This window comes from Pseudoalteromonas sp. SWN166 (genome assembly GCF_015864485.1).
Lineage (GTDB): Bacteria > Pseudomonadota > Gammaproteobacteria > Enterobacterales > Alteromonadaceae > Pseudoalteromonas.
In genome coordinates, this window is the sequence record NZ_JADYXB010000025.1 from 1 (window position 1) to 57,671 (window position 57,671).

Annotated in this window: 49 protein-coding genes and 2 pseudogenes (1 of these 51 running past the window's edge); 26 read left to right on the plus strand and 25 right to left on the minus strand. The window is 39.5% G+C overall.

The genetic code is table 11. From position 1 onward, the window contains the following. On the plus strand, positions 1-653 hold a 653-nt coding region (locus I6F49_RS14240), incomplete at its 5' end, for an integron integrase (protein WP_197181105.1). A gap of 75 nt (positions 654-728) precedes the next feature. On the opposite strand, the gene I6F49_RS14245 is transcribed toward I6F49_RS14240, so the two are convergent. From I6F49_RS14245 to I6F49_RS14275, 7 genes are all read right to left on the minus strand, one after another. After that, positions 729-1,499 carry an SDR family oxidoreductase gene (locus I6F49_RS14245; protein WP_197160913.1) on the minus strand — a complete coding sequence of 257 codons (771 nt, stop codon included), beginning with the start codon at positions 1,497-1,499 and terminating at the stop codon, positions 729-731. A gap of 9 nt (positions 1,500-1,508) precedes the next feature. Then, positions 1,509-2,408, minus strand: coding sequence for a 3-hydroxyisobutyrate dehydrogenase (gene mmsB / locus I6F49_RS14250; RefSeq protein WP_165727519.1), 900 nt, complete (start codon positions 2,406-2,408; stop codon positions 1,509-1,511). Between the two features lie 24 nt (positions 2,409-2,432). Next, positions 2,433-3,575: an enoyl-CoA hydratase/isomerase family protein gene (locus I6F49_RS14255; RefSeq protein WP_197181106.1), complete on the minus strand. Its 1,143-nt coding sequence runs from the start codon at positions 3,573-3,575 to the stop codon at positions 2,433-2,435. Further along, positions 3,575-4,366 carry an enoyl-CoA hydratase gene (locus tag I6F49_RS14260; protein ID WP_024590175.1) on the minus strand — a complete coding sequence of 264 codons (792 nt, stop codon included), beginning with the start codon at positions 4,364-4,366 and terminating at the stop codon, positions 3,575-3,577. Before I6F49_RS14260 ends, I6F49_RS14255 begins: the two co-directional genes overlap by 1 nt. A 10-nt stretch (positions 4,367-4,376) precedes the next feature. Continuing rightward, positions 4,377-5,534: an acyl-CoA dehydrogenase family protein gene (locus I6F49_RS14265; RefSeq protein ID WP_165727517.1), complete on the minus strand. Its 1,158-nt coding sequence runs from the start codon at positions 5,532-5,534 to the stop codon at positions 4,377-4,379. A 169-nt stretch (positions 5,535-5,703) separates the two neighbouring features. After that, positions 5,704-7,194, minus strand: a complete 1,491-nt coding sequence (locus I6F49_RS14270) for a CoA-acylating methylmalonate-semialdehyde dehydrogenase (protein WP_197181107.1) — start codon at positions 7,192-7,194, stop codon at positions 5,704-5,706. Positions 7,195-7,319: 125 nt separating this feature from the next. After that, complete coding sequence (locus I6F49_RS14275; protein ID WP_197181108.1) at positions 7,320-8,501, minus strand: thiolase family protein; 1,182 nt, start codon at positions 8,499-8,501, stop codon at positions 7,320-7,322. A 330-nt stretch (positions 8,502-8,831) separates the two neighbouring features. Here I6F49_RS14275 and I6F49_RS14280 point away from each other — a divergent pair, with 330 nt between their 5' ends. The 9 genes from I6F49_RS14280 to I6F49_RS14320 all read left to right on the plus strand — a co-directional run bounded on the left by I6F49_RS14280 (position 8,832) and on the right by I6F49_RS14320 (position 18,487). Then, a complete protein-coding gene (locus tag I6F49_RS14280; RefSeq protein ID WP_197175206.1) occupies positions 8,832-9,266 on the plus strand; it encodes a MerR family transcriptional regulator in 435 nt (144 codons plus the stop codon). Between the two features lie 46 nt (positions 9,267-9,312). Beyond that, entirely contained in the window at positions 9,313-10,488 is a 1,176-nt protein-coding gene (locus tag I6F49_RS14285) for an isovaleryl-CoA dehydrogenase (RefSeq protein WP_165727515.1), read from the plus strand. Between the two features lie 10 nt (positions 10,489-10,498). Then, positions 10,499-12,106: a carboxyl transferase domain-containing protein gene (locus I6F49_RS14290; RefSeq protein ID WP_101217335.1), complete on the plus strand. Its 1,608-nt coding sequence runs from the start codon at positions 10,499-10,501 to the stop codon at positions 12,104-12,106. Positions 12,107-12,118: 12 nt separating this feature from the next. Then, positions 12,119-12,889 (plus strand): enoyl-CoA hydratase/isomerase family protein, encoded by a 771-nt coding sequence (locus I6F49_RS14295; protein WP_138585140.1) that lies wholly within the window; start codon positions 12,119-12,121, stop codon positions 12,887-12,889. Positions 12,890-12,897: 8 nt separating this feature from the next. Next, entirely contained in the window at positions 12,898-14,931 is a 2,034-nt protein-coding gene (locus I6F49_RS14300; RefSeq protein ID WP_165740029.1) for an acetyl/propionyl/methylcrotonyl-CoA carboxylase subunit alpha, read from the plus strand. Beyond that, positions 14,931-15,827 (plus strand): hydroxymethylglutaryl-CoA lyase, encoded by an 897-nt coding sequence (locus tag I6F49_RS14305; protein ID WP_165740026.1) that lies wholly within the window; start codon positions 14,931-14,933, stop codon positions 15,825-15,827. Before I6F49_RS14300 ends, I6F49_RS14305 begins: the two co-directional genes overlap by 1 nt. Positions 15,828-15,901: 74 nt before the next feature. Then, positions 15,902-16,600 carry a CoA transferase subunit A gene (locus I6F49_RS14310; RefSeq protein WP_121954422.1) on the plus strand — a complete coding sequence of 233 codons (699 nt, stop codon included), beginning with the start codon at positions 15,902-15,904 and terminating at the stop codon, positions 16,598-16,600. A gap of 14 nt (positions 16,601-16,614) precedes the next feature. Next, positions 16,615-17,271, plus strand: coding sequence for a CoA transferase subunit B (locus I6F49_RS14315; RefSeq protein ID WP_007580251.1), 657 nt, complete (start codon positions 16,615-16,617; stop codon positions 17,269-17,271). Between the two features lie 334 nt (positions 17,272-17,605). Then, a complete protein-coding gene (locus tag I6F49_RS14320) occupies positions 17,606-18,487 on the plus strand; it encodes a LysR family transcriptional regulator (RefSeq protein ID WP_166419004.1) in 882 nt (293 codons plus the stop codon). 773 nt (positions 18,488-19,260) lie between these two features. Here I6F49_RS14320 and I6F49_RS14325 read toward each other — a convergent pair. Both I6F49_RS14325 and msrA read right to left on the minus strand, forming a co-directional pair. After that, positions 19,261-20,037 carry an amino acid ABC transporter substrate-binding protein gene (locus I6F49_RS14325; RefSeq protein WP_197181109.1) on the minus strand — a complete coding sequence of 259 codons (777 nt, stop codon included), beginning with the start codon at positions 20,035-20,037 and terminating at the stop codon, positions 19,261-19,263. A gap of 139 nt (positions 20,038-20,176) precedes the next feature. Beyond that, complete coding sequence (gene msrA, locus I6F49_RS14330) at positions 20,177-21,466, minus strand: peptide-methionine (S)-S-oxide reductase MsrA (RefSeq protein ID WP_165727507.1); 1,290 nt, start codon at positions 21,464-21,466, stop codon at positions 20,177-20,179. Between the two features lie 249 nt (positions 21,467-21,715). On the opposite strand from msrA, the gene pxpB reads away from it, so the two are divergent. From pxpB to I6F49_RS14360, 6 genes and pseudogenes are all read left to right on the plus strand, one after another. Then, complete coding sequence (gene pxpB / locus I6F49_RS14335) at positions 21,716-22,381, plus strand: 5-oxoprolinase subunit PxpB (RefSeq protein ID WP_197175213.1); 666 nt, start codon at positions 21,716-21,718, stop codon at positions 22,379-22,381. Then, positions 22,374-23,303 carry a biotin-dependent carboxyltransferase family protein gene (locus tag I6F49_RS14340; protein ID WP_197181110.1) on the plus strand — a complete coding sequence of 310 codons (930 nt, stop codon included), beginning with the start codon at positions 22,374-22,376 and terminating at the stop codon, positions 23,301-23,303. Before pxpB ends, I6F49_RS14340 begins: the two co-directional genes overlap by 8 nt. A 34-nt stretch (positions 23,304-23,337) precedes the next feature. Beyond that, positions 23,338-23,433, plus strand: a pseudogene (locus I6F49_RS20575) (5-oxoproline transporter, DUF979 family subunit); the annotation flags it as partial. Beyond that, complete coding sequence (pcp, locus tag I6F49_RS14350; protein ID WP_197181111.1) at positions 23,426-24,094, plus strand: pyroglutamyl-peptidase I; 669 nt, start codon at positions 23,426-23,428, stop codon at positions 24,092-24,094. The pseudogene I6F49_RS20575 and the gene pcp, both read left to right, overlap by 8 nt. 153 nt (positions 24,095-24,247) lie before the next feature. Beyond that, positions 24,248-25,921: an asparagine synthase B gene (asnB, locus tag I6F49_RS14355; RefSeq protein WP_007583083.1), complete on the plus strand. Its 1,674-nt coding sequence runs from the start codon at positions 24,248-24,250 to the stop codon at positions 25,919-25,921. Beyond that, a complete protein-coding gene (locus I6F49_RS14360) occupies positions 25,905-26,795 on the plus strand; it encodes a PhzF family phenazine biosynthesis protein (RefSeq protein WP_197181112.1) in 891 nt (296 codons plus the stop codon). Before asnB ends, I6F49_RS14360 begins: the two co-directional genes overlap by 17 nt. Before the next feature lie 19 nt (positions 26,796-26,814). Here the strand turns inward: I6F49_RS14360 and egtD are convergent, their stop codons facing one another. Next, positions 26,815-27,789, minus strand: coding sequence for an L-histidine N(alpha)-methyltransferase (gene egtD / locus I6F49_RS14365; protein WP_197181113.1), 975 nt, complete (start codon positions 27,787-27,789; stop codon positions 26,815-26,817). Then, the gene (gene egtB, locus I6F49_RS14370) at positions 27,786-29,057 is read right to left on the minus strand and encodes an ergothioneine biosynthesis protein EgtB (protein ID WP_197181114.1); all 1,272 of its coding nucleotides are present in this window, start codon (positions 29,055-29,057) and stop codon (positions 27,786-27,788) included. Before egtB ends, egtD begins: the two co-directional genes overlap by 4 nt. A gap of 626 nt (positions 29,058-29,683) precedes the next feature. Between egtB and I6F49_RS14375 the strand changes: the two genes are divergently transcribed. Next, positions 29,684-31,264: a BCCT family transporter gene (locus I6F49_RS14375; RefSeq protein ID WP_165727501.1), complete on the plus strand. Its 1,581-nt coding sequence runs from the start codon at positions 29,684-29,686 to the stop codon at positions 31,262-31,264. Between the two features lie 258 nt (positions 31,265-31,522). Here the strand turns inward: I6F49_RS14375 and I6F49_RS14380 are convergent, their stop codons facing one another. The 3 genes from I6F49_RS14380 to trhO all read right to left on the minus strand — a co-directional run bounded on the left by I6F49_RS14380 (position 31,523) and on the right by trhO (position 35,287). Next, a complete protein-coding gene (locus I6F49_RS14380; protein ID WP_166419014.1) occupies positions 31,523-32,233 on the minus strand; it encodes a 3'-5' exonuclease in 711 nt (236 codons plus the stop codon). A gap of 3 nt (positions 32,234-32,236) precedes the next feature. Beyond that, positions 32,237-34,132, minus strand: a complete 1,896-nt coding sequence (locus tag I6F49_RS14385; RefSeq protein ID WP_165727499.1) for a DUF294 nucleotidyltransferase-like domain-containing protein — start codon at positions 34,130-34,132, stop codon at positions 32,237-32,239. A gap of 147 nt (positions 34,133-34,279) precedes the next feature. Beyond that, positions 34,280-35,287, minus strand: coding sequence for an oxygen-dependent tRNA uridine(34) hydroxylase TrhO (gene trhO, locus I6F49_RS14390; protein WP_165727498.1), 1,008 nt, complete (start codon positions 35,285-35,287; stop codon positions 34,280-34,282). Positions 35,288-35,495: 208 nt separating this feature from the next. Here trhO and I6F49_RS14395 point away from each other — a divergent pair, with 208 nt between their 5' ends. Together I6F49_RS14395 and I6F49_RS14400 are read left to right on the plus strand one after the other, a co-directional pair. Then, positions 35,496-36,824: a DEAD/DEAH box helicase gene (locus I6F49_RS14395; RefSeq protein WP_165727497.1), complete on the plus strand. Its 1,329-nt coding sequence runs from the start codon at positions 35,496-35,498 to the stop codon at positions 36,822-36,824. A gap of 2 nt (positions 36,825-36,826) precedes the next feature. Then, positions 36,827-37,660: a CvfB family protein gene (locus I6F49_RS14400; protein ID WP_024590152.1), complete on the plus strand. Its 834-nt coding sequence runs from the start codon at positions 36,827-36,829 to the stop codon at positions 37,658-37,660. A gap of 43 nt (positions 37,661-37,703) precedes the next feature. Here I6F49_RS14400 and I6F49_RS14405 read toward each other — a convergent pair whose 3' ends face one another. From I6F49_RS14405 to gyrA, 10 genes are all read right to left on the minus strand, one after another. After that, complete coding sequence (locus tag I6F49_RS14405; protein ID WP_165727496.1) at positions 37,704-38,078, minus strand: hypothetical protein; 375 nt, start codon at positions 38,076-38,078, stop codon at positions 37,704-37,706. Positions 38,079-38,171: 93 nt separating this feature from the next. Next, positions 38,172-38,876, minus strand: coding sequence for an orotidine-5'-phosphate decarboxylase (gene pyrF, locus I6F49_RS14410; protein WP_197139702.1), 705 nt, complete (start codon positions 38,874-38,876; stop codon positions 38,172-38,174). 43 nt (positions 38,877-38,919) lie between these two features. After that, complete coding sequence (lapB, locus tag I6F49_RS14415) at positions 38,920-40,056, minus strand: lipopolysaccharide assembly protein LapB (RefSeq protein WP_165727494.1); 1,137 nt, start codon at positions 40,054-40,056, stop codon at positions 38,920-38,922. Between the two features lie 2 nt (positions 40,057-40,058). Then, on the minus strand, positions 40,059-40,340 hold the full coding sequence (locus tag I6F49_RS14420; protein WP_024600249.1) for a lipopolysaccharide assembly protein LapA domain-containing protein: 282 nt from the start codon (positions 40,338-40,340) through the stop codon (positions 40,059-40,061). A 21-nt stretch (positions 40,341-40,361) separates the two neighbouring features. Then, positions 40,362-40,649: an integration host factor subunit beta gene (ihfB, locus tag I6F49_RS14425; protein ID WP_007583054.1), complete on the minus strand. Its 288-nt coding sequence runs from the start codon at positions 40,647-40,649 to the stop codon at positions 40,362-40,364. Positions 40,650-40,716: 67 nt separating this feature from the next. Beyond that, complete coding sequence (gene rpsA / locus I6F49_RS14430) at positions 40,717-42,384, minus strand: 30S ribosomal protein S1 (RefSeq protein ID WP_002961176.1); 1,668 nt, start codon at positions 42,382-42,384, stop codon at positions 40,717-40,719. Positions 42,385-42,480: 96 nt separating this feature from the next. After that, a complete protein-coding gene (gene cmk, locus I6F49_RS14435; protein ID WP_165727493.1) occupies positions 42,481-43,191 on the minus strand; it encodes a (d)CMP kinase in 711 nt (236 codons plus the stop codon). Positions 43,192-43,297: 106 nt separating this feature from the next. Next, a complete protein-coding gene (gene aroA, locus I6F49_RS14440; RefSeq protein ID WP_197181115.1) occupies positions 43,298-44,575 on the minus strand; it encodes a 3-phosphoshikimate 1-carboxyvinyltransferase in 1,278 nt (425 codons plus the stop codon). Then, positions 44,575-45,657 carry a 3-phosphoserine/phosphohydroxythreonine transaminase gene (serC, locus tag I6F49_RS14445; protein ID WP_197175223.1) on the minus strand — a complete coding sequence of 361 codons (1,083 nt, stop codon included), beginning with the start codon at positions 45,655-45,657 and terminating at the stop codon, positions 44,575-44,577. Before serC ends, aroA begins: the two co-directional genes overlap by 1 nt. A 151-nt stretch (positions 45,658-45,808) precedes the next feature. After that, on the minus strand, positions 45,809-48,508 hold the full coding sequence (gene gyrA, locus I6F49_RS14450; RefSeq protein WP_197175224.1) for a DNA topoisomerase (ATP-hydrolyzing) subunit A: 2,700 nt from the start codon (positions 48,506-48,508) through the stop codon (positions 45,809-45,811). A 177-nt stretch (positions 48,509-48,685) separates the two neighbouring features. Between gyrA and ubiG the strand changes: the two genes are divergently transcribed. From ubiG to yfaE, 6 genes and pseudogenes are all read left to right on the plus strand, one after another. Then, on the plus strand, positions 48,686-49,396 hold the full coding sequence (gene ubiG / locus I6F49_RS14455; protein WP_166419021.1) for a bifunctional 2-polyprenyl-6-hydroxyphenol methylase/3-demethylubiquinol 3-O-methyltransferase UbiG: 711 nt from the start codon (positions 48,686-48,688) through the stop codon (positions 49,394-49,396). After that, positions 49,396-50,076 carry an HAD family hydrolase gene (locus I6F49_RS14460; protein ID WP_197181116.1) on the plus strand — a complete coding sequence of 227 codons (681 nt, stop codon included), beginning with the start codon at positions 49,396-49,398 and terminating at the stop codon, positions 50,074-50,076. Before ubiG ends, I6F49_RS14460 begins: the two co-directional genes overlap by 1 nt. Positions 50,077-51,141: 1,065 nt before the next feature. Further along, entirely contained in the window at positions 51,142-53,424 is a 2,283-nt protein-coding gene (nrdA, locus tag I6F49_RS14465; RefSeq protein WP_165739716.1) for a class 1a ribonucleoside-diphosphate reductase subunit alpha, read from the plus strand. A gap of 65 nt (positions 53,425-53,489) precedes the next feature. Next, positions 53,490-53,822 (plus strand): annotated as a pseudogene (locus tag I6F49_RS14470) (ribonucleotide-diphosphate reductase subunit beta); the annotation flags it as partial. Between the two features lie 181 nt (positions 53,823-54,003). Then, positions 54,004-55,134, plus strand: coding sequence for a class Ia ribonucleoside-diphosphate reductase subunit beta (gene nrdB / locus I6F49_RS14475; protein WP_197181117.1), 1,131 nt, complete (start codon positions 54,004-54,006; stop codon positions 55,132-55,134). Next, positions 55,134-55,391 (plus strand): class I ribonucleotide reductase maintenance protein YfaE, encoded by a 258-nt coding sequence (gene yfaE / locus I6F49_RS14480; protein ID WP_197139683.1) that lies wholly within the window; start codon positions 55,134-55,136, stop codon positions 55,389-55,391. The genes nrdB and yfaE overlap by 1 nt, the downstream gene beginning before the upstream one ends. Before the next feature lie 578 nt (positions 55,392-55,969). Here yfaE and I6F49_RS14485 read toward each other — a convergent pair. Then, complete coding sequence (locus I6F49_RS14485; RefSeq protein WP_197181118.1) at positions 55,970-56,413, minus strand: hypothetical protein; 444 nt, start codon at positions 56,411-56,413, stop codon at positions 55,970-55,972. 136 nt (positions 56,414-56,549) lie between these two features. Between I6F49_RS14485 and I6F49_RS14490 the strand changes: the two genes are divergently transcribed. Continuing rightward, positions 56,550-57,671 carry the 5' portion of a hypothetical protein gene (locus I6F49_RS14490; protein WP_197181119.1) on the plus strand. It continues 579 nt past the right edge of the window, so the window shows 1,122 of its 1,701 coding nt (coding positions 1-1,122); the start codon lies at positions 56,550-56,552; its stop codon lies off the right edge, out of view.

Sequence of the window (57,671 nt, forward strand, 5' to 3'; positions counted from 1 at the left end):
TTGTGCTTACTCAAACAGAAGTTTCAGCGCTATTTAAACACTGTGTAGCAAAGCATTATTTACCCTGTGGATTACTTTATGGCAGTGGTATGCGATTAATGGAGGTACTGCGTTTACGAGTTCACGATATTGACTTTGACTATAACTGCATTCGAATTTGGGATGGCAAAGGAGGTAAAAATCGTGTTGTAACGCTTGCAGTAGAGCTCATACCGCAATTACGTTCTCAAATACAATTAGTTGATAGTTACCTGCAATTAGATCTGAAAAACCCCTTATATAGCGGCGCTTATATGCCGCATTTGTTACGTAAAAAATATCCAAACCATAATAAGCAGCTGGGATGGCAATATTTATTTTCATCACATAAATTAAGTCTTGATCCCGAGAGTAAGCAATTAAGGCGCCATCATATCGATGAAAAGCAATTACAGCGCGCTGTTAAAAAAGCCGCTTTTGATGCACATATTAATAAACACGTTACCCCACATACTTTGCGTCACTCTTTCGCTACGCATTTGCTGCAAAGCGGCGCTGATATCCGCACAGTACAAACACAGCTAGGTCATAGTGATGTGCGTACTACACAAATATATACCCATGTACTACAACAAGGTGCCAACGGTGTTATTAGCCCTTTTTCAAGATTATAAACTTCCCTATTTAAAACAAAAAAGCACAGCCCACAAGCGCCATGCTTTTTAAATTCAACCGTAAAACTACTTACTTTACAAACGAATCCCGCCGTCTATTTCAACCACGCGACCTGTAAAAAAGTCGTTTTCGATTATGTATTGTGCGGTATGGGCAATTTCGTCGCTTTCACCCAAGCGCCCGACTGGCGTTACTGCAAGCATACGTTGTTTGGCTTCGGGCTTCATGGCGTCGGTCATGGCGGTGCTTATTATACCTGGTGCAATAGCGCCTACACGTATACCAAAGCGGCCAAGTTCTTTAGCCCATGTGGTGGTAAGTGCCACTACGCCTGCTTTTGATGCCGCGTAATTTGTTTGGCCTATGTTACCTGCACGCGCTACGCTCGACATATTAACGATTACGCCGCCTTTGCCTGATTCAATCATGTGGCTTGCCGCTTCGCGCCCTGCTAAAAACACACCTGTCAGGTTTACATCAATCACTGATTGAAATTGCTCAAGAGACATTTTTTTAACGACTTTGCCGTCTTTAGCCTTTATAAACATGCCGTCGCGTAAAATACCGGCGTTGTTTATAAGCACGCCAATGTGGCCAAAATCACTGTTAATGGTATTAAATACGTTTTCTACTTCGCTTTCAGCGGTTACGTTTGCGGCATACCCTTTAATGTTGCCTGTGACACCTTCAAGCTGTGTGAGTTGCTCGCATGCTGTATTAAGAAGCTCTTGCGCCATATCTATTAAAGCAATGTTTGCGCCCATAAGTGCAAACTTTTGCGCCATTGCAAAGCCTAAACCTTGTGCGCCACCGGTTATTACTACCGTGTTATTTTTAATTTCCACGCGTTGCTCCTACTTAGAAAACAGTTTAAAAATGGCACTAAAATCATCACTACCTGCACCTTGGTGCTGTAGCATAGTGTATAAATTTTTAGCCATTGAACCCATAGGGGTTGATGAATTACTTTGCTGCGCGGCCTCCATAGCAAGGCCTAAATCTTTAGCCATTAAATCAACCATAAAGCCTGGTTTGTAATCGTTACTTGCAGGTGCGGTATCCATTACACCTGGGCATGGGTTGTAAAGTTCAAGCGTCCAGTTACGGCCCGAACTTGCGGTCATTATGTCGCTAAGTACTTTAGGATCGAGGCCGTTATTAATACCCATTTGCAGGGCTTCGCTGGTGCCTGCCATTAAAATACTTAACAGCATGTTGTTACATATTTTGGCAACTTGCCCTGCGCCAATATCGCCTGCATGGAATATGTTTTTACCCATATCACTCAGCACTGTATTTGCTTTATTAAACGCTGCTTTTTCGCCGCCTACAATAAAAGTAAGTGTGCCAGCAGTTGCGCCTGCAACGCCGCCCGATACCGGTGCATCTACAAAGCTTATGCCTTGTTCACCAAGCGCACTGCCTACAATACGGGCTGATTCTGCATCTATTGTTGAGCAGTCAATTACTAAAGTATTTTTGCTTAGCACTTTAATTAAACCGCTGTCGTCGTTATTACCTAAATAAAGCGATTTAACATGTTTGCCCGCAGGTAACATACTAATAAGTACGTCAGCATTAGTTGCGCACTGCTTTGCATCAACCGCTGCTTTTGCGCCTTTGCTTGCAAGTTCATTTACGACCGATTGGTTTAAATCGAACACACTAACAGTATGTCCAGCTTTAATTAAGTTAGCCGCCATTGGGCCGCCCATATTACCTAAACCAATAAAACCTATGTTTAATTTACTCATAGTTGTTCCTTTTAAATACCAATTTTACTTAACAGCAAGCTCATTGAGCGGGTGATTTTCGCCAAAGCGGTTAGCAAAAAAGCTATCTATTATTGTTTGTGGTACATCACTAAGTGTTTTGTATTGCCAATTTGGCGCACCGTCTTTATCTATTAGTAGCGCCCTTACACCTTCTTGAAACTCACCTACTTCGCCAGCGCGAACCGACATACCCAGCTCCATTTTAAAACACGCTAATAAGCTTTTGCCTTGGCTTGTTTTTAATTGCTCACTTACAAGTGCACAACTTAGTGGGCAGCCATGCTTAAGTGATTTTTGAGCGCGCTGTAGCCATTTATCGTCAGTAGTTAGCCCTAAAATGTAATCAACCTGCTCCTGCAAGGTTGTAAACTCACCCAGTTTTTGAATCGTTTTTAGGTTAGCTTTTACGTTGCCTTTAGGCATACGCGCCGACTGGTTATCTAAATCGGTGAGTAAATCGGTTAACCTGTCATGATTTAGGCTTGCCGTTTTTCCCCACTTGACAGTTAAAATTTGCGCAAGCATGGCATCATATTTAGTGCTGTCGATAAAGTGATCGGCAAGCGATACAAAACGCGCGTCGTCGCAGTTTATAGAGGCCGACGTTAAGCCTAAAAATAGTCCGACGCTTTGTGGCATTTTAAGTAAAAAGTAACTGCCGCCTACATCTGGGTATAAACCAATGGTTTGCTCTGGCATGGCAATGCGAGATGTTTCGGTTACGACGCGGTGGCTAGCACCGGCCATTAACCCTAAACCGCCGCCCATTACTATGCCGTTACCCCAAACAAGGATTGGTTTATCAAAGGTATGAATAAGGTAATCAAGCTTGTACTCTAGCGTAAAAAACTCTTCAACTAGGCTTGTTGGTTTACCTTGCGCCATTGCACGATGAAGGCTTACAACATCGCCACCAGCACAAAATGCTTTATCGCCAGCGCCTTTTAACAATACCATTGCAATAGCATCATCATCTTGCCAAGCTCGCAATTGCGGCTCAAGTAATTTGATCATCTCAAAATTAAGTGCATTTAACGCTTTTGGCGCATTGAGTGTAATAAGCCCTATTAAACTGCCGTTTTCTGCGGTTGCGGTTTCGAATATCACGGGCTCATCGGCGCTATTTAATACTGTTAAAGCACTCATTAGCCGTTTACCCAGTTAGCGCGGCGTTTTTCTAAAAAGGCATTTACGCCTTCTTGTTGATCTTCGGTATCAAATAAACCAACAAATAATTCACGTTCAAGAGGCAATACACTTGCCATTGGTTGATGGCGCCCTTTTTGAATCAATGTTTTACACGCTGCTACTGAGGTAGGGCTTTGATCGGCCACTTGGTTGGCAAGCTTTAATGCCGCAGCAAAGCTTTCCCCTTGTGGTACTACTTCTTCTACTAAGCCAATTTGCAGGGCTTTATCGGCTTTTAAGCGCTCGCCGCATAAAATCATGCGTTTTGCCCAGCCTTCACCTACAAGCCATGCTAAATTTTGTGTGCCACCCGCACACGGTAATAACCCTACTTTAGCTTCAGGTAGCGCCATTTGTGCTTGCTCTTCCGCAATACGTATATCGCACGCAAGGGCAACCTCTAAGCCACCGCCCATTGCATAACCGTTAATAGCAGCGACCGACACACCTCTAAAATTAGTAAGTGCTTCAAACGCTTCACCAAATACACGAGACATGTCGGCGGCTACGCCTTTATCGCCACCAGCAAATACGTTTAGGTCGGCACCGGCGCTAAAAAACTTCTCGCCTTCACCAGTCAGTACTAAGGCATAAATATTTTTATTATTATTAAGCTCGTTAACGGTATTTTTTAAATCAACTAAAGTGTCTTTTGTCCAGGTGTTTGCTGGCGGGTTAGACATCGTTAAAATTGCAACATGACCTTCGGTTGTTAGCTCAATACTCGGATTAGATTTAGATTCTGACATACATTGCTCCTTATAAAACGTCGCTTGCAGACTCAGCCAAAATACGGCGCGCAATAATTACGCGCATGATTTCGTTAGTGCCTTCTAAAATTTGATGAACGCGTACATCGCGTACATGGCGCTCTAGCGGGTATTCTTTTATATAACCGTAACCACCATGAATTTGCAGCGCGTCGTTACACACGGTAAAGCCCACATCGGTAGCAAAGCGTTTAGCCATAGCGCAGTAAGTGGTTTTTTCAACGTCGTTATTATCAAGTTTAAATGCAGCAAGCCTAACCATTTGGCGCGCAGCTACCAGCTCGGTGTTCATATCGGCAATTTTAAATTGCAATGCTTGAAACGCAGCCAATGGCTTACCAAATTGCGTGCGTTCTTTTAAATATTCACGGGCGGTATTAAGCGCTGCTTGCGCTGTACCAATTGAACATGTGGCAATGTTAATTCGGCCGCCATCAAGGCCTTGCATCGCAAATTTAAAGCCTTCGCCCTCAGCCCCTAATAAGTTGTGCGCAGGAATGCGTACATCTTCAAAGCTAATTAGGCGTGTAGGTTGTGCGTTCCACCCCATTTTTTCTTCTGCTTTGCCGTATTCAACGCCTTTTGCATCGGCAGGCACTACAAATGCCGAAATACCTGCAGCGCCTTCGCCGCCTGTACGTGCCATTACCACTAATACTTCGGTTTCGCCAGCGCCCGATATAAACATTTTTGAGCCGTTAATAACGTACTCATCGCCCTCAAGCACAGCTTTTGTTTTAAGTGATGCGGCGTCTGAACCCGAGCCTGGCTCTGTTAAACAATAAGAGGCAAGTAGCTCGCCCATGACTAATTGCTCTACGTATTGGTCTTTAACTGCATCGGTACCAAAACTTGCTACCATCCACGTGGCCATATTATGAATGGTCAACATGGCCGTGGTTGCTGTACAGCCCATAGCAAGCTGTTCAAAAATAATGCTCGAATCTAAACGAGATAAACCAAGGCCGCCGGCTTCCTCTGGCGTGTATAAACCGCAAAAACCAAGCTCGCCTGCTGCTTTAATCGTGTCTTTAGGGAAAATATGTTCGCGGTCCCATTTTGCTGCATAAGGTGCTAGTTCTGACTCGGCAAATTGTCGTGCTGTTTGCGCAAAGGCTTGTTGATCTTCAGATAAGTTAAAGTCCATGTTAGACCTCTTTAATTGTGTAAGTTATGTTAGTTGTGTTGTTAGCGTTTCCCGTTACGGGGATATCGTGACGAGCGGCGAAGGCTTATGTGTGTGTTGTGTGTGAAGTAGCCTTCGCGCCCATCTTTATTATTAGTTATTCTTTTATTTACTCATTTTTTAATTACGATTATTTTAAGTTAATGCTCATGTTTGGACCCGAAGCAATATCGTCTTCAAACCAACGTGAGGTAATCGTTTTAGTTTCTGTGTAAAAACGAATACCTTGCTTACCGTACGTGTGCGTATCGCCGTAAAACGAGCCTTTCCAACCAGTGAACGAAAAGAACGGAAGTGGCACCGGAATTGGCACATTAATACCTACTTGCCCTACTTCAATTTCGTGTTGGAATTTACGAGCTACTGCGCCGCTTGAGGTAAATAACGAGGTGCCGTTACCATAAAGGCTGTCGTTAATAAGTGCGATTGCTTCATCAAGCGTGTCTACAAACATACACGCCAGTACGGGGCCAAATATTTCTTCTTTGTATAAATCCATTTCTTTGGTTACGTCAGTAAATAACGTTGGGCCAACCCAGTTACCTTGCTCGTACCCTTCAACTGTAAAGTCTGAGCCATCAATTAAACAGGTAGCGCCTTGCTCTTTACCACCGGCAATAAGTGATAAAATACGTGCTTTTGCTGCTTTTGATGTTTGTGGACCGTATGCCGCGTTTGCATCATCCCACACGCCTGGGCGTACATTTTCAAAGCCTGCTTTAATTTCATCTACCCATTGACTTGCTTGACCTACAAATACAGCAACCGAAATACCCATACAACGCTGACCAGCAGCACCTACCGATGCGCCTACTAGGTTGTTTACAACGTGCGATTTACTTGCATCAGGCATAATAACCATGTGATTTTTAGCGCCAACACACGCTTGCACACGTTTAAGATTTTGTGTGCCTTTAGAATAAATATAAGCACCTACACCACACGAGCCAACAAACGAAATAGCGCGCACTGCTTTATCTTCTAGTAAGCGGTCTACTTGTGGTTTTGTACCGTGAACAACTTGTAATACGCCTTTTGGTGCGCCGGCTTCAATAAATAGCTCTGCTAAGCGCATTGGTGTAAGTGGATCTTGCTCAGACGGTTTTAAAATAAAGGTGTTGCCACACACAATAGCCAGCGGGAACATCCAAAGTGGGATCATTGCAGGGAAGTTAAACGGAGTAACGCCCGCACACACGCCAAGTGGCTGCATGTAAGAATACGTATCGATTTTACGCGCTACGTTTTCCATTGTTTCACCCATCATTAATGATGGTGCGTTCGCTGCCTGTTCTACTACTTCAATACCACGCCAAACATCGCCTTTTGCATCTTCAAATGTTTTACCCAATTCGTGGCAAATAATGGTAGCAAGCTCATCGTGATGTTCTTTTAATAACGCTGCGTACTTCATCATAATGCGAGCACGTTCGGTAATGGGTACGTCTTTCCATGTTTTAAACGTCTCAGAAGCTGAGGCAATTGCTGCGTCCATTTCTGACTCGGTGGTACATGGCACTTGTGCAAGTACTTCTTGAGTTGCTGGGTTTATAACATCGATAAGCTCTTTAGACGCTGATTGAATAAATTCGCCATTAATAAGTAGTGGTACTTGGTGCATGATTAAATCCTAGTGTGTGAGTTGTGTGTTCTCTTTTAAAATTGGTAGCGCCGCTTTGTTAGTATTATTAGTGCAGCGCTTTTATAGTTATTCGTACAGTTTTCTTATAACTATTAAATACCTAGTTAATATGCTTCTACGGCCATAGCAACCGCTTCACCGCCACCAATACATAAAGACGCGATACCTTTTTTAAGGCCTCGGTTTTTAAGGGCATGAATAAGCGTTATTAAAATACGTGCGCCGCTTGCACCGATTGGGTGGCCAAGTGCACATGCACCGCCATTTACGTTTACTTTGCTTTCATCTAGTTTTAACTCGTTAATAGCAAGCATAGTTACCATGGCAAATGCTTCGTTAATTTCCCAAAGGTCAACGTCGTTTACAGCCCAGCCTGCTTTTTCAAGCACGCTGCTTATTGCACCTACTGGCGCTACTGTAAATTCACTTGGTTTTTGAGAGTGAGTACTGTGCGCTACAATTTTACAAAGCGGTGTTAAACCCTGCTCTTTTGCTTTTGATTCGCTCATTAATACAAGCGCTGCGCCACCGTCTGAAATTGACGATGAATTTGCGGCAGTAATAGTGCCGTCTTTTTTAAAGGCTGCACGTAAGCTTGGAATTTTTTCAGGACGGGCGTTACCTGGTTGCTCATCAATCGAAACTGTTACATCGCCTTTGCGTGTTTGCATAGTGTGCGGCGCAACTTCGTTATCAAAGCTACCATTTTGTATAGCGGCTTTTGCTTTACTTAATGAGCCCAGTGCAAACGTATCCATTTGCTCGCGGCCAATGCCGTATTCGTCGGCGGTGTCTTGTGCAAAACAGCCCATTGCTTTGTTGTCGTAAGCGTCTTCAAGGCCATCGCTCATCATGTGATCTTTTATTTCGCCGTGGCCCATACGCATTCCGCCACGCGCTTTTGGAATAAAGTACGGTGCGTTAGTCATGCTTTCCATGCCACCGGCAATAGCAGATTGAATAGAGCCTGCTTTAATTAAATCGTTTGCAAGCATGGCCGCTTTTAAACCAGATCCACATACTTTGTTGATTGTTGTAGCACCGGTGCTAAGTGCAAGCCCTGCTTTTAACATTGCTTGACGTGCGGGTGCTTGCCCAATGCCTGCTGGTAATACACAACCCATAATTACTTCGTCTATTGCATCATTAGCTAAACCAGTTTGTGCAAGTGCACTGGCAATGGCGGTTGCGCCAAGCTCGGTAGACTGCGCATCACTTAACGCCCCCATAAAACCACCCATTGGGGTGCGTTTTGCTGCTACAATTACCACTGATTCTAAAGTCATAACTAACTCCGTTGTAATTTAATGCAAATAATTGTTAGTATATTTGCTCTATTAATTTAGTATTCATTTATTATTTAATACCTACACACAATACTAACGTTTACGCCAACGTCAACTAAAAACAGCTTAATTTTTAGTTTTAAAAGTGTAAGCATTATTTTCCAGCCGTAAGTCTGTATCAAACAAATAAAATTAAACCATTGAATATTAATAATATAATTTAACATTTCACACCAACACTCCTTTATAAATAGCTTCAAATCACGCCAAGCTTTACCTTTACGTAAACTTCACTTATATTGGGGTTATTCGAATGAGGTAAATACAACTATGAAACCAGATAATCAAACAAACTTTGCAAGCTCTGCCAAGGTGCCAGCAAGTAATGAACAAACATTTAGTATTAGCGAACTCGCTAAAGAGTTTGACATTACTACCCGCTCTATTCGCTTTTACGAAGACCAAGGGCTAATAACGCCTGATCGTAATGGTCAAACCCGTATTTATTCAAAACGCGACAAAGTTCGCTTAAAACTAATATTACGTGGTAAACGATTGGGCTTTACGCTTGCCGAAACCGGCCGTTTGTTTGAACTGTACGACGCTGATAAGTCGAGCGCTAAGCAGCTGGTTACCATGCTTGATTTAATAGCTGATAAAAAGTCTGACCTATCTCAACAAATGGACGACATTAAAGTTGTTCTTATGGAATTAGTGACGGCCGAGCGCCGATGCAGAGACACACTTAACAAAATAGACGAGTAGCCTATTTTAAGAATAACAACACACTGACGACACACAGGAATGAATCATGAGCACTATTTCACTATATAAAGAAATGAACTTTGGCCTAGGCGAAACCGCCGATATGATCCGCGACCACGTAAATAGTTTTGCGAGTCAGGAAATTGCCCCGCTTGCTGAAAAAACTGACTTAGATAACGCATTTCCAAATCAACTTTGGGCACAAATGGGCGAAATGGGCGTACTGGGTATGACCGTATCTGAAGAGTTAGGAGGCGCAGGATTAGGTTACTTAGAACATGTTATTGCTATGGAAGAAATTAGCCGTGCCAGTGCCTCTATTGGCCTAAGCTATGGCGCGCATTCAAACCTGTGTGTTAATCAAATTAACCGTAATGGTACACAAGCTCAAAAAGAAAAATACTTACCTAAGCTTATTAGTGGTGAGCACATTGGTGCCCTTGCAATGAGCGAGCCTAATGCAGGCTCTGACGTTGTGTCAATGAAACTTAAAGCTGAGAAAAAAGGCGATAAGTACATTTTAAACGGCAATAAAATGTGGATCACCAATGGCCCAGACGCGCACACGTTAGTTATTTACGCTAAAACAGATTTAGATGCAGGTGCTAAAGGCATTACCGCGTTTATTGTTGAGAGCGACTTCCCGGGTTTTTCTACGGCGCAAAAACTCGACAAACTAGGCATGCGTGGCTCAAACACCTGTGAGTTGGTATTTGAAAACTGCGAAGTGCCAGAGGAAAACATTTTAGGTAACTTAAACGAAGGCGTTAAAGTACTTATGAGTGGCCTTGATTACGAACGCGTAGTACTTGCAGCAGGCCCGCTTGGCATAATGCAAGCGTGTATGGATATAGTGGTACCGTACATTCATGAGCGTAAACAGTTTGACACCCCTATTGGGCAGTTTCAGTTAATTCAAGGTAAAGTAGCCGACATGTATACACAAATGAATGCTGCGCGCTCATATGTATACACGGTAGCTCGCTCTTGTGACCGAGGTGAAACCACCCGTAAAGATGCCGCCGGTGCAATTTTATACGCCGCAGAGCTTGCAACCAAAATGGCGCTCGATGCGATTCAAATTTTAGGTGGCAATGGCTACATAAACGAATACGCCACAGGCCGCCTGCTGCGTGACGCCAAATTATACGAAATTGGTGCAGGTACATCAGAAATACGCCGCATGCTTATTGGCCGCGAACTTTTCACTGAAAGCCGTTAAGGATTAAACCATGACGATTTTAAAATCGAGCGTTAATCCTCACGATCCAACGTTTGTGCAAAACCATAAAAACATGTCAGCGCTGGTGGATGATTTACGCAGTAAAGTAGCCACTATTAGCCAAGGCGGAGGCGCCGCATTAAAAGAGCGCCACGAAGGCCGTGGTAAATTATTTGTACGCGACCGTATAAGTACGTTAATTGACGAAGGCTCACCGTTTTTAGAAATTTCACAATTTGCGGCATTTGGTGTGTACGAACAAGCAATACCGTGCGCCGGTGTTGTAGCCGGTATTGGCCGTGTTAAAGGCATTGAATGCATGATTATTGCAAACGATGCCACGGTTAAAGGCGGTACGTACTTTCCGCTTACTGTTAAAAAGCATTTACGTGCACAAGATATCGCAGAGCGTTGCCACTTACCGTGTATTTACTTGGTTGATTCGGGCGGTGCAAACCTGCCAGAGCAAGACGATGTATTTCCCGATAAGCTGCATTTTGGTCGTATTTTTTATAATCAAGCGCGTATGTCGGGTAAAGGTATTCCACAAATTGCCGTGGTAATGGGTTTATGTACCGCAGGGGGGGCATATGTACCAGCAATGGCCGATGAAAGCATTATTGTAAAAGATCAAGGCACTATATTTTTAGCAGGCCCGCCACTTGTAAAAGCAGCAACCGGCGAGGAAGTAACAGCCGAAGAACTTGGCGGCGCCGATGTGCACTGTAAAGTGTCGGGTGTTGCCGATCACTACGCTGAGAATGATGCTCATGCGCTGTCTATAGCGCGCCAATGTATTGAGCGTATTAATTACACACGCCCTACAGCCCCTCTTCTAGAGGATGTAAAGCCTCCACGTTACGATATTAACGAGCTTTACGGCATTGTAGGCACCGACCTTAAAAAGCCGTTTGATGTACGCGAAGTAATAGCGCGCACAGTGGACGACTCATCATTTGATGAATTTAAACGCTACTTTGGTGAAACGCTCGTCACCGGTTTTGCCAGCATTTATGGCAACCCTGTTGGCATAGTGGCTAATAACGGTATTTTATTTAGTGAGTCGGCGCAAAAAGGCGCGCACTTTATTCAGCTGTGTGCTCAGCGCAATATTCCTTTGGTGTTTTTACAAAATATTACTGGCTTTATGGTGGGTAAAAAATACGAAGCCGAAGGCATTGCAAAGCACGGCGCTAAAATGGTGATGGCGGTTTCGTGTGCTGATGTGCCTAAATTTACAGTACTTATTGGCGGCTCTTACGGCGCAGGTAACTACGGAATGTGTGGCCGTGCATTTGAACCTACCATGATGTGGATGTGGCCTAATGCCCGTATTTCGGTAATGGGCGGCGAGCAAGCAGCCGGTGTAATGGCGCAAGTTAAACAAGATGGTTTAGCACGCAAAGGTCAAAGCATGAGCGAGCAAGAAATCAGTGACTTTAAAAAGCCAATTATTGATCAGTACGAAGAGCAAGGTCATCCGTATTACGCCAGCGCCCGCTTGTGGGATGACGGCATTATAGACCCTGCCGATACGCGTAATGTATTAGGGCTTGCGTTAACGGCTGCGAACAACGCACCAAAACGTGATTCGAAATTTGGCGTATTTAGAATGTAACCGGAGCGCAAAATGTCAGTAACACTACAAATAACAAAATCTAATGTGGCTGTACTTGTGTTAAGCCGCCCAGAAAAAAGAAACGCATTTAACAGTGAAGTAATACACGAGCTGATTCAGTGTATTGAACATGCAAATACGCTTGATATTCGCGCTTTGGTTTTAAAAACTGAAGGTAAGCATTTTTCAGCCGGTGCCGATTTAGCCTGGATGAAGTCGATGGCGGATAATAACTACGCCGATAATTTAGCTGACTCAATGCAATTAGCTAAATTAATGCAAGTGTTGGCAAGCTCGCCGCATCCAACAATTTGCGCCGTACAAGGCGCTGCTTTTGGCGGTGCACTGGGCTTAATTGCTTGTTGCGACATAGCCCTTAGTAAAGACGATGCGCAATTTTGTTTAAGCGAAGTAAAGCTGGGCCTTATTCCGGCTGTTATTAGCCCATACGTAATTAAGGCTATTGGTGAACGTGCTGCGCGCAGATACTTTTTAACGGCTGAAGTGTTTGATGCGCATACTGCTAAACAACTGGGTTTAATTCATCAAGTAACCGGTAATTTAGACTGTGCACTCGATAACATGCTGCAAACACTGATTGATAACGGACCTATAGCAGTAAAAGCCGCCAAAGCATTAATTAACGATGTAGCAAATAAGCCGATTACCGATGAACTCATTGAACTTACCGCTGAGCGTATTGCAAAAATTCGCGTATCTGAAGAAGGTCAAGAAGGGCTTACTGCTTTTTTTGATAAACGCCCACCCGCTTGGCAACTGTAGGATTAATTATGAACACACAACGATTACAAAAAATACTGATTGCCAATCGTGGAGAAATTGCGTGCCGCGTAATGCGCAGCGCAAAACAAATGGGCTTAACCACGGTCGCGGTTTATTCTGATGCAGACAAACATGCCCAGCACGTAAAAATGGCTGATGAGGCTTACCATATTGGCGCTGCGCCAAGTAAAGACTCGTATTTAGTGGCAGACAAAATTTTACAAGTAGCCAAAGACTGCGGCGCTGATTGTATTCACCCGGGGTACGGTTTTTTATCTGAAAACAGCGAATTTGCTAAAGCCTGCGAAGCGAACAATATTGCTTTTGTAGGGCCACCAGCAAGCAGTATTGAAGCTATGGGGTCTAAAACCCGTGCTAAAGAAATAATGGCCGCTGCCAATGTGCCGTTAGTGCCAGGTTATTACGGCGATAAACAAGATCCTGCTTTTTTACAAACTGAAGCTGAAAAAATTGGCTACCCTGTACTTATTAAAGCCGCCTTTGGTGGCGGTGGTAAAGGCATGCGCGTAGTTGAAAAAGCAAAAGACTTTATGAGTGCACTACAAGGTGCGCAACGTGAAGCTATTGCCGGTTTTGGTAACGATTTAGTATTGCTTGAGCGCTACGTAAACCAGCCTCGCCATGTTGAAGTACAAGTATTTGCAGATAACCACGGTAACTGTGTTTATTTAGGCGATCGTGATTGTTCTTTGCAACGCCGTCATCAAAAAGTAATTGAAGAAGCCCCTGCTCCGGGTTTATCTGACGAGCTACGTAAAGAAATGGGCGAAGCAGCTGTACGCTGTGCACTGGCTATAAATTATAGAGGCGCAGGTACGGTTGAGTTTTTACTGTGTGGCGATGAATTTTTCTTTATGGAAATGAATACGCGCCTACAGGTAGAGCACCCCGTGACCGAAATGGTAACCGGTGTAGATTTAGTCAACTGGCAAATTAATATTGCGGGTGGGCAAACATTGCCACTAACACAAAGTGATATTCAATTGCAGGGTCATAGTTTTGAAGCGCGTATATACGCAGAAGATCCAGCCAACGACTTCATTCCGTGCTCGGGCACTATTGAAGCGTTACATACACCCCTTAACAGTGAATTTGTACGCATTGATACAGGCATTGCACAAGGCGACGAAATCAGCCCGTTTTACGATCCGATGATTGCAAAACTTATTGTGCACGACGACAATCGCGAACAAGCCTTGAGCCGTTTACAACACGCCCTTGAGCAATTTCATTTAGCGGGTTTTAGCACTAACATTGGCTTTTTACATAACTTAGCAAGCCACCCTACGTTTAAACAAGGTGCGCCAAGTACACACTTTATTGCAGAGCAAGGTGACTCGTTAGTAGCGGTTGATGAGCAGCTGTTGCAAGCAAGCCAACTTATTGGTGCTTTTGCGTATTTAGAGTCGTTAACTAACACACAAAATGCATCAAAGAGTGTAAGCCCTTGGCAACAACTAAGCGGTTTTACACTCAATGCGCCGCAAGCAATTAAAATTCCTTTTGCCGATTTACAGCTAAGCGCTATAAAAACCACAGCGGGCTATAGTATTACGCATAACGAGCACGTATTTACCCTACAAGGCACATTAAATAACGGCCTATGCACTGTATTTATTAACGGCGAAAAACACAGCGCACACGTAACTACGTTAGGTAATAATACTGTGGGCAATAGTACCGTGAGCAATAGTACAGTAGCTAATAGTGTGACGGTGATGAATAAAGCACTGCAAACTAAGCTTGAACTAGTTGATAAACATTATATTAGTTCGCACGAAAACGAAGCACTGCCCCTTGCCGCCCCGCTCAATGGCACGGTAGTAAAACACTTAATTGAAATTGGTAGCACAATAACCAAAGGTGATGCGGTTGTTATTATCGAAGCCATGAAAATGGAATACACGCTTAACGCGCCTCACGACGGTATTTTAAAAAGCTACTGTTTTGGTGAAGGTGAATTGGTAACGCATGGCGCTCTGCTTGCGATAGTAGAAGATACGACTGAGGAAGGTGCATAATGGGTGCCTTTCCAAGTAAAGTACGTATTGTTGAAGTTGGCGCGCGAGACGGCTTACAAAACGAAAAAACAGTAAGCACAGCCGATAAAGTAGCGCTTATTAACGCCCTAAGCGCTGCAGGTTTAAAAAATATTGAAGCTGGCGCGTTTGTCTCCCCTAAATGGGTGCCACAAATGGCAGACTCAGCTGATGTAATATCAGCGCTAGATTTACCTGACGTAAATTTAAGTGCCCTTACACCTAACTTAAAAGGTGCACAAGCAGCGCATGCTGTTGGCATTAAAGAGTTTGCTATATTTACCGCTGCGAGTGAGTCGTTTTGTCAAAAAAACATAAACTGCTCAATAGAGCAAAGTATTGAACGTTTTAGCGAAGTAATGGCGTTTGCTAAAGCGAATAATATCCGCGTACGTGGTTATGTAAGCTGTGTGCTAGGTTGCCCTTATGAGGGTGAAATTGACCCACAAGCAGTACTAAGTGTATCGCAAAAGCTAATAGATTTAGGATGTTACGAAGTAAGCCTTGGCGATACCATAGGTGTTGGCACCGCTAAAGAAGTAACGCAATTAATCGAGTTACTTTTAACGCACATTGATAAAACCAAACTTGCCGTGCATTTTCATGATACATACGGCCAAGCGCTTACAAATATTTACGCAGCCTTAAGCCTAGGTATAGCAACGGTTGACGCAGCAGTTGCAGGCCTTGGTGGCTGTCCTTATGCTAAGGGTGCGTCAGGAAATGTTGCCACCGAAGATGTAGTTTACTTGCTGCAAGGGCTTGGCATTGAACACGGAATTGATTTACAAAGGTTAAGTGATGCTGGATGGGAGATAACCAAAGCACTTGGTAAGCAACCTGTGAGCAAAGTATCTGTGGCACTACACACTAAATAGCTATCTTATAAAATGATAACTCACTACTAATACAAGATAGTTAACAACAAATAGCACACAATGAGGAGAGACTCATGGCCGGTTTTGATAAGGTAGTTTATAGCTACGAAGCTGCAATGGAAGGATTAAAAGACGGCGATACCATTATTGCCGGTGGTTTTGGTTTATGTGGTATTCCTGAGGGCTTAATTAAACAAATTAAGCACATGCAAACAAAAAACTTAACTGTAGTATCTAATAACTGTGGTGTTGATGACTTTGGTTTAGGTATTTTATTACAAGACAAACAAATTAAAAAAGTAATTGCCTCGTACGTTGGCGAAAACGCCCTATTCGAGCAGCAGTTATTGAGTGGCGAAATTGATGTAGAGCTTACACCTCAAGGTACACTTGCTGAAAAAATGCGTGCTGGTGGCGCGGGTATACCTGCGTTTTACACCGCTACCGGTTACGGTACTCCTGTGGCTGAAGGCAAAGACGTAAAAGAATTTAATGGTCGCCCGTATATTTTAGAAGAGTCTATAACAGGTGAATTTGCCATAGTAAAAGCATGGAAAGCCGATCGATACGGTAATTTAGTGTTTAGACACACCGCCATGAACTTTAATCCAATGGCAGCAACGGCTGGTAAAATTACCGTTGCCGAAGTAGAAGAAATTGTAGAGCCGGGCGAGCTTGAACCAAGCCAAATTCATACCCCGGGTATTTTTGTAAATCGCGTTATTAAAGGCAGCTTTGAAAAACGCATTGAACGTGTAACAACACGAGATTAAGCAGGAGCATAATTATGGCATTATCACGTGAACAAGTTGCAATGCGCGTTGCACAAGAACTTCAAGACGGTTACTACGTAAATTTGGGCATAGGAATTCCGACACTCGTCGCAAACTATGTACCGGATGATATTGAAGTTATGTTACAGTCCGAAAATGGCCTTTTAGGCATGGGCCCGTACCCTACTAAAGCAGAGCTAGATGCCGATATGATTAACGCGGGTAAAGAAACCGTGACAGCAGCTAAAGGTGCAGCCATATTTAATAGTGCAGATAGTTTTGCCATGATACGGGGTGGTCATGTAGACTTAACTGTTCTGGGTGCATTTGAAGTTGACCAGAACGGCAACATCGCATCGTGGATGATCCCTAAAAAGCTGATTAAAGGCATGGGTGGCGCGATGGATTTAGTCGCTGGCGCGAAAAACATTATTGTTACTATGACCCATGCAAGTAAGCATGGTGACTCTAAACTATTAGAAGCCTGCTCTTTACCGCTTACTGGCGTTAATTGCGTTAAAAAAATAGTGACAGATTTAGCCGTACTAGAAGTTAAAGACGGCGCATTTCATTTATTAGAACGCGCTCCGGGCGTAACTGTTGATGAAATCATTAGTAAAACAGCAGGTAAATTACTTGTTGACGGTGAAGTACCAGAAATGGTTTTTTAGGCTTTAGCTTAAAAATAACGCTTTACCCTGTACCGACCTCATTCCCAGTGCCAATGGCGCTGAGTTACCCAAAATCCCTCTCACGAGGGATTTTTTTTATCTTTTGCCATTATTTTTACCGTCATTCATACATCTGTAGTAAATTTTATCTATAATACAAATATAAATTAAATGTAAGCGCTTAGATTCTTTGCACTATTTTGTGGATAGTCTGCACCCTTTTTGTGAACTATCGTTAAATTTATTTTTAACCTACTGATATTTATGTATTAAATAGTTGGTTCAAATTTTGCCTAAGTAAGGCGTCTCAATAAATTAAATAATACTGGAAAACATGCAAACTCCTATTCGTGGCCTTCGCTCTTTTTGCTTTGCAGCAAGAAGCCTAAGTTTTAAGCATGCAGCTAATGAACTGTACTTAACACCTTCGGCAGTGAGCCACCAAATAAAACAACTTGAAGAACAACTTGGTATTGAACTTTTTCAACGTAAAACGCGTTCAATTAGTTTAACCACTGCGGGTAAAAACTTTTTTGATGCTGTGTCTCCTATTATCACTATGTTAGAAGGCACCATTAATGAGTTTAGTCAGATGCAGCAAAATACAAATTTGACGATTACGTTGCCTGAGTTTTTTGCCAGCGAACTACTCATGCCTAAATTAAGTGAGTGGACGTCAGAGCACCCTAATATAAACCTGCAAATGGATACGCTTAAAACACGTAAAGAAATAACCCGTCATAGCGATTTATCTATTGTATTATCATCGAGTAAACCCACTGAAGGTTCTGCAACAGAGCTATTTAATCTTGAATATATCCCTGCATGTAATAAAAAGCTGCTCGATCAGTGGAGGGACGATCACCGTCAAGCGCTTAACCAAGTTCCGCTAATACTACACAAAGCTCGCCCTTGGGCCTGGCATCAGTGGGCCGAAAAAGCAGGAATTGATGACTTCTCTCCTTCTCAAATTATTCAAATAGATAGTATGTTTGGTGTAGCACGTGCTGCGCAACAGGGTATGGGGATTGCACTTATTCCACTACCTATCAGTCAAAGCTGGTTAGATGAGCAGTGGCTCTATAAGTTATTTGAACAGCCTTTAACAACTAAAGATAAGTATTATTTAGTGCAGCACGAATCAAGCACACCTAATCACCCGCTTGATTTATTTGCGAAGTGGGTTGTAAGCACATTTAGAAAAATTCAAGAGTAACTCTCTATTAGGCGAACTTATTAATACAGCCATTGTGTGTTGTATTTATGGTTCGTCTAAATCCTAAACCTCACTTTATACCAACTCCAATAAATAGCTGATCTATTTTACTTGCTAAAACAACCCATTTCTTTGTTGTAAATTTCGCAAAGGGAACAACCATTTACATCAATTTACGCCTAGAACTGAATTATTTTTTCGGCGTAAAATTTAGATCACATACTTAATGGAATTGGTATTATTTTTCAGTAATTTCTTTAAAATACAATCTATTAAAACCACAGCCCAGACTAAAGTCTATAGTTAAATTTTTTTCACTCATTGGTTTTATTTTTATCGTTTGTCGAAAATAGAGTTAAATATTAAAGTTACTTCATCAGCTCGAAACAATTAAGTTTAATTGTTTATTAAGAGTAATAAATGCAACCTTTTGAGTTTTAGTGACTCAAACCTTGCAGTGAAAAGAATCTTTATATTGTGTGTGAAGATGTTGTCAGTGTGAAAAATGGTTCAAGTTAGGTGGTGACTTGGCTTGAACTGTTTTTATTCTTGGCTCAAACCACATGATATGCAATACAAATGCTTTGAGAGCGTAGCAAACAGAATCTTTATATTGTGTGTGAAGATGTTGTCAGTGTGAAAAACGGTTCAAGTTAGGTGGTGACTTGGCTTGAACTGTTTTTATTATTAAACCACATACATAATATAGCTATATACAGGTTAAATACCTTTGTAAAAAGCCCCGTAAGTTATAACTTACGGGGCTTTTTTAGTTAATTTTTTATTTGATATTCTTTTTTTAATTTACGTATCTGCGCTTTATGTGAAAGCAAAAATGTATCAAATTGCTTAACTACCTCAGGGTAGTCAATCGATGATAATGAAAATGCTTGTAAATCTGTCGGCAATTCGTTTTGAAAATAAACGGGTCGGGTTAATTTAAAGTATTTAACGATATTATAATTTAATACATCGTTAGATATGTAGATGCACTCTACCCGCTCTTTTAAAAGCATCTCAATTAATTCCATTACATTAGCGGTTTCAATTAGCTCAACGTTTTCGTTGTTCATTAAAGGCTTAAAGCTTTGAGACGTAAACCCTCTCACCGTTGCAAAACTAACGCATTCATCAATAGTGATATTTTTATTTAAACTCGCAATACCCGTTTTAGTCACAACGGTTGGCTGCGAATAAATAATTTCATTTAAATCATCAAAGGAAGCTTTATAACTTGGTTTCCATTGAGGATTATCTGGATATTTAAAATCAACATGATGGTGATCAATAAATTCTTTATAAAGACGATTAATTGGCAGCGTGTAAAACTCAAATTTAAAGTCGTGCTGCTGTGCAAACAAAGTTAGCAACTCTTCACTGAAGCCATAATAGTCAGCACCATTTGCTCCACTACCATCAAAGTAAGGTAGATACTCTATATTCTCTACGCCGACGACATAGTGCGTTGCCGACTTAGCATCGGTTATAAAAATTAATAAAGCTAAAGGCAAATACATTAACTGCGTTGTTATTTTTATAAATTGATTCATTTATAACCTAAGTAATATTATTGATTGATGTGTAGCTGAACGCTTTAATTTTAACAAATTTGCAAAAAATATGATAAATCTATTTTATTTTATGCAAAAAAAAAGCCTGATTAAAATCAGGCTTTACAAAGTAAAAGGTTTAGCTTTTATCTCTTGGTACAAAATCGAGTACTGTTGCGTTTATACAGTAGCGGTCTGTGCCTCTAGGGCCTTCTCCTGGGAATAAATGACCAAGATGAATACCTGTACTTTTAGAGCGAAGCTCAATACGTGTTATTCCCCAGCTGCTATCGTCATGCTGCGTTACACTACTTTTTACTGGGTGCTTAAACGACAACCAACCAGTGCCTGAATTAAATCTATCACGTGTATCAAATAGTGGCTCTCCACTTAATTTATCAACAAAAGTGCCATCAGGTGTATTTTTAAACTCCTTGTACTCTTTACAGTAAGGTCTATCTGTTCTTGCATCAAATGCGACTTTATAAGCGTCACTTTTACCTAACTTAAATGCACCCAATGCTTTATAAAATTCTTCAGGTGTTGCATAACCTTGACGCCCATATACTTCAATGCCATTTTCTAAAAACAAAATAGTCGGTGTTGCCCACGTGGCTGACTTAATAGTTAAACCTTTAAGCTGGTCAGCATGGCGAAACGACATTGGTATAGTCCCTTTGTAATCATTTGCGACTGTTTTTTTAAATTTTTCACAGTATGGGCAGTATTCACGTGAATCTAAGACTACGATCTGCTTACCTGCGAGTAAGTCACTGTTATCGACTTTTTCTACGGGTTTTTTATTAAAAACAACGCCTGTTGAATGATCAGGACAATAGCCATTAGGGTTCTTTTGTAGATAATTTTGGTGATACTCTTCTGCCGATACAAAACCTGTAAGTGGTTTAATAACCGTTTCAATTTTGCCGTAGCTCGCATCAGTTAAAAGCTGCTGATATTGCGATTTAACTTGCTCAGCTACTTTAGCTTGCGCATCGGTAGTCGTTAATACAATTGAGCGATATTGCGTACCAATGTCGTTACCTTGGCGATTTTTTTGCGTAGGATCGTGGCTTTCAAAATAGTTTTTTAGTAAATCTTCAGCCGAAATTATATTACTGTTATACATAACCTGTACAACTTCAGCATAGTTGTTTTCGTCAAAGCGACGAGACTGATCAGTAATGTTTCTGTATGTTGCTTTAAAGCCATTGCCGTCGGCATAACCCGACTCAGCATCAATAACGCCATTAAGCGCTTCGTAGCGTTTTTCAGCCCCCCAAAAACAACCTGATCCAAGTACAATGGTTTCTACATGCATGGTGGCTTCTATATTGCTGTGCTCGACCTTTTCCATAGATAAAGCAAAGCTGCCTGCGCTAAATATAATAGCAGCGCCTGATAAATATAATAAATGCTGGTGTTTCATAATGTACCTCTTAAACAAGTGCGTGCTAATTAAGACCTCCTTACCTTAATTTTCATTTCAACCTAATTACTTATTTAGTACGAAGTGCATTTAGTTTTGGTCTTCAATAAGTTAAATACGATTAATTAAATATAAAAACACTCTTAAACCAAGCTGAGCAAATAAAAATAACCACTTAGTCGCAATGGTGTAAATAAATTAATAAAACTGTGTTACGTTTAAATTATGTTGTACTAATAGGTTTATTTAATGAAGCCAACTCCTCATATTTATGCATTAACAAACAGTAGCTTACTGTTTGATGCATCGCATTTAGACGCAAAAGATAAACTCTCCATTCAAAAGAAAATTTGGGCTTTAACCAACCACTGTAAAAGCACTGATGAATTTACCGATTTAGTCCCAGCTATGAACTCGCTCACTCTTTATTTAAAATCTGATAAACACTTAAATAAGTGGCTACAAGTGCTACCCTCGCTGTGGGATGACATTAAAAGCAGTACTTTTAAGGGGCAGCATCACTTAATTGAAACCACATACAATGGCGAGGATATTAATTACGTGGCTAACTATCATAATTTAAGCGCTGATGAGGTTATTAATATTCATAGTAAAGCCAAGTACCACGTATTATTTTTAGGCTTTCAGCCCGGCTTTGCCTACCTTCACGGCTTAGATGAGCAATTACATACCCCAAGGCGTGATGAGCCACGTACTAGGGTTCCTAAAGGCTCTGTTGCGATAGGTGCTGCACAAACCGGAATTTACCCTGCGGATACGCCAGGCGGTTGGCACATAATAGGCCATACAAATACCTCTTTGTTTGATTCAACCTCTGCGCAACCTTGTTTAATTCAATCTGGCGATACGCTTGAATTTGTTCCGCTAGTTAATAAAGGAGCAACTCATGATTAAAGTACTTAAAAGTGGTGTATTGCTTACAATTCAGGATTTTGGCCGTAATGGCTACCGCCATTTAGGTGTAAGCAAAGCGGGCAGCTTAGACCCCTTTGCGCAAATAATTGCTAATAGATTACTTAACAATAACGACAATGATGCCGTTTTAGAAATAACCGTTGGTTTGTGCGAACTTGAATTTACTTGCGACACAGTAATTGCACTTCATGGTGCAGATTTGCAAGCAACCCTTGATGGGCAAGCAATCTACCCTGGTTGGACATACGCAGTTAAAAACAAGCAAGTGCTTAGCTTTGGTACAGGTAGAGCGGGCTTAAGAGCTTATTTTGCGGTGAAAGGCGGTATACAAAATACTGAGGTTATGGGCTCTAAATCTACAGATTTAAATGCACGTTTTGGTGGTATTGAAGGTAGAGCTCTCACCACAGGTGATGAAATACCTATTACTCCTTATTATGGAAAGTTTATAAAAGTAGGTGCAATTGCTCCACCTCAGCGCAAAATTATACGCTTGTACCCGAGCCCTCACGCTAACTTACTGGGTAAGCCATTATTGGATACCTTTGCAGCAACTGCATTCAAAGTCAGTACTAACAGTAATCGAATGGGCGTAAGGCTTGAGCATAATAAGAATAGCTTGGTGCATTCGCACTCTTTGCCATCACTGGGTGTAAGTCCTGGGAGCATTCAACTACCACCAAATGGTGACCCTATTGTGCTACTTAACGATGGACAAACCACTGGGGGCTATCCTCTTTTAGGAACAGTTATTGAAGCCGACTTACATCAATTTGCACAATTTAGACCTTTAGATACAGTTGAATTTAAATATGTAACGTTTGAAGAAGCAACAAAAGCAAAGCTAAAACTTGACGGTCACTTACATCAATTAAGTCTTGCTCTTAAAAATAACCTATAAAATATTCTAGAATCAACACGCCCTAGACTTAAAAGATAAGTACTATGTAATAAAGGCCCAAATTCCGACGGCAGTTACCTTACTCGCCGTTAATATTATTTTAATGTATAGCTTGGTGTTTAATGACTAAATCAACTTCTACTATGCCGTGTGTATTAATAACCGGTTTTGCTCCTTTTGGAGGCGAAACTATCAATCCTTCTTGGCAAGCAGTGCAAAAACTTGATGAAACTATCATCATGAAACACAAAATATGCACACTAGAACTTGCCTGTGAATTTAATACGTCTATCAGTCAGCTTATAAACGCCATTGAGTCGCATAACCCGGCGGTTGTTTTGTGTATAGGACAAGCTGGTGGGCGAAGTGAAATATCAATCGAGCGTATTGCAATAAACGTTGACGATGCACGCATTAAAGACAATGCGGGTAAGCAGCCTATCGATACGCCAATTGAAAAAAATGGCCCTGATGCCTATTTCACAAACTTACCCATAAAGCGTATGTTACAAGCATTGCACAACAGTAATATCCCTGCTGCTATTTCAAATACGGCAGGCACCTATGTGTGTAATCACGTTATGTATGGCCTTATGCATTACATAAACGATCACTGCGCGGTGATGAAAGGTGGCTTAGTACATGTTCCTTATTTACCAAGCCAAGCCGTGCACCACAATGGCGCACCAAGCATGAGTAAAGAAACCATTATTAACGGTTTAAAGGTTATGATCGCACAAGCTTTGAACAACAATAGTGACGTAAAAATAGCAGCAGGCACCACGCATTAACCACTTTGGTGCATTTACATCTAGCTTGGTGCATAAATTATTCTTAATTAATTGTAAAAGCTATGTGACTTGAGTAATTTTTTCTGATAAAACAAGGTTTCGCAGTACAGCAAATTGGCTCTGCTGCACACATAATAGGAATGAGGAGTTACTATGTGTTCAATTTTTGGGGTATTAGATATTAAATCTGATCCCACTCAATTGCGTACCCAAGCAATTGAAATGTCAAAGCTACTTAGACACCGTGGTCCGGATTGGTCTGGTGTATATGCATCTGAAAAAGCTATTTTAGTGCATGAACGTTTAGCTATTGTTGGTGTATCAAGCGGTGCACAGCCTTTGTACAACCCAGAGAAAACAAATATTTTAGCTGTTAATGGCGAAATTTATAATCATAAAGAACTTGCAGCAGAGCTAGACGTTGATTTTACTTTTCAAACTCAATCAGACTGTGAAGTTATTTTAGCGCTATATAAACAAAAAGGGCCTGACTTTTTAGATGACCTAAACGGCATTTTTGCATTTTGTTTATACGACGAAGAAAACGACGCCTACTTAATTGGCCGTGACCATATTGGTATTATCCCGCTTTACACCGGTCACGACGAGCACGGTAACTTTTACGTTGCTTCTGAGCTAAAAGCACTTTCTCCAATTTGTAAGCACATTGAAGAATTTCCTCCAGGGCATTACCTGTACAGCAAAGATGGCAAAATGACGCCTTATTACAAGCGTGATTGGGAAACATTTGATGCAGTTAAAGATAACAGCGCAGAAGCCCAAGACGTTAAAGACGCATTAGAAGCAGCAGTTAAACGCCAGCTAATGTGTGATGTACCTTATGGTGTATTACTTTCTGGTGGCTTAGACTCATCGGTTATCTCTGCTATTACGCAGCGCTTTGCCGCAAAACGTATTGAAGATAACGACGAAAGTGATGCATGGTGGCCTAAGCTTCATTCTTTTTCAGTAGGCCTTGAAGGCTCACCAGATTTAGCTGCTGCACAAAAAGTAGCTGACATGATTGGTACTATTCACCACCCTATCATTTTTACCATTCAAGAAGGCATTGATGCATTACGTGAAGTGATTTACCACATTGAAACGTACGATGTAACAACAATTCGTGCCTCTACACCAATGTACTTAATGGCTCGCCAAATTAAAGCCATGGGTATTAAAATGGTGTTATCGGGTGAAGGTGCAGATGAGTTATTTGGTGGTTACTTATACTTCCATAAAGCGCCAAACGCACAAGAGTTTCATGAAGAGTTAAACCGTAAAGTATCAAAATTGCATATGTTTGACTGTTTACGTGCTAATAAATCAATGGCGGCATGGGGCGTAGAAGCACGTGTACCGTTTCTTGATAAAGAATTTGTTGATGTTGCTATGCGTATCAATCCTGAAGCTAAAATGTGTAAAGATGGAAAAATTGAAAAACACATTTTACGTGAAGGCTTTGAAGGTTACTTACCTGATGAAGTGCTATGGCGTCAAAAAGAGCAATTTTCAGACGGTGTAGGCTACAGCTGGATTGATACGTTAAAAGAGTTTGTAAATGAGCAAGTGAGCGATCAAGAGCTTGAAAATGCGAAATTTAAATACCCTATTAATACGCCAGATTCAAAAGAAGCTTACTACTACCGTACTATTTTTGAATCGCATTTCCCTGGTGATGCATCAGCTAAATGTGTACCGCATGGTAAATCGGTAGCGTGTTCGACTCCTGAAGCACTTGCATGGGACGCATCGTTCCAAAACAATGCTGATCCATCAGGTCGTGCTGCGGGCGTTCATAACGACGCATATGCAAGCAAAGGTTAACACTCTTTGTTTAACGAAGCGTAAGCCCAAATGGCTTACGCTTCGCTTTATAAAACTTACTTCCACCGAATCTGTTTTTTATAGCCCTGCAAATAACTTAAAAGGCTCTAGTGCTTTAATTGTTATTTATGAAAATGGGTTAACTTCAAAAACAATGCAATATATTGCATCACAATCAATTCACCCTGCTACCGTTTTTTTAAATCAAAATGAAATAACTAAACGCCATTGTAAAATTCGTTGGTTTAATCAAACCAGTGAAATTAAACGCTGTGGGCATGGCACTTTAGCAGCCGCTAATTTTTTAATAGACCATTTGGGTTATTGCCCTGAAGTATTTACTTCAATGAGTAATGAGCGTTTTACTATAAAAGAAAAAAAACAACGCGCTCAGCTATTACTAAAAAGCATAGAGCCACAAAAAAGCAAATTAGCTAAAGATGAGTTACAAAACGTGTTTTCATTAGCAATAAAAGCAGCCTATAGCACCGGTGATAAAAACGGTTACACGGTTGTATTATTTAATAAGGAATTTAGTGAAGAATTTGATAAAGAATTTAATAAAAACCCAGATGAAAAGCAGGATTTAAAAAGCTTACGCGTTGATTTTAAAGCTTTGAGTAAAGCCCATAAAAATGCAGTTATTGCGCTTAATATACAAAATATAAATGAAAAAACTGCCATAGTGCAGTTTAGATACTTTGCCCCTCAGTTTGGTGTTAATGAAGACAGTGCTACCGGCTCTGCTCTATCGGTTATTGCCCCACTGCTATTTAGACTGTACGGTTTAAATAAAGCCAAGCTTATACAGCAATCAAATAATGGCGCATTGCTAAACTATGAATTTAACAATGCTAAAGTTCTGATTTACTAAACATAGTCTAAGTAACTGTTTAAAGCGGCCTCAATAAGCACAATGCAAAATAATTATTATCGTCTTGCCACGTTTGCTCTAACTTTAAATTAGCCTGCGCTGCAAGCTGCTTAAACGACTCAGGCGTGTACTTATGAGAGTTTTCTGTATGAATGCTCTCACCTTCTATAAAGTCTATTTGCTGATCGTTTATAATCACACTTTGAGTACAATTACTTACTAAATGCATTTCGATACGGCTATGTTGCTCGTTAAAGCGTGACTCGTGGCTAAAGTTATCTAAATTAAATGTGCCATTTAGCTCGTTATTAATACGTTCCAGTAAATTTTTATTAAACGCAGCGGTGACTCCCGCTTTATCGTTGTAGGCATCAAGTAGCACTTGGCGCTCTTTTACTAAATCAATGCCAATTAACACATACCCGTTTAAACCGCATAAGCGATGGAAATTATTCATAATCTCAATCGCTTTTACAGGAGCAAAATTACCAAGAGTAGAGCCCGGAAAGTACACTAAGTTAGTTTGACTGTCTAAAGCGGTATCTTTGGTTAACTGCTTAACCATTTGGCTATGCGTAAAATCGCCTAGTAGAGGTGAAATTGCTAGCTCAGGAAACAAAGGCGACAAATGTGCAAGTGAGTAACTAAGCATTTCTTCAGATATTTCAAACGGAACAAAGGTTTTTACGTTTTCCATATGCGCTAGTAAATACGCTACTTTTTTACCAGAGCCACAACCTGGCTCTATAATAGAGAGGTTTTCGGGAAGCATTTTGCCAATTGCGTGTGAGTGCTGCTCTAAAATAGAAAGCTCTGTGCGTGTTACATAATATTCTTGCAGTGTTGTTATTTGCTCGAATAATGCAGCGCCTTTATCATCATAAAAATATTTACACGGAAGTGTTTTTTGTTGTTGAGTTAACCCATCCACAACGTCATTTAAAAATTCAGTGTCGGTTATGTTGCTTTGCTTAATCGCTGTTATTTGGCTCATACTATATCCTTAGCTAGTCTAATTCCGCTGCAAATCCACGCTTGGTGCGGGTAATAAAAATTACGGTATGTTTGTCGTAAATGGTTTTGAGGGGTAAACACACACCCGCCGCGTAATACCATTTGGTTATTCATAAATTTACCATTGTATTCCCCTGCTACGCCTTCAATAGGTTTAAAACCGGGGTATGGTAAATATGCACTGTTCGTCCATTGCCAGCATGAATCAGTTAACTGACTTATTTTAGTATCACCTTTTACTGGTTGAGGTGTGAGATAACGTTCTTCTGCTTCAACCAAATAATCGTTCTTAGCCGCATATTCCCATTCGAACTCGGTAGGCAAACGCGATTTTACAAAATTAGCATAGGCGCTGGCCTCAAAATAACTAACATGGCAGATGGGTGTATTTAAATTAAGAGGTTGCAACCCATAGTGTGTAAACTCAAACCACTCGTTATTTATGCAATGCCAATATAATGGCTGTGTTAATTTGTTATTTTGAATGTTTGCCCAACCGTCGCTCAGCCAATACTGTGGGTCGCTATATCCACCGGTATTTATAAACTCTAAATATTCACCATTGGTGACTAACCTGTTAGCAAAGCTAAATGGATGAATTAATACTTGGTGCTTAGGTAACTCGTTATCATATGCAAATTCGTCGTCGGCATTTGTGCCTATATTAATAATGGCTTGCTCAAAGTTTATAAAATTAAGAGGCTTAATATGAATTGGTTTGTTTCGGCTGTTTAAAAGCGATGTTTTATATTGCGGGAAAAATGGATTTACAGAAAAGTTATATTTTATATCCATAAGCATCAGCTCTTGATGCTGTTGCTCGTGGTTTAATCCAAGATCAATAATATCTTTAATTTGTGGACTAACTTCGCTCTTAAGCAATTCAATAATGCAGCTATCTACATGCTTTCTATAAGCTAACACTTCATCTAAACCAGGTCTGGATAAACTACCTCGGTTGGCCCGCTTAAATTGCTCTCCAATACCATTGTAGTAAGAATTAAAAAGCATTTTATAGTGAGAGTTAAACACTGTGTACTGTTTACAATGAACGCTAAGTAAAAACGTTTCAAAAAACCAGGTGGTGTGCGCTAAATGCCATTTGCTTGGACTGACATCTGCCATAGCTTGTAGCTGGCAATCTTCTAAAGTGAGAGGTTCAATAATAGCCAAACTTTCGCTTCTAACGCTGCAAAAGCGTTTCACAAGTTCGGTTTGATTGGTATTGTTTAAAGCGCATTCACGCATAATAGTATTAATCCTTTTCCTATCTATTTATAAAATATAGCCCAGTATTGTGTTAAATCATATTCATATTACAACTTGATTAAAGATGCTTCTCAGCTTATAAATTTATACTAGCCCTAGAGAGAAATTTGCTCTTTGCTGCTCAGTTTTTAATTATTCTCATGTGTATTTGAGCATGTAGAATAACGCAGGTTTGTAACCGCACCGTTAGGTTACAAACCTAGGATCGATTAAACTGCTCCTAAATAGAAAAAATTTTAATCCTAAAAGGTCAACAAGCTCTAATATTTAAGCATCAATTAAGTTGCTTAAAAGTGATCTTTTTTTACTTAACCAAGTAAATTAATACTTTTAATAGCAAACTAATTTTTAACGTTCACTGAATTTATAATTTTAGAGCTTTTAAACAAAAGAATCATGAATTTGGCCATATAAACAGCGATTTAAATACAAATTCATTTACATTTAATATTTAACTCATACACTACTAGCTGTATGATCACTCTTCAAATTAGTTAGTCTTCAAATAATTACGGTATTACTTTTACTTAATATTTAAAGGCTAATGTAATTCGATATGACGCCGAATTTATTTTGGCTTGTTAGGACAACTAAAGAGGTATTGCATGAAGGAAAATCATGACAAATATAGTATTGACAGTACAGACTACACTGTAGGTCAAGACAACGTACAAAAATGGGGGCTTGATATACATAACTCTGTTTTCGGCATAAGTGCCGGACTGATTGTCATTTTTTTAATCGCCATTCTTGTTACCGATCCACAAACGGCTAAATCTGCGCTTGATGGTATAAAAACAGATATCATCAATAACTTTGACGCCTTATTTATGTGGGCTGCTAATTTTTTCGTTGTTTTTTGTTTAGCGCTTATTGTTTCACCTTACGGTAACATTCGTTTAGGTGGTGATGATGCTAAACCGACTCATTCACGTATTTCATGGCTAGCTATGTTATTTGCTGCTGGTATGGGTATTGGCTTAATGTTTTGGGGCGTTGCTGAACCACTCGCATATTATACAGGCTGGTTTGAAACACCACTGAACGTAACACCTAATACACCCGATGCAGCAAAAGTAGCAATGGGTGCGACTATGTTCCACTGGGGCCTTCACCCGTGGGCTATTTATGCAGTTGTCGGACTTTCGCTTGCATTTTTTACTTATAATAAAGGCTTACCGCTTTCTATTCGTTCTATCTTTTATCCTATTTTAGGTGATAGAGCATGGGGCTGGCCAGGTCACCTTATCGACATTTTAGCCGTACTTGCAACCCTGTTTGGTCTTGCTACTTCTTTAGGCCTTGGGGCACAGCAAGCTTCTGCAGGTATAGACCATGTATTTGGTACCTCAGGCGGAGTTGGTTCACAAATTTTAGTCATTATAGGTGTTTCACTTTTAGCTATTGTTTCAGTAGTTCGTGGGATTGATGGCGGCGTTAAGGTACTTAGTAATGCCAATATGCTAATCGCCTTAGTTTTGCTTATCTTTGTTTTTTTAGTAGGCTTTGCTGTTTCTGTAGGTAATATCCCGACTACTGTTATGGGCTATATAGAAAATATAATTCCACTAAGTAATCCTCATGGTCGTGAAGATGAAACTTGGATGCACGGTTGGACCGTATCTTATTGGGCGTGGTGGATTTCTTGGTCACCATTCGTAGGTATGTTTATCGCGCGTGTTTCACGTGGTCGTACAATTCGTGAATTTTTAATTGCGGTATTACTTGTCCCTACTGCTGTTACTATTTTATGGATGTCGATATACGGCGGCATTGCTATTGACCAAGTAGTTAATGGTGTGGGTGAATTAGGTGCTAATGGCTTAACTGAAGTACCTCTGGCTATGTTCCAGATGTTTGATGCATTACCTCTATCTAATATCTTATCGTTTATTGCGATTGTACTAGTATTAGTGTTTTTTATTACGTCATCGGACTCTGGTTCTTTGGTAATTGATTCAATCACTGCCGGTGGCAAAATTGATGCTCCAGTACCACAGCGTATTTTTTGGGCTGTTACTCAAGGTGCGGTAGCCGCTGCATTACTCTGGATAGGCGGGACTGAAGCGATTCAAGCACTTCAAGCTGGCTCTGTATCGGCAGGTTTACCTTTCACTATTGTATTGTTATTTATGTGTTTAAGCTTAGTTTTAGGTTTGCGAACTGAGCCTCGCCCAATTAAATAATACTTTTAGGTAACACTTTTACTTAGTAGTACTTTTACTTAGTAACAAAGCGCCGCAATTTTTTGCGGCGCTTATTTGTTTAATACCAATCTGCTTATATAGGGTCTATTTAACGTTAAGAAAATTACGCTAGAACTAGGCAAAAATTTTTAACGACGTTATAGTGAAATTTAATTCGTTAAATTGATCAAAGATTTATGCAGGTTGGTATAACTATTTAAGATTATCAATTCGCTTAATAAAGTGATCTAATTGGTATTATACCCACAACTCTGAAATTGGAGTATCTACACGGTAATGATGACTCAGCTGCGCTTGTAATAGCTCAGCGGTAGCAAGAGCATCTGTTAATGCATTATGGTTTTGATACGCGGGCAAAGAATAACGCGCACGGCAATCTGTTAATCTGAGTGAGCCAAGTTTTGTGTTAAACAATCGACCTAATACTCCCTGCCTTGCTTTTAGTGCTCTTTTTTCTAACTCCATTGTATCAACAAGTGCAAACTCAATACCTTCTTTAAGCCTCAGTAATAACGCATTATTTAAAAAATGGCGCTCTATTGCAGCGTAATGCACCACGACAACTTTGCCACTTAGCGCTTCAAGTAAAGGTTCAATAATTCGGTTAAAGTCAGGAGCGTCATCCACCTCAGAGTGCGTTATTCCATGGATTAAAATAGACTCTTCATGCAGGTTACGTCTAGGTTGAACAACCCAATGCCGGCTGTGCTTACAATAAATACGCTTTAAATTAAATGGCACTAAGCCAACACTCACAATATCGTCGTTCTGGCTATTTAAACCTGTTGTTTCAAAGTCCATTGCTACAAAAGGCACATCTTCTACTGCGGCTTTATCTTGGTTATAAGCACCTGCATAAAAGTGTTTTAACAATTTATTTTTGGTGTTGTTGGCAAGCTCGTTATATCTAGCTTGCCAATCAAGTACTTTATAATTACGTGGATTCATAGGCTACTTCACACCAGAATTTGCTGTGTAGCTAAATTTTAAATAGCTTTGTGCTTTTTCTAAAATAGCAAACGCCTCTTTTAAATTTCGCTGCTCGAACGGAGACAATAAATGTGGATCTAAGTCATTATCAGGCTCTTCGCCCTTCTCTATTTGCCACGCTTGATGACGAATTCGCATCATAGCAATATACTCAAGTGCATCACGTAAATCTTGGGCTTTACCCTGCGGTAATAGTTTAGCTTCAATAATATCTTCTAAACGCTCAAACGAATTTTGTTTACGCGAACCAATCGCTAACGCATGCACGCGTATAACATCAGAAAGCGGTGCTGTACCTCTTCGCTTTAAGTTCATTGAACGTTTATGCTGGCCATTATGCTCCATAACAAAGCCTTTAAAAAAACCAAGTGGCGGTGTTCTATTTCGAGCATTTGCTGCCATGTTAGCTAGAAATATACGATTCGCTTTACTTTGTTTCGCTATAAATATTTTAAGCTCATTAGCCCACTTAGTTTTACCCCACACCCCGTCTAAATCAAAAAATATAGAACTATTAAGCAGCGCTTGTGGTTTTGGCTGAGCAATCCAATCAGCAAATTGATCAAACCACTCTGAGCGAGTTTTACGCCACTTTTTAAACGACGCCATTATTTCGCCATCACAATAGGTATAACCACATTGCGCTAGGCCATCACAAACAAAGTCTGAGATATTTTGAAAATATTCATTATGTTTTTCGTCGTCGTAACTGTCATCTAAAATTAATGCGTTATCTTGATCAGTTACAATAAGTTGCTCGTCGCGAGCCATTGAGCCCAGTGCAATAAAGCAATAAGGAACGGGAGGTGGGCCAAATTTTTCTTCAGCTAATACGAGTAATCTTTGCTTAAATGTACGCCCGATAACAGCCATGGCAGTACCAATCATGTGTGAATTTGCATCTTCATTAACCATGCGTACAAATACATTGGGTAATTGGCGTGCATAATGCGCTAAATCCTCAATTGTTTGTTGAGCAAGTATGCCGCGCACAAGTAATAAGCTGCTTTGCGATTCATAACGTAAAATATCAGAGAGTGATATAACTCCTATAGGACGTCTTTTTTGTACTACAGGCAAATGATGTAAGTTGTCTCTAAGCATGGCCAGTACGGCTTCGAAAATATAGTCATTAGCATCTAAAAGCACTAAGTTAGTCGACATAATCTCTTTTGCTTGAGTATTAAAATCAAGTCCTTTAGCCACTACTTTTGAGCGTAAATCCCTATCGGTTATTATGCCAACGACTTGCCCATCATCTTCCTCAGGGTCATCATTTATAGGTTTATTTACATCAGTTACCAAAACTGACGAAACGGCCTCTTCGGTCATCAATTTTGCAATATCTTGTATTGTAGACGTTGCATCTACGGTGACTACATCTCTGTGAATTAATGATTTTACCTTCGCAGTTGTAAGGTCATTGCCATCAGCTTGTTCAACAATAGCTTGATGTAAACGCACGTTACCATCTGTTTCAAAGTAGTCAGCAAATGCATCAAACTCATCACAGTAACGATTAAATAGTTCAACATTTATGCAATAAACTAACGTATCTTCAAGAGCAGTTGCAGGAAAACGGACCTTACGGTTCATCAATAAACCCATTTGACCAAATATTCCTGCGATGGCCAAACGATTGTATAGCTCACCATTTCGGCGATACATTTCTACAGAACCACTTCTAATCACATACAGATCAGATATGTCTTGTCCAAAACTTAAAATGTCAGTTTTTGCTCTAAAATAAGCAACCTCAACTTGTTGAGCTAGCTCATTAAGCGCTTTTTGAGGTAAGTCATCAAAAGGAGGATGTTGTGCTAAAAATTGTGCGATTTCAACTTGTTCGGCTTGCATAAATCCCTTCCTGTATGCGCATTAAAATGACTAAATATGTTTGCAGATTAACACTATCATCGGAGTGTGAAAACAATTACTGCACAATTTTGGGCACAAAAAAAGAGCCTAAATAGACTCTTTAAATGTAATACTTATTGTAAAAATTTATTTACCGCGCTGAGCGTCTTTTTGTGCTTTTTTAGCTTCTTTACGTTGCTGTAAAACGGCTTGCGCTTCATTGCCAATATGACCTTCACCACGGGCTTGTGCTAGTTCTATTTGCTTTTGGCGTTCAGCAAATCGCGCGCGTTGCTCGTCTGTTACTTCCTCAATACAATGATGACAAGATACACCTTCCATGTATTCAGGCTTTAACTTTTCTTCTTCTGTAATTGGCATACGGCACGCGTGGCATTGATCATAAGAACCTTTTTGTAAGTCGTGATCAACCGCAACGCGATTATCAAATACAAAACATTCGCCTTCCCACATGGTTTCTTCTTTTGGCACTTCTTCAAGGTATTTTAAAATACCGCCTTCAAGATGATAAACCTCATCAAAACCTTGCTCTTTCATGTAGGCTGTCGATTTTTCACAGCGAATGCCGCCGGTACAAAACATTGCTACTTTTTTATGTTTCTCAGGGTCTAAGTTTTCTTTTGCCCACTGTGGAAATTCACGGAATGTCGTTGTATTTGGATCGACTGCATTTTGAAAAGTACCAATCTCAATTTCGTAGTCGTTTCGTGTATCAATTAAAATAACTTCTGGATCAGAAATAAGCGCATTCCAATCTTTTGGTTTTACATAGCTACCCACAACTTTTAGAGGGTCAATTCCCTCAACGCCCATCGTTACAATTTCTTTTTTGAGCTTTACTTTAGTGCGATAAAACGGGCATTCATCATCGTAAGATTCTTTTGTTACGATGTTTTTTAAATTTGGTTGCTTATCAAGCCATGCTAGTAAATTGTCTATCCCTTCACGTTTTGCAGAAACAGTGCCGTTTATTCCTTCAGCCGCAAGTAGTAATGTACCGCGTACTTCATTCGCTTCCATCACTTCAAGTAATGGCTTACGGATAGCTTCAAATTCAGGTAAACCAACAAACTTATACATCGCACACACTACAAAGTGCTCATTTGTTACATTATCTTTATGGACAGCCGTCATTTTATTTCCTATTTTGCTTTTTTAGCCAGTATTGGCGTTTACCGAATCGTAAATCCGGCGCATATGGGGCGCGTATTTTACGCTTTTTTAATTTAATTGCAAAAAATAGCGCTATAGATTGGTTTTTACTGTTAGCGACCTATCTGTGTAAGCTATAATGCGCTGATAAATTTATAGACTTAATTTGCTCATTTTGGAGAAACACACATTGCAGTTTACTGATCTTGGGATTGATACACGCCTTGAAACACAATTAGCACATCAAGGGATCACCCAGCCCACCGACATTCAAGCTCATGCGGTGCCTACAGCACTTGCGGGGTATGATATTTTCGCTCAGTCTAAAACTGGGTCGGGCAAAACCTTGGCGTTTTTATTACCTGCTGTACAAAGGGTTATGAAACAAAAAGCACTCAGTAAACGCGATCCTCGTGTACTTATTGTTGCTCCTACGCGTGAGCTTGCTACGCAAGTATTTACTCAACTGCGTTTATTAATTGCAGGTACAGCCATTAAGGCCGTAAAAATACTTGGCGGCGAAAACTTTAATGACCAAATAAAAGCACTTAGAAACGACCCACAATTCGTAGTTGCTACACCAGGGCGTTTAGCCGATCACATTACAAAACGCTCACTACAATTGAGCGGACTAGAACTGCTTATTTTTGATGAAGCCGATCGTATATTAGATTTAGGCTTTACCGAGCAGTTAAAAATGATTAACGAGCAAGCTAATCACCGTTTACGTCAAACGTTATTGTTTTCTGCAACACTTGACCATGCGCAAGTAGATGCACTATCACGTAATCTATTAAAAAAGCCAAAGCAAATTACGCTAAGTGCAGCAAACGAGCAACATAGCGATATTAAACAAACGTTATATCTTGCCGATCACCTTGATCATAAAGAAGCGCTTTTAGAGCATTTCTTGAATCAAGATGATGTTGGCCAGTGCATTATCTTTACAGCAACACGTTCTGACACGAGTCGTTTGAGTGAGGCGCTTAATGCTAAAGGCTTTAAGTCTGTAGCGCTTGCTGGTGATTTAACACAAAATAAACGTTTAGATATTATGGATTCGTTTAGTCGCGAAAACTTTAAAATATTAATCACAACCGATGTTGCATCTCGTGGTTTAGATTTACTAAGCGTAACGCATGTTATTAACTTTGATTTACCAAAACACGCAGAAGAGTATGTACACCGCATAGGTCGTACTGGGCGTGCTGGTTTTAAAGGTAACGCAATTTCATTAGTTGGTCCTAAAGATTGGGCAAGTTATTTAGCTATTAAAGCATTTTTAAATGACGAGTTAAAATTTGCGAGTGTAGAGGGTTTAAAAGCTAAGTTTAAAGGTTTAAAAGAGAAAAAACCTGAGACAACGTGGGATAAATCTAAAGAAAAAGCAGCTGCTGTTAAAAAGCCTGTATTTAAACGCAAAGCTAAACCTAAAAAGCCAACTGCACCAATTAAAGCACCAATGAACATTGATGGCGATACACCAATGCGCCGTAAAAAAAAGACTGAGCAGGAATAATTATGAGTTACCTAGGAACCACACAAACATTATTTGTAAAAGAAGTGAGTAACGAAGGTGCTTACTTAGACGGCCATGATTTAGGTGAAGTGTTTTTACCAAAGCAAGAAATTAAACATGAGCTTGAAGCTGGCGATAGCATAAGTGTTTTTATCTTTTTAGATAATGCTAATTTAGCGACTGCGACAACTAAAAAGCCACACGCACAAGTAGGTGAATATGCCCTACTTCGCGTTAAAGAAATTAATAGTATTGGTGCATTTTTAGATTGGGGTCTTGAAAAAGATGTTCTAACTCCGTTCAACGAACAAAAACCACGCATGCAAGAAGGTCATTCATATTTAGTTCGTTTGTACCTTGATAATGCAAGCCAACGTATTTGTGCATCAAACAACTTTAATCGTTTCTTATCTAAAGATGAGCCGCAATATACTCACTTACAAGAAGTGGATTTAATCGTCGCTGGCAAAACAGATATTGGCTACAAGGTATTAATTGAAGAATCGCACTTCGGTGTTGTTTTTTACAATATGGTATTTAAAAGTTTATTTGTAGGCCAAAAGCTTAAAGGATTCATTCAAAAAGTACGTGAAGACGGAAAAATTGATGTTGTACTAGAAAAGCCAGGCATGGGTAAAGTAAGTGACCTTGGTGAAACTATTATGCAAAAACTTAAAAACGAAGGTGGAGTTATTCCATTAGGCGATAAGTCTGAACCTGAAGCGATTAAAAAGATGTTTTCTACTAGTAAAGCTAATTATAAAAAAGCGATTGGTGGATTGTTTAAACAAGAGTTAATAGATATTGAAGCGAAATCCATTCGCTTAAGATCTTAGTCATAAATAATAGGCTTTAATTACCAATAATATCTGTTGGTAATTAACCTAAAATATACTTATAAGGCAATGTACATTGCGTATATTGCCTAGAATAATCAAGCACTTCACCTTTCGACTCAATATTGAGTGGCGCTAAACGAAAAACCTTTTTTTCACATTCTGTTTTTTTATCATCAAGTTTCGATATGCATTCACTCACACTTACATGCTGAGATATGAGTGTATCTTCATTTTTGTAACACAGGTGATGAGCATAATCTTGCATTGTTTTTTTAAAATCAAACATATTGATTGGATATGTTTGAATTATATCTGTAACGGTTGTTACACCGTCATATGCTTTGTTAGAAAAAACATATTTATTTACGCTAAATCCCGCAACAATAATTATTAATGAACCAAATAATAACTTCAAAACAAACCCCTACTTCATCTTCATTCTAATAATGTAACATAAAACACACATTAGGTAAGGGTTATTAGCACTATATTGCTGCTTTTTGTTAATTTATACTATAGAACTATTAACATCACTAAGAACTTTTACGGGATCATCCGCCTGAGTAATAGGTCGGCCTATTACTAAATAATCACTTCCTGCATCTATTGCTTGCTTAGGAGTCATAATACGCTTTTGATCGCCAGCATCACTGCCTTCAGGACGTATACCTGGTGTTACAAGTTTAAAGTTCTCACCTAACTCTGCTTTTAATGCTTTAGCTTCTTGCGCAGAACACACAACGCCATCAAGCCCTGCTTCCTTTGCAAGCTTAGCTAAATATATAACTTGTTCTTGAGCTGATTTATCAACACCCAAACGCTTAAGTTCTGTTTCATCCATGCTGGTTAATACAGTAACAGCAATAAGTAGTGGCGCTTTGTCACCAAATTGCTCAAGAGCAGACTTAGCTTTACTCATCATTTCAAAGCCACCAGATGCATGTACATTAACCATCCATACACCCATTTTCGCAGCGGCAGTAACCGCTTTAGCTACTGTATTAGGGATGTCATGAAATTTTAAATCTAGAAAAACATCAAAACCTAAGTCAATTAACTCTTTAACAAATATAGGTCCAAAATAAGTAAACATCTCTTTGCCGACTTTAAGACGACATGTATTAGGAGAAAGTTGTTTAACAAAGTTTAAGGCAACTTCTTGATCATCGTAATCTAATGCTATAAGAATTTTTTTTGAGTGTTCGAAAGACATGACTATCCTAATGTATGGCAGTAAAATTATTAATATGGGGTTATTAAAATCCGTCTAAGCCTCGACTTGGAACAATGGTTTCCCAATGCTTACAAGAGGGGCAATTCCAATATATTGTGTAACTTGTAAAACCACAATGCTGACATTGAAAGTCAGGCTTTGTAGCAATATAAGAGGTTACAAGTTTATCAATTTCGTTAAGTACTTCTTTGGTATTTTTATTTTGATCGCCCATCAATTGCAGTAAAAAACTGAAACCACGAATAGTAGGTTGACGTTTTAAGCTATCAGTTAAAAATTCAAAGGCTTGTTTTGTATGCCCTTGTTCAAGTAAGGCTTGGCAATGTTTTATTTTAATTAATACACCGCCCTTTTCTAATAAATCACTGACTAATTCATGAAATTGATGCGTTAAGTTTAATTGTTTATAACTGTGGGCAAGCTCATCAATAAATAAAGGCGCAAACAAAGTGAATTGAGTAACAAGTTCACGCCAGTAATAAATAGCTTTAACGTAATCTTCTTTTGCGTAAGCAACTAAACCTAATTCGTACAGGGGACGCACAGCTTTATAATTTAAGCTAATCGCTTTTCTCATTAGTTGGGGGGTACTGTCACTTAAAGCCGACTCACAATAAAAATTAGCAATCGCTTTAAATTGTTGTTCTTTTGAAAATAGCTCGCTATGGGCTTCAAACATGTTGATGCCTTTCTCCCATTCACGGGTTTGCGAGTATAAAGTAATAATAGGATCTAGCGCTTCTACATGCCCTGCTTTAACTAACCAAACTAAGTGCTCTTCCGCACTGTCTAGTAGCCCAGCCATTATGTAATCTTCGGCAAGTTCTAAACGGCTTGTTGCAGCTTGTTGTTCATTTAAGCTTGGGTGTTTTAATAAAAGTTCATGAATTTTTATTGCGCGGTCTAATTCACCTCTACGACGAAACATAGCGGCAAGTGTAGAATAGTGTTCAACCGAGTCGGCTGACACTTCAAGTAAGTTAATTAAATGCTCTAAGCCTTGATCTTCTTCTCTGTCGAGTAGAAACTTTAAGCCTTTGCTGTATTCAGAAGTGATCTGACGATTAAGTTGATGAGCTTGGTTTTTAGCACTGTTTTTACCCATAATCCAACCGTAACCGGCGGCAACAGGTAATAGTAAAAACAAAAGCTCAATCATAGTTAGGTGTCTTTATTCGCGGCAAGCTTTTTTTTATCTTTTTCAGGCGCTAATTGCTTTTTTAAACGGTAGTTTTGCCACTTTAATTGCGAAAACAATTTAAAGCTAATAAAACAACCAATCAAAACACCTAATAAAAAGCAGATACTTATTATTACAGCTAAAGGTAATGTATTACTGGCTATAATATAATTTATTTGTACTAACTGTGGGTTTTGTGACCCTAATACAAATGCACTGATAAGGCATAGTGCAACCAGAATAATTTTTAATACCTTGAACAAGTAACTACTCCACTAAGTTAACTAGGCAATGCTTTCATTTACGCGGTCGCGTAATTCTTTGCCTGGTTTAAAATGAGGTACATGCTTTCCTTCAAGCTCAACTGTATCGCCAGTCTTAGGATTACGACCTGTGCGAGGAGCGCGGAAATGCAAAGAGAAACTACCAAAACCTCTGATCTCAATACGATCTGAAGTAGATAATGAGCCGGCCATTTGTTCAAGAATTTCTTTTACAGCATTCTCAACATCTTTCACTGGAACGTGTGCGTGTTGTTCCGCAAGTGTTTCTATCAGTTCTGACTTAGTCATAGCGTTTCCTTAAAAAGAGATATAGGAAGGGCAAAAAATGCCCTTCCAACTAAAAACTAATTATATATTAGTCTTTTTGTGCATTTGCGAAAGCAGCTGCCATTGCGTTTTCAAACACTGGCTCTTCTTTCTTAAGCTTCTCTAGTACTTCTTTCTCTTCTGCTTCGAAAAGAGCTTTTACAGATAAGCTTAAAGTGCGGTTCTTACGATCAACACCAACGTATTTAACTTCAATCTCGTCGCCTACAGAAACAACAGTAGTTGCATCTTCAACGCGCTCTTGAGCGATATCAGCTACACGGATGTAACCTTCAACGCCTTCGATAAGTTCAACAGTTGCGCCTTTCGCATCAACTTCAGTCACTTTACCTTTAACAATAGCACCTTTTTTGTTTGCATCAAGGTAGTTATTGAATGGGTCAGCTTCGATTTGCTTAACACCTAGAGAGATACGTTCACGCTCTGGGTCAACTTGCAATACGATAGCAGTGATTTCGTCGCCTTTCTTGAATTCACGTACAGCTTCTTCGCCAGGTGTATTCCAAGAAATGTCTGAAAGGTGTACAAGACCGTCAATACCACCGTCAAGACCGATAAAGATACCGAAGTCAGTGATTGATTTGATCTTACCAGTAACTTGATCGCCTTTGTTCTGTAGACGAGCAAATTCCTGCCAAGGATTAGCAATACATTGCTTAAGACCAAGAGAAATACGACGACGTTCTTCGTCAATTTCTAAAACCATAACTTCAACAGTGTCGCCTAAGCTAACAACTTTTGAAGGATGGATATTTTTGTTAGTCCAATCCATTTCAGAAACGTGTACTAAACCTTCAACGCCTTCTTCGATTTCCACGAAACAGCCGTAATCTGTAAGGTTAGTAACACGACCAGAAAGTTTAGAACCTTCTGGGTAACGACCAGCGATAGCTGCCCATGGATCTTCACCAAGCTGTTTAAGGCCTAGAGATACACGAGTTTTATCTTTGTCGAATTTAAGAACTTTAACTGCGATTTCGTCGCCAACATTAACGATTTCTGAAGGGTGCTTAACACGCTTCCAAGCCATATCAGTAATGTGTAGTAGACCATCAACACCACCAAGGTCAACGAATGCACCGTAGTCAGTAAGGTTCTTAACGATACCTTTAACTTCTTGACCTTCAACAAGGTTAGCAAGAAGCTCTTCACGTTCTTGTGAGTTTTCAGATTCGATAACTGCACGACGTGAAACAACAACGTTGTTACGTTTTTGGTCAAGCTTGATTACTTTAAATTCAAGCTCTTTGCCTTCAAGGTGAGTTGTGTCACGTACTGGACGAACATCAACAAGTGAACCAGGTAGGAAAGCACGGATTGAATCAACTTCAACTGTGAAACCGCCTTTAACTTTACCGTTGATAACACCAGTAACAGTTTCTTGCTCTTCACATGCTTTCTCAAGACGGATCCATGCTTCGTGACGCTTAGCTTTCTCACGAGAAAGAATAGTTTCACCGAAACCGTCTTCAATTGCATCTAGTGCAACATCTACTTCGTCGCCAACAGCAACTTCAAGTTCACCAGCAGCATTTTTGAACTGCTCAGCAGGGATAGCACTTTCTGATTTAAGACCAGCATCTACAAGTACAATGTTGTTCTCGATTGAGATTACTGTACCTTTAACGATAGAGCCTTGCTCTGCTTCAAAACCCTTTAAGCTTTCTTCAAATAACTGCGCAAAATTTTCTGACATACGAATATACGTCTCTATATATTATACCAATAAGCAACCATGCTGCATGGGGTTGTTAAAATAGCACTGGCATCCTGCTGGCGCATAAAATGTGTTTTAGCTTCGTTTAGGAAGCTTACCTTCAGAGATAGCAATATCTAATAAAGTTATTACTTTATCAAACACTTGCTGTGCATTAAGTTCGCTAGTATCGATCTCAATAGCATCCTCTGCAGGCACAAGCGGAGCAATGGCACGATTCATATCGCGCTCATCACGAGCTTGAATATCCTGTAATAGACCACTCAGTGTAACATCAAGACCGCGCGTATTCAACTCAACAAAACGTCTACGAGCACGCTCTTCTGCGCTTGCTGTTAAATATATTTTTAACGGTGCATCTTGAAAAACCACAGTGCCCATATCACGACCATCGGCGATTAAGCCATTTTCAGTGCGAAATGCACGCTGACGGCGTAATAATGCTTCACGAACGCGAGGTAATGCTGCAACCTTTGACGCTGCAGCGCCTACTTCTTCATTACGAATAGTAGTCGTTACATCTTCGCCTTCTAAAATAACTTTTCCTGCATTAGTTTGGCTATCTACCAAAAACTGCACATCTAAATTTGCAGCAAGAGGGACAAGCCCTTCTTCATTGTCTAATGCAATTTGGTGATGAAGTGCAGCTAAAGATAAAACGCGATAAATCGCACCACTATCTAGTACATCCCACCCCAACTTGTCGGCTAACAAGCGACAAACAGTTCCTTTACCTGAACCACTTGGGCCATCAACGGTGATCACGGGCATTAATAACGCCTGCATTTAAAACCTCCTGCAATGCACACCTAAATAAACCGCGACATTATACGTCAGTTATTAAAATATATCTGCTATTAGTGTGTAACTTTTGTAATTACTTCTAAATAGCTTATTCACTGACTGATGCTAAAACATTGAAAAATGTAGGAAATGTTTTATAAGTACACTTTGGATCATTAATCGTTATTGGCTTTCCGCCTACGGCAACCATAGCAAAACACATAGCTATACGGTGATCGTCGTAAGTGTCTATTGCTACATCGTTGAAGTGTTTAGGCGGTGTAATTTCTATAAAGTCATGCCCTTCTACAACTTCAGCGCCTACTTTTCTAAGCTCAGTTGCCATTGCGTACAAACGGTCTGTTTCTTTAACGCGCCAGTTATAAATATTACGAATAGCGGTTTTACCTTTAGCAAACAAAGCAACTGTTGCCAGTGTCATTGCTGCATCAGGAATTGCATTCGCATCTATATCTACGCCATTAAGCTCGCCTTTGCGAACAACTAAACGCTCATCATACCAATCAATTTTAGCGCCAACCTGCTCCATGACTTTAGCAAAGCCAATATCACCTTGAACCGATTTAGCGCCAACACCTTTAATTTCTATCTCGCCACCGGCAATCGCTGCAGCTGCAACGAAATAAGAAGCCGATGAAGCATCACCTTCAACCATAATACGCTCGATTGATTGATACTGTTGACCACCTTTAACGTTAAAAGTTGCATAGTCACTGTGCTCAACATCAATACCAAAGCGCGCCATAACACCTAACGTAATATCAATATAAGGTTTAGATACTAAAGTACCCTTAATAGTTATATTTGTATCGCCTTTAAATAAAGGTGCTGCCATTAACAAGGCAGTTAAAAATTGGCTTGAAATACTGCCGTCAATTTCAACTTCACCGCCTTTTATTTGACCACCTACGATTTTAAGTGGTGGATAGTCTTTGTGTTTTGTATAGGTAACATCACCACCAAGCGCTTGTAGAGCATCAACTAAGTGCCCTATTGGACGCTCTTCCATACGCGGCTCGCCTATTAGCTCGTACTCACCACTTACAGCAGCTAGTACGGCGGTTAGAGGTCGGTAGGCAGTACCTGCATTACCTAAAAATAATGGTTCGCTCGGTGTTTTAAACACACCACCAACACCCTCTACAGTGGCTACAGTGCGTTCTTCATTAAGTGTTACATTTACACCTAAAAGCTTCAGAGCACCCAACATATGACGAATATCATCACTATCAAGTAAGTTCTCTACAACAGTTGTACCACTAGCAAGCGCTGCTAATAATAAAATACGGTTTGATAAACTTTTTGATCCAGGTAAGGTAACTGTGCCATTTACACGAGAAATGGGCTCTAAACGAAGCTGCTCCATTAGCTATTTTCCTTTGCAAAGGCAGCCATAAAGTCAACTAGTGCTTGAACACCTTCAAGTGGCATTGCGTTGTAAATGCTGGCGCGCATACCGCCCACTATTCGGTGACCTTCCAAAGCAAGTAAACCCGCTTCGTTAGATTGAGCAACAAATTTGCTATTTAAGCTTTCATCATTCAACCAAAAAGGAACATTCATACGTGAGCGACAATGCTTAGCAACAATATTTGAATAAAAATCAGAGTTATCGATAAAATCATACAGTAAATCTGCTTTAGCAATATTTTGTGCTTCCATGGTTTTTACACCACCATTGCTTTCAAGCCATTCAAATACTTCAGCCGCTAAATACCAAGCAAAAGTCGGTGGGGTATTAAACATACTGCCCTGCTTTGCTTCAAGTGCGTAATCTAAAATACCAGGTTTTGGTAAGCCTTCACGCTCTAATAATGTTTTACGCACAATAACGATTGATATACCCGATGGACCAATATTCTTTTGTGCGCCGGCATAAATTAAATCAAATTTATTAACGTCTATTTCGCGCGATAAAATAGTTGACGACATATCGGCAACAATTGGTGCTGTTGGGTGGCTAGGTACATCAAAAATCTCTAAGCCATCAACGGTTTCGTTAGGGCAATAGTGGATGTACGCTGCATCTGCTGGTAAATCCCAGTCAGCTACCGCTTTAATAGAAAACTCGCCATCAGCATCATTACGTATATCAGTAAAAGTCGTTTGAGTGAATTTACTCGCTTCATCTCTCGCGCTTTTTGACCATACGCCATTTTCGCAATAAAAAGCTGTTTTACCTTCTTGGTGTAAATTTAAAGGCACAGCACTAAACTGACCACGACCACCACCATGCATAAACAGCACTTCAAACTCATCACTAATATTCATTAGGCGGCGTAAGCTTGCTTCACATTTGGCAGTAAGCGCTAAAAACTCTTTACTACGATGGCTTATTTCCATCACAGAAACACCTAGATCTTGCCAATCTAGGAACTCTTTTTGCGCTTTTTTCATCACCGCTTGCGGAAGCATAGCGGGCCCCGCACAAAAATTATATTTACTCATTACCTTTGCCTCATTCCAGTAATTTAACTACTAAGCATGAACGTATAATACCAACTCACTAAACCTTTAATGAATGAATATAATTTCACACCCTATTAATTTTTTTCAACAAGATTAAAAAAAGCGGCCTTAGCCGCTTTTTCAATTTCAATTATTCAGAAGGAGGATTGTCATCCACTACTTCTTCAATAACCGTATCAACTGTTTCAACGTCATCGATATCAATTAAGTCACTTTCTGTAACTTCAATCTCTTCTATACGTTGTAAACCAACTACTTGCTCTCCGTCAATAGTTCTGATCAAAATAACACCTTGCGTGTTACGTCCAACCGTAGAAACTTCATTAACGCGAGTTCGTACTAAGGTACCACGATTAGAAATAATCATTATTTCATCGTTGTCGTCAACTTGAACAGCACCAACAACAGCACCGTTGCGTTCACTCACCTTGATTGATACAACACCTTGTGTTGCACGACTCTTAGATGGGTAATCTTCAAGCTGTGTACGCTTACCGTAACCATTTTCAGTTACCGTTAAAATAGCACCGTCAGTTTTTGGAACAATTAACGAGACAACACGTTGCTCGTCTGGCATTTTAATACCACGAACACCTGTAGCAGTACGACCCATTGGGCGAACACCTTTGAAGCGAATCTCAGGGTTACCTTCTTCGTCTAATACTGGGTTACCGTTTTCATCAACAACGGTAGTTTCTTCAGCTTCTTTGAAGCGTACAACTTTACCTGCATCAGTGAACAACATAATTTCGTTGCTACCATCGGTAATATCAACACCAATCAAGCTATCGCCATCATTTAAGTTAACAGCAATAATACCGCTTGCACGTTGACGACTATAAGCCGTTAATGGTGTTTTCTTAACTGTACCGAATGCAGTTGCCATAAAGATATATTTATCTTCTGCGTACTCGCGTACTGGCAATATAGCAGTAATGCGCTCATCAGCTTCAAGTGGTAACAAGTTAACGATTGGCTTACCGCGCGCTGCACGACTTGCTAATGGTAACTGATACACTTTAAGCCAATATAAACGACCGGCCGTAGAGAAACACAATATAGTATCGTGTGTATTTGCAACTAACAGACGCTCGATGAAATCTTCATCTTTCATCTTCGTTGCTGACTTACCTTTACCACCACGACGCTGCGCTTCGTAATCAGACAATGCCTGATACTTCACATAACCTTCGTGAGAAAGCGTTACTACAACGTTTTCTTCAGTAATTAAATCTTCTAAGCTTATATCGTGAGCTGCGGCGTTAATTTCTGTACGACGCTCATCGCCATATTGCTCTTTAATTTCTACTAGTTCGTCACGAATAACTTCCATTAAACGCTCAGGCGTAGCCAAAATATATAAAAGATCAGCAATTAAATCTAATAAGGTTTGGTATTCACTTATAATCTTTTCGTGTTCAAGACCAGTCAACTTGTGTAAACGTAAATCTAATATTGCTTGAGCTTGTTGCTCAGAAATATAATATTGACCATCACGAATACCTAAATCATCAGCAAGCCAGTCTGGGCGGGCAACATTATCTTCGCCTGCTTTTTCAAGCATGCCTTGTACATGACCTAGTTCCCACGGACGTGCTGTTAAAGCAATCTTAGCTTCAGCAGGTGTAGGAGATTTACGAATAAGCTCGATAATTGGGTCAATGTTTGCAAGTGCAATCGCTAAGCCTTCTAGCGTGTGAGCACGGTCGCGAGCTTTGCGTAAATCAAATACGGTACGACGAGTTACTACTTCACGACGGTGAATAATAAACTCTTCAAGCATTTCTTTTAAATTAAAACACTTAGGTTGGTTATTAATTAAAGCAACCATATTCATACCAAACACAGTTTGTAACTGAGTTTGTGAATATAAGTTATTTAGAATAACTTCGCCTACGTCACCACGTTTGATCTCAATAACGATACGCATACCGTCTTTGTCTGATTCATCACGTAGCGCACTAATACCTTCAATTTTCTTATCTTTAACTAGCTCAGCAATTTTTTCAATTAGGCGAGCTTTGTTAACTTGATAAGGAATTTCGTGAACGATGATTGTTTCACGGCCTGTTTTTTCATCGGTTTCGACGTCGGCGCGTGCACGCATGTACACTTTACCACGGCCAGTTAAGTAGGCTTGTTCGATGCCCTTCTTACCGTTGATAATTGCAGCCGTTGGGAAATCAGGACCAGGGATATAATCCATTAACTCTAAAATAGTTAAATCAGGATTTTGAATAAGTGCCAAGCACCCGTTCACAACTTCAGTTAAGTTATGTGGTGGAATGTTTGTAGCCATGCCTACTGCAATACCCGACGAACCATTCACTAATAAATTAGGAACTTTCGTTGGTAAAACATCAGGGATGAACTCTGTGCCATCGTAGTTAGGAACGAAATCAACCGTTTCTTTTTCAAGATCGGCTAATAACTCATGCGACATTTTTGCCATACGTACTTCTGTATAACGCATTGCCGCTGCTGAATCACCATCAACCGAACCGAAGTTGCCTTGGCCATCTACAAGCATATAACGTAGTGAGAATGGCTGAGCCATACGAACTATCGTGTCATAAACTGCACTGTCGCCGTGTGGGTGGTATTTACCGATTACGTCACCGACCACACGGGCCGATTTTTTGTAAGGCTTGTTCCAGTCATTACTAAGCTCGTTCATTGCAAACAAAACGCGGCGGTGAACAGGTTTTAAGCCGTCACGTACGTCTGGTAATGCACGTCCTACTATTACGCTCATTGCGTAATCTAAGTAGGAGTTTTTTAACTCGTCTTCAATATTGACTGGCAGAATTTCATTGGCGAGATCAGTCATTTGATATCACATTCCTTCAGTATCAGCTCTCAACAACCCGGTATTGGGTATTAAGAGTATTTGTTATTATTACTAACAGTCATGCTATCACAATTAATTTCAATTTACAGGCGCAAAACTTTGCGATTTATCAATTTAGCCCTATATAATGGCCTCAGATTGACGAGGAAGTATTTTATGACCGAACATCAAAATGTAGATCACGCAGAAATAGCAAAATTTGAAGCCATCGCAGAGCGTTGGTGGGACCTAGACGGAGAATTCAAACCTCTTCACGAAATTAACCCGTTACGTTTAGATTTTATAGCAAACAAAACGCAAGGCTTATTCGATAAAGAAACACTCGATGTTGGCTGTGGCGGCGGCATTTTAAGCCAAAGCATGGCGCGTATGGGTGCTAAAGTAACCGGTATCGATATGGGACAAGAGCCTTTAACTGTTGCTAAATTGCATAGTTTAGAGACAGGCGTAAATGTAGATTACATAAAAGTACCTGCCGAAGAGTATGCATCACAAAACCCAGAACGTTTCGATGTAATAACGTGTATGGAAATGCTTGAGCACGTACCCGACCCAGCTTCTATCATTCATGCAGTAGCAGCACTTGCAAAGCCAGGTGCAGATGTGTTTTTTTCAACGCTGAACAAAACGCCTAAAGCATATTTATACGCGATTGTTGGCGCCGAAAAGCTATTAAAAATGGTACCTGAAGGTACACATGACCATAAAAAGTTTATAAAACCTGCGCAACTTATTGCATGGGCAGAGCAAGCGGGTTTAAAAGTACGTGCAAGTACAGGGCTTTCTTATAACCCACTATCAAAGCAATATACGCTTAATAACGACGTTAGCGTAAATTACATACTTTATTTTGAGAAGTTAGCTTAATGGCTAGCTCTCAATCCCCACAGCCTCTTATTGAGTACGATGCATTTTTATTTGATTTAGACGGCACCCTACTCGATACCGCTGATGATTTAGGCGCTGCTTTAAACGCAGTGCTTATTAGTAATAAAATCACACCTGTTAGTAGTGATGTATACCGCCCTGCAGCATCTAACGGCGCAGGCGCATTATTAGAGGCTGGTTTTAAAGAATTATGGGCTAAACAACCCCAAAGCGAGCTTATAAAGCAATTAGTTGACGAGTACGCTGCAAACATAGCAAAGCACACGCATTGCTTCTCTGGTGTTGAATCGTTACTTATCGCCCTTGATCAGAAAAAGATCAAATGGGGGATCATGACTAATAAACCAGGGTTTTTAACCGATCCTTTAGTGGCAGCTATTCCCGCATTAAAAAATGCCAGTGTGATAATAAGTGGCGACACATTAGCTGAAGCGAAGCCATCACCTCTACCACTGCTACATTGTGCAAAGCTTATGCAGGTAGAACCAAGCCGTTGTTTATACATTGGTGATGCACAACGTGACATACAAGCAGGCAAAGCGGCAGGTATGCATACCGCAACGGCACTTTGGGGTTACATCCCAAGTAAAGATGAAGCGATAGCTTGGGAAGCCAATTTTAACTGGCTAAGCCCAATTGATGGTTTTAACCATATATAGTGCTATGTTAATTATTAAACACTATATATTGTGATTGTGTTAGTTTTCACACAAAGCTTGCTGATAAAAAAAGCAGTCAGAATTTATTTTTAAAATGCGTAAATTTAGCAGATCATTAGTTTACTTTTTAAACGCCTTTGGTTGAGTGGTCGTTTAAGTGTGAGCGTCTACTAACACAAATACGCTATACCGAAGTTATCCACAAATAGGGGCAATTATGTCCCTTGCAAAACAACTCAGACCACATTAGAGTTTTATTAACACTTTGATGGGATTGATATTTCAATTAAGTGGAGGGGCTAACACCATACTCAAATTTTGAATATGATGTTAGCAAAGACACTTGCTCGAGTTTTAAGAAAGTGCCCAAGTTTGGAAGTTTGAGCGTAACTTATTCTTATATTCTCAGCAAGTGACTAACTCAGATTTAGGATAACTAAAATTGAAGTTCAGTTTATCTATAGAAATATCAGAAAGTGTAATAATAGGTATTTTTAAAATTATTACACTGAGCAGCATGCTCTTTGTATAAATTTAAATGGGCTATCTTTTAGCCCATTTCTATATCTTCCCTCTAATTATGCTTTTTATTTATAAAAGCGTTCAACCATGAACACTAAACAACTCACTTAGATAGTGCACTGAAACCATATATAGTGCCATGTTAATTATTAAACACTATATATTGTGATTGTGTTAGTTTTCACACAAAGCTTGTCGATAAAAAAAGCAGTCAAAATTTATTTTTAAAATGCGTAAATTTAGCAGATCATTAGTTGATTTTTGCATATTCTAACTTAAATGATTGTTCGAAGGTGAGTGTCTACTAACACAAATGCGTTATCCCAAAGTTATCCACATATAGGGGCAATTATGTCCCTTGCAAAACAACTCAGACCACACTATCTTGTGATCTCTAAATTGAACAACACCAGATATTGTGGCCAAATGTTATTCAATTAAATTCGCCATTACGGTGAAACTTATAATAAATGAGTACTTACCTTGCCATTGCGAGGTATGACGCATTGGTCAAAATACATAATTCCCAAGGAATACAGGCAAATGAACCAACAGTTATCTGTAAGCAAACGTGACGGGCGTAAAGAGCCTCTTGATCTTGATAAGATCCATCGCGTTATTGAATGGGCCGCCGAAGGTTTAAAAAACGTATCGGTTTCGCAAGTTGAATTAAAATCACACATTCAGTTTTACGACGGTATTCGTACTAAAGACATACACGAAACCATTATTAAAGCTGCTGCAGATCAAATTTCAAAAGAATCGCCTGATTACCAATACCTAGCGGCACGTTTAGCTGTATTCCATTTACGTAAAAAAGCGTACGGCCAATTTGAGCCACCACGTTTATTTAACCATGTAACAAAAATGGTTGAAGATAAACGCTACGACGCTCACTTACTTGTAGATTACACTGAGCAAGAGTTAGACGAGCTTGATGCATACCTCGATCATTCTCGCGATCTTAATTTTAGCTACGCGGCTGTAAAACAGCTTGAAGGTAAATACCTTGTTCAAAACCGTGTATCGGGTGAGATTTACGAAAGTGCACAGTTTTTATATATTTTAGTCGCGGCAAGCTTATTCTCTGACTACCCACGTGAAACACGCGTTTCTTACATTAAGCGTTTTTATGATGCAGTCTCGTTATTTAAAATATCATTACCTACGCCTATTATGGCAGGTGTACGTACGCCTACTCGCCAGTTTAGCTCATGTGTATTAATTGAGTGTGGCGACAGCCTTGATTCAATTAATGCTACATCGTCTGCGATTGTTAAATACGTATCACAACGTGCGGGCATTGGTATTAACGCAGGTCGTATTCGTGCGCTAGGTAGCCACATTCGTAACGGCGAAGCGTACCACACAGGTTGTATTCCTTTTTATAAGCACTTTCAAACAGCTGTTAAAAGCTGTTCACAAGGTGGTGTACGTGGCGGCGCAGCAACATTGTTTTACCCGCTTTGGCACCTAGAAGTAGAGAACCTACTTGTGCTTAAAAATAACCGTGGTGTAGATGACAACCGTGTTCGCCACCTTGATTACGGCGTACAGTTTAATAAATTAATGTACTCTCGTTTAATTAAAGACGATTACATTACGTTATTTAGCCCATCAGACGTGCCAGGCCTTTACGATGCATTTTTTGAAGACCAAGAAGAATTTGATGCGCTTTACGTAAAATATGAACAAGACGAATCTATTCGTAAAAAGCGTATTAAAGCGATTGAGCTTTTCTCTATGTTTGCACAAGAGCGTGCAAGTACAGGTCGTATTTATTTACAAAATGTGGACCACTGTAATACACACAGCCCGTTCATTGCTAAAGTTGCGCCTATTCGCCAATCTAACTTATGTTTAGAAATTGCATTGCCAACTAAGCCACTAAGCAACGTAAACGACGAAGAAGGCGAAATTGCCCTTTGTACACTGTCTGCGTTTAACTTAGGTGCCATTGAGTCACTAGACGAGCTTGAAGAGCTAGCTGAACTTGCAGTGCGCGCACTTGATAACTTACTTGATTTCCAAGACTACCCAGTACCGGCTGCAAAAAATGCGACTATGGGTCGTCGTACACTAGGCATAGGCGTAATTAACTACGCATACTACTTAGCTAAAAACGGTAAGCGTTACTCAGATGGCAGCGCAAATGCACTGACTCACAAAACGTTTGAAGCGATTCAGTACTACCTAATGAAAGCATCAAACGAGCTTGCTAAAGAACGTGGTGCATGTCCTAAGTTTAACGAAACAACGTATTCACAGGGCATTATGCCAACAGATACGTACAAACGTGACTTAGATAAAATTTGTGATGAACCACTTCACCTTGATTGGGATACATTACGTGCCAGCATTAAAGAGCACGGCATGCGTAACTCAACACTAAGTGCGTTAATGCCTTCAGAAACATCGTCGCAAATCTCTAACGCAACAAATGGTATTGAGCCACCACGTGGTCACATTAGCGTTAAAGCAAGTAAAGACGGTATTTTGAAACAAGTAGTGCCTGAGTACGAACGTTTAAAGAATAACTACGAGTTATTATGGGATATTCCATCAAACGATGGTTACCTACAACTTGTGGGCATAATGCAGAAATTTGTTGACCAAACTATATCGGCAAACACAAATTATGATCCAAATAAATTCGAAGGCGGTAAAGTACCTATGCAAGTCTTATTAAAAGACTTACTAACAGCGTACAAACTGGGTGTTAAAACCTTGTACTACCACAACACTCGCGATGGTGCCTCAGATATGCAAGAAGATACTCCAGAAGTGGAAGATGATGATTGTGAAGGCGGCGCGTGTAAAATATAGTTATTAATTTTTATTTTAAGCGGGCATTTAGCCCGCTTTTTCTGATAGTTTTTTGAGTGATAAACATGTCTTATACTACATTTAGCCGAAACCATAATAACCAAATGCTAGAGCCAATGTTTTTTGGCCAAACTGTTAACGTATCTCGTTATGACCAACAAAAATACCCAATTTTTGAAAAGTTAATCGAAAAGCAACTGTCTTTCTTTTGGCGTCCTGAAGAAGTAGATGTAAGCAAAGACCGTTTAGACTTTCAAGCATTACCAGATCACGAAAAGCATATATTTTTAAGTAACTTAAAATATCAAACTTTGCTTGATAGCGTACAAGGTCGTTCACCTAACGTTGCCCTACTTCCTATAGTATCGTTACCAGAGCTTGAAACATGGATAGAGACATTATATGGACAACAAGTTAATTAAACATCTCATTATTTAATCATTATATGCCTTAATACCAATTAAATCAGTAACTAAATAAAACCCAACTTACATTAGATCTAACTTAACTCAACGTTTTAATAATAATACTAATAATAAATATAACTTTGGTTAGGTTACAATTAGAAGCGAAAAAATCATGAAATATACAACTTTTAACCAGAACAAATTTAATCACATGTTGGAGCCGATGTTTTTTGGTAATCCAGTAAACGTATCTCGTTATGATGAACAGAAGCACCCTATCTTCGAAAAGTTAATTGAGAAACAGCTTTCTTTCTTTTGGAGGCCGGAAGAAGTTGATGTGTCAAAAGATAGAGCTGATTGGCAAAATTTATCTGATGCAGAGAAGCATATTTTTATTTCAAATCTAAAATATCAAACTTTGCTAGATTCAATTGCAGCTCGTTCAGTTAATATGATATTGCTTCCTATTACATCACAGCCTTCTATGGAAACATGGGCTGAGACACATTCATTTTCAGAGACTATTCATTCAAGAAGTTATACTCATATTCTTAGAAACCTATTTACAGATCCTGGTGAAGTATTTGATGATATAGTGATAAATCCAGCCATAATCAAAAGAGCTCAGAGTATTACTGATATCTTTGATGATTTAATTAAACATACTCAGGCATTCAATTTACACGGTGAGGGAACACATATGATTAGCGGAGAAGCTATTACAGTGTCTTTGACAGTGTTAAAGGAAAAGCTCTTCTGTTCAATCTGTGCGCTCAATGCGTTAGAAGCAATAAGATTTTATGTTTCGTTTGCATGTTCTTTTGCTTTCTCTGAACGTGAGTTATTAGAAGGTAATGCTAAGATAATTAAACTTATCGCTCGTGATGAATCTCTTCATTTAACTGCAACTCAACATATATTAAATCTATGGGCATCTGGTAAAGATGATCCTGAAATGAAAATAATTTCTGAAAAATTACAATATAAGAGTAGAGAAATATTCTTAGAGGTTGTTGAACAAGAGAAAGAATGGGCTGACTATTTATTTAAGAATGGCTCAATGATCGGTATTAATGCAAATATATTAAAACAATACGTTGAGTATATTGCTAATCAAAGAATGTCGGCAATAGGCCTAGAACCCGCTTATAATGCTCCGAGCAATCCTATTCCGTGGATAAACTCATATTTGTCTAGCGATAATGTTCAAGTTGCCCCTCAAGAAGCTGAGATATCGAGTTACCTCGTTGGACAAGTTGACTCAAATGTATCAGTTGCTGATTTTGGGGATTTCGATTTGTAATGGATAAGAAAATAACTATTGAAGGGAGAGAATTGACCTTTTTTGATAGCGACATTAGTATTCTTAGATCATTAGAACGGGAAAATATAGACATTGAGTTTCACTGCCGTGATGGTTATTGCGGAGCTTGTCGATGCAAGCTCCTTAAAGGAGATATTTGTTATTTCATAGAGCCTTTGGCACATGTTCGATCTGGTGAAATACTCACATGTTGTTCAAAACCACTTTCTGATATTACAGTTGATATCTCCTCTTGATACCATATCGAGCGTAAGAAAAAATCTACTTTGTTTGTGAACCACTTTTCGGTCACTCTATATTGATTGAATATCAATATAGAGTGTTTTTATATTTCCATTAGTGACTATACATTCTACTAGCTTAGTTGCATATCTAGTTAGGGAAAACCCTCACTTTTTACCTATATTTCGTCATAGCTCCGCATAATATCAAACCTTCCTATATAATGCTCAAGGAGCTTTTTCTTCATATTTATTTCTGAATTTTCAGAAAGACATCCATTCGTTTAATCTAAATTTGGTCTTCCACTGTAACTCCGTAGCTGTGAAACCCCTTATTAATAAATTGATATGAACTACTTGCCGTTAATCCCTAAGTATAACGGCTTAACCTGTGGTATTTTGATGATTAGAATGCACCAAATCTATAATATAAGTGAATTGTCAATTCTACTAATAATTACCTGTGTATATCAGAAATTAAAATCACCCAATTTTAGGCATTATCTATGTGTCAACTTTGCTATGGGTTTAGCCAATCAATATAACTCATTTGCGAATGAGCTCTACTTTTAATCGTGATAACAAACTAGTAATTATACTAAATCATCTTCATCTTCATCTTCATCTTCACAGTCCTCAGCACCTAAAGGATTCCAATCATCGCTGACTTCTTTTGTTGCTTGCTCAATAAATGCATCACTAAAGCAGTCTGAAAAAGTATCATCATGTTCTGTAATAGCTTTTTCAGTATTTTGGATTAACTTAATAACTTTATTAACATCCTCTTCACATCTCATTTGATCTACTTCTATAATCATTTCATCAATTGATTGTACTATGCCATCTGTACGAATTAACTCCTCACCGAATGGCTGATTGTCTAAAGGAACATAATTATCATAACTATGAACTACTTTGTCATTTTCATAGCGCGCGTAGTTTGTAGTTGATTCGACTTTATTTCTTAAGTTTTCTGCATCTTCTATGATCTCATCAATAGTTGATTCTATTTCCAATAAAATGTCATTAGTACTCATAATTTATCTCCTTAGGTAGGGCTGTAAAGTTAATAGTTAGGCTTACATTTAATCTATATCGATCTGTTCTAGCTCTTTAAGCCTTTTAATTTTATGATACCCAGAATAAATTAATACCGTAAAAGACGGATTAGCAATGTTTATACCTCACAATTACTTAAAGTTACTCAGTTTAGTTTTTGATTACTCTGGCGTAACTAAAGAAGCAGCAAGAAATGATAAGCTTGGATTCAAGGAACACTCAAGCCTAGAGCGTCACCAAGAAGCCTATAGACATACTTTAAATATCTTTGTAGAGACCCTTGCTCAAGACCATCCAGAGCTTCTTTTAGAATACGCATCTAGTTTTCAACGTTTTATTAATGAACTTCTGTCGCCTCCATTCGAAACTAGTGTAAATCAAAATAAAGGAAATAATATTTTTTGGCGGTATCTCTATGCTCCTATGATTGCAGCACTATTACATAAATATTTAGACTGCGAGTATGAAGGTAATGCAATCCACTTTTTAGGTAAATTTCTAATATCAAAGAATAAAGCTCCAAATTATTGGCCTTCAGAGCCTACTGAGAAAAACAGATGGGCTAAAAATATTATTAAATCTCAAATCGAATTTCTCACTCCAAATTTTACGGCGCGCATCAATGATATTCGAGGTACTAGCATTCGCAGTATCACTACAATAAAAAATGATATATTGATTCTCGAAGCAGATTTAAAAAAATTAAATGACAAAAACATAGATATTCAGATGAACTTACAGAAAGTGAAATCAGCATATATTGCAGCTATGGTTATCAGGCGCCTTGAAGATGATGGTTTACTCAGTCATCTAAAGCTCATAGCTGAATATCTTGTGAATTTTGATAACCTGAAGTACACCGACAGTAAATTGCTTATATTACACAAGGATATATGTACAAAATTACTTCGCGGGGACAACTTTTATAATGAATGGCAAACAGAGAAAGGCGCTAAACTTATTTCGCATTTAGAGCCGCACCTTGTAAAACATATTTCACCTACTTCCCCAGCTATTCATTACAATCTTTTAAAAAGTGGCAGTGATGACCTTTGGCCTGATTCCTATTTACTCTATAAAGAGCTAGTGAATTACTGTAACTTTAGGCGTTATTATGAATACGAAGAGAGCTTATTAACTAAGACTCTATTGGACTATTACAAAATGTTTCATTTCACAGAAAAAAGTGAATTTCAGAAAGCACTTAGCTTTTATAAAAAAGTAGAATCAGCTATT

Coding starts and splice junctions, on each gene's coding strand:
- mmsB (WP_165727519.1), bottom strand. CDS start 2,408: ATGAGTAAATTAAACATAGGTTTTATTGGTTTAGGTAATATGGGCGGC.
- I6F49_RS14255 (WP_197181106.1), bottom strand. CDS start 3,575: ATGAGTGCTTTAACAGTATTAAATAGCGCCGATGAGCCCGTGATATTC.
- I6F49_RS14260 (WP_024590175.1), bottom strand. CDS start 4,366: ATGTCAGAATCTAAATCTAATCCGAGTATTGAGCTAACAACCGAAGGT.
- I6F49_RS14265 (WP_165727517.1), bottom strand. CDS start 5,534: ATGGACTTTAACTTATCTGAAGATCAACAAGCCTTTGCGCAAACAGCA.
- I6F49_RS14270 (WP_197181107.1), bottom strand. CDS start 7,194: ATGCACCAAGTACCACTACTTATTAATGGCGAATTTATTCAATCAGCG.
- I6F49_RS14275 (WP_197181108.1), bottom strand. CDS start 8,501: ATGACTTTAGAATCAGTGGTAATTGTAGCAGCAAAACGCACCCCAATG.
- I6F49_RS14280 (WP_197175206.1), top strand. CDS start 8,832: ATGAAACCAGATAATCAAACAAACTTTGCAAGCTCTGCCAAGGTGCCA.
- I6F49_RS14285 (WP_165727515.1), top strand. CDS start 9,313: ATGAGCACTATTTCACTATATAAAGAAATGAACTTTGGCCTAGGCGAA.
- I6F49_RS14290 (WP_101217335.1), top strand. CDS start 10,499: ATGACGATTTTAAAATCGAGCGTTAATCCTCACGATCCAACGTTTGTG.
- I6F49_RS14295 (WP_138585140.1), top strand. CDS start 12,119: ATGTCAGTAACACTACAAATAACAAAATCTAATGTGGCTGTACTTGTG.
- I6F49_RS14300 (WP_165740029.1), top strand. CDS start 12,898: ATGAACACACAACGATTACAAAAAATACTGATTGCCAATCGTGGAGAA.
- I6F49_RS14305 (WP_165740026.1), top strand. CDS start 14,931: ATGGGTGCCTTTCCAAGTAAAGTACGTATTGTTGAAGTTGGCGCGCGA.
- I6F49_RS14310 (WP_121954422.1), top strand. CDS start 15,902: ATGGCCGGTTTTGATAAGGTAGTTTATAGCTACGAAGCTGCAATGGAA.
- I6F49_RS14315 (WP_007580251.1), top strand. CDS start 16,615: ATGGCATTATCACGTGAACAAGTTGCAATGCGCGTTGCACAAGAACTT.
- I6F49_RS14320 (WP_166419004.1), top strand. CDS start 17,606: ATGCAAACTCCTATTCGTGGCCTTCGCTCTTTTTGCTTTGCAGCAAGA.
- I6F49_RS14325 (WP_197181109.1), bottom strand. CDS start 20,037: ATGAATCAATTTATAAAAATAACAACGCAGTTAATGTATTTGCCTTTA.
- msrA (WP_165727507.1), bottom strand. CDS start 21,466: ATGAAACACCAGCATTTATTATATTTATCAGGCGCTGCTATTATATTT.
- pxpB (WP_197175213.1), top strand. CDS start 21,716: ATGAAGCCAACTCCTCATATTTATGCATTAACAAACAGTAGCTTACTG.
- I6F49_RS14340 (WP_197181110.1), top strand. CDS start 22,374: ATGATTAAAGTACTTAAAAGTGGTGTATTGCTTACAATTCAGGATTTT.
- pcp (WP_197181111.1), top strand. CDS start 23,426: ATGACTAAATCAACTTCTACTATGCCGTGTGTATTAATAACCGGTTTT.
- asnB (WP_007583083.1), top strand. CDS start 24,248: ATGTGTTCAATTTTTGGGGTATTAGATATTAAATCTGATCCCACTCAA.
- I6F49_RS14360 (WP_197181112.1), top strand. CDS start 25,905: ATGCAAGCAAAGGTTAACACTCTTTGTTTAACGAAGCGTAAGCCCAAA.
- egtD (WP_197181113.1), bottom strand. CDS start 27,789: ATGAGCCAAATAACAGCGATTAAGCAAAGCAACATAACCGACACTGAA.
- egtB (WP_197181114.1), bottom strand. CDS start 29,057: ATGCGTGAATGCGCTTTAAACAATACCAATCAAACCGAACTTGTGAAA.
- I6F49_RS14375 (WP_165727501.1), top strand. CDS start 29,684: ATGAAGGAAAATCATGACAAATATAGTATTGACAGTACAGACTACACT.
- I6F49_RS14380 (WP_166419014.1), bottom strand. CDS start 32,233: ATGAATCCACGTAATTATAAAGTACTTGATTGGCAAGCTAGATATAAC.
- I6F49_RS14385 (WP_165727499.1), bottom strand. CDS start 34,132: ATGCAAGCCGAACAAGTTGAAATCGCACAATTTTTAGCACAACATCCT.
- trhO (WP_165727498.1), bottom strand. CDS start 35,287: ATGACGGCTGTCCATAAAGATAATGTAACAAATGAGCACTTTGTAGTG.
- I6F49_RS14400 (WP_024590152.1), top strand. CDS start 36,827: ATGAGTTACCTAGGAACCACACAAACATTATTTGTAAAAGAAGTGAGT.
- pyrF (WP_197139702.1), bottom strand. CDS start 38,876: ATGTCTTTCGAACACTCAAAAAAAATTCTTATAGCATTAGATTACGAT.
- lapB (WP_165727494.1), bottom strand. CDS start 40,056: ATGATTGAGCTTTTGTTTTTACTATTACCTGTTGCCGCCGGTTACGGT.
- ihfB (WP_007583054.1), bottom strand. CDS start 40,649: ATGACTAAGTCAGAACTGATAGAAACACTTGCGGAACAACACGCACAC.
- rpsA (WP_002961176.1), bottom strand. CDS start 42,384: ATGTCAGAAAATTTTGCGCAGTTATTTGAAGAAAGCTTAAAGGGTTTT.
- cmk (WP_165727493.1), bottom strand. CDS start 43,191: ATGCAGGCGTTATTAATGCCCGTGATCACCGTTGATGGCCCAAGTGGT.
- aroA (WP_197181115.1), bottom strand. CDS start 44,575: ATGGAGCAGCTTCGTTTAGAGCCCATTTCTCGTGTAAATGGCACAGTT.
- serC (WP_197175223.1), bottom strand. CDS start 45,657: ATGAGTAAATATAATTTTTGTGCGGGGCCCGCTATGCTTCCGCAAGCG.
- gyrA (WP_197175224.1), bottom strand. CDS start 48,508: ATGACTGATCTCGCCAATGAAATTCTGCCAGTCAATATTGAAGACGAG.
- ubiG (WP_166419021.1), top strand. CDS start 48,686: ATGACCGAACATCAAAATGTAGATCACGCAGAAATAGCAAAATTTGAA.
- I6F49_RS14460 (WP_197181116.1), top strand. CDS start 49,396: ATGGCTAGCTCTCAATCCCCACAGCCTCTTATTGAGTACGATGCATTT.
- nrdA (WP_165739716.1), top strand. CDS start 51,142: ATGAACCAACAGTTATCTGTAAGCAAACGTGACGGGCGTAAAGAGCCT.
- nrdB (WP_197181117.1), top strand. CDS start 54,004: ATGAAATATACAACTTTTAACCAGAACAAATTTAATCACATGTTGGAG.
- yfaE (WP_197139683.1), top strand. CDS start 55,134: ATGGATAAGAAAATAACTATTGAAGGGAGAGAATTGACCTTTTTTGAT.
- I6F49_RS14485 (WP_197181118.1), bottom strand. CDS start 56,413: ATGAGTACTAATGACATTTTATTGGAAATAGAATCAACTATTGATGAG.